This window comes from Streptomyces sp. NBC_01410 (assembly GCF_045040195.1).
GTDB lineage: Bacteria > Actinomycetota > Actinomycetes > Streptomycetales > Streptomycetaceae > Streptomyces.
Genome location: NZ_CP109530.1, coordinates 7,217,735 through 7,273,999, shown reverse-complemented (window position 1 = coordinate 7,273,999; position 56,265 = coordinate 7,217,735). Strand labels below are relative to the sequence as shown.

Annotated in this window: 52 protein-coding genes, 1 tRNA gene, 1 pseudogene and 1 riboswitch (1 of these 55 running past the window's edge); of the genes and pseudogenes, 15 read left to right on the top strand and 39 right to left on the bottom strand. The window is 69.8% G+C overall.

Going from position 1 to position 56,265, the window contains the following annotated elements:
• Window positions 1-640, bottom strand: the 5' portion of a protein-coding gene (locus tag OG741_RS33310) for a (Fe-S)-binding protein (RefSeq protein ID WP_405603851.1). Its footprint begins 71 nt before the window's first position; 640 of the gene's 711 nt are visible here — the first part of the coding sequence; the start codon lies at window positions 638-640; its stop codon lies off the left edge, out of view.
• Between the two features lie 81 nt (window positions 641-721).
• Between OG741_RS33310 and cobF the strand changes: the two genes are divergently transcribed.
• Window positions 722-1,477 carry a precorrin-6A synthase (deacetylating) gene (gene cobF / locus OG741_RS33305; RefSeq protein WP_405603850.1) on the top strand — a complete coding sequence of 252 codons (756 nt, stop codon included), beginning with the start codon at window positions 722-724 and terminating at the stop codon, window positions 1,475-1,477.
• Between the two features lie 62 nt (window positions 1,478-1,539).
• Here the strand turns inward: cobF and OG741_RS33300 are convergent, their stop codons facing one another.
• Together OG741_RS33300 and OG741_RS33295 are read right to left on the bottom strand one after the other, a co-directional pair.
• Window positions 1,540-2,769, bottom strand: a complete 1,230-nt coding sequence (locus tag OG741_RS33300) for a cytochrome P450 (RefSeq protein WP_405603849.1) — start codon at window positions 2,767-2,769, stop codon at window positions 1,540-1,542.
• 131 nt (window positions 2,770-2,900) lie between these two features.
• Complete coding sequence (locus OG741_RS33295; RefSeq protein WP_266483660.1) at window positions 2,901-3,662, bottom strand: DeoR/GlpR family DNA-binding transcription regulator; 762 nt, start codon at window positions 3,660-3,662, stop codon at window positions 2,901-2,903.
• Between the two features lie 353 nt (window positions 3,663-4,015).
• Between OG741_RS33295 and OG741_RS33290 the strand changes: the two genes are divergently transcribed.
• Both OG741_RS33290 and OG741_RS33285 read left to right on the top strand, forming a co-directional pair.
• Entirely contained in the window at window positions 4,016-4,810 is a 795-nt protein-coding gene (locus OG741_RS33290) for a LamG domain-containing protein (protein ID WP_405603848.1), read from the top strand.
• 358 nt (window positions 4,811-5,168) lie between these two features.
• Window positions 5,169-5,717 carry a sigma-70 family RNA polymerase sigma factor gene (locus tag OG741_RS33285; RefSeq protein WP_405603847.1) on the top strand — a complete coding sequence of 183 codons (549 nt, stop codon included), beginning with the start codon at window positions 5,169-5,171 and terminating at the stop codon, window positions 5,715-5,717.
• Window positions 5,718-5,735: 18 nt separating this feature from the next.
• Here OG741_RS33285 and OG741_RS33280 read toward each other — a convergent pair whose 3' ends face one another.
• A complete protein-coding gene (locus OG741_RS33280) occupies window positions 5,736-6,692 on the bottom strand; it encodes a hypothetical protein (RefSeq protein WP_405603846.1) in 957 nt (318 codons plus the stop codon).
• 249 nt (window positions 6,693-6,941) lie between these two features.
• On the opposite strand from OG741_RS33280, the gene OG741_RS33275 reads away from it, so the two are divergent.
• Window positions 6,942-11,420: an FtsK/SpoIIIE domain-containing protein gene (locus OG741_RS33275; protein ID WP_405603845.1), complete on the top strand. Its 4,479-nt coding sequence runs from the start codon at window positions 6,942-6,944 to the stop codon at window positions 11,418-11,420.
• An 80-nt stretch (window positions 11,421-11,500) separates the two neighbouring features.
• Here the strand turns inward: OG741_RS33275 and OG741_RS33270 are convergent, their stop codons facing one another.
• From OG741_RS33270 to OG741_RS33245, 6 genes are all read right to left on the bottom strand, one after another.
• A complete protein-coding gene (locus OG741_RS33270; protein WP_405603844.1) occupies window positions 11,501-13,030 on the bottom strand; it encodes a hypothetical protein in 1,530 nt (509 codons plus the stop codon).
• 33 nt (window positions 13,031-13,063) lie between these two features.
• Window positions 13,064-13,702, bottom strand: a complete 639-nt coding sequence (locus tag OG741_RS33265) for a hypothetical protein (RefSeq protein WP_405603843.1) — start codon at window positions 13,700-13,702, stop codon at window positions 13,064-13,066.
• Between the two features lie 204 nt (window positions 13,703-13,906).
• Window positions 13,907-14,188 carry a hypothetical protein gene (locus OG741_RS33260; protein WP_405603842.1) on the bottom strand — a complete coding sequence of 94 codons (282 nt, stop codon included), beginning with the start codon at window positions 14,186-14,188 and terminating at the stop codon, window positions 13,907-13,909.
• A 99-nt stretch (window positions 14,189-14,287) separates the two neighbouring features.
• Complete coding sequence (locus OG741_RS33255; protein ID WP_266483640.1) at window positions 14,288-14,581, bottom strand: WXG100 family type VII secretion target; 294 nt, start codon at window positions 14,579-14,581, stop codon at window positions 14,288-14,290.
• A 255-nt stretch (window positions 14,582-14,836) separates the two neighbouring features.
• A tRNA-Pro gene (locus OG741_RS33250) sits at window positions 14,837-14,913 on the bottom strand.
• A gap of 212 nt (window positions 14,914-15,125) precedes the next feature.
• A complete protein-coding gene (locus OG741_RS33245) occupies window positions 15,126-15,488 on the bottom strand; it encodes an MmcQ/YjbR family DNA-binding protein (RefSeq protein WP_405603841.1) in 363 nt (120 codons plus the stop codon).
• A 689-nt stretch (window positions 15,489-16,177) separates the two neighbouring features.
• Here OG741_RS33245 and OG741_RS33240 point away from each other — a divergent pair.
• Complete coding sequence (locus OG741_RS33240) at window positions 16,178-17,374, top strand: acyl-CoA dehydrogenase family protein (RefSeq protein WP_405603840.1); 1,197 nt, start codon at window positions 16,178-16,180, stop codon at window positions 17,372-17,374.
• Window positions 17,375-17,448: 74 nt separating this feature from the next.
• Here OG741_RS33240 and OG741_RS33235 read toward each other — a convergent pair whose 3' ends face one another.
• From OG741_RS33235 to OG741_RS33205, 7 genes are all read right to left on the bottom strand, one after another.
• On the bottom strand, window positions 17,449-18,024 hold the full coding sequence (locus OG741_RS33235) for a GAF domain-containing protein (protein ID WP_324989307.1): 576 nt from the start codon (window positions 18,022-18,024) through the stop codon (window positions 17,449-17,451).
• Window positions 18,021-18,638, bottom strand: a complete 618-nt coding sequence (locus OG741_RS33230; protein WP_405603839.1) for a GTP-binding protein — start codon at window positions 18,636-18,638, stop codon at window positions 18,021-18,023. Before OG741_RS33230 ends, OG741_RS33235 begins: the two co-directional genes overlap by 4 nt.
• Window positions 18,616-18,987, bottom strand: coding sequence for a DUF742 domain-containing protein (locus OG741_RS33225; RefSeq protein WP_266483629.1), 372 nt, complete (start codon window positions 18,985-18,987; stop codon window positions 18,616-18,618). The genes OG741_RS33230 and OG741_RS33225 overlap by 23 nt, the downstream gene beginning before the upstream one ends.
• 2 nt (window positions 18,988-18,989) lie before the next feature.
• The gene (locus OG741_RS33220) at window positions 18,990-19,424 is read right to left on the bottom strand and encodes a roadblock/LC7 domain-containing protein (RefSeq protein ID WP_266483627.1); all 435 of its coding nucleotides are present in this window, start codon (window positions 19,422-19,424) and stop codon (window positions 18,990-18,992) included.
• Window positions 19,425-19,430: 6 nt separating this feature from the next.
• Window positions 19,431-21,248, bottom strand: coding sequence for a sensor histidine kinase (locus OG741_RS33215; RefSeq protein ID WP_405603838.1), 1,818 nt, complete (start codon window positions 21,246-21,248; stop codon window positions 19,431-19,433).
• Between the two features lie 265 nt (window positions 21,249-21,513).
• The gene (locus tag OG741_RS33210; RefSeq protein ID WP_405603837.1) at window positions 21,514-22,698 is read right to left on the bottom strand and encodes an MBL fold metallo-hydrolase; all 1,185 of its coding nucleotides are present in this window, start codon (window positions 22,696-22,698) and stop codon (window positions 21,514-21,516) included.
• 56 nt (window positions 22,699-22,754) lie between these two features.
• Window positions 22,755-23,192, bottom strand: a complete 438-nt coding sequence (locus OG741_RS33205) for a PPOX class F420-dependent oxidoreductase (protein WP_405603836.1) — start codon at window positions 23,190-23,192, stop codon at window positions 22,755-22,757.
• A 134-nt stretch (window positions 23,193-23,326) separates the two neighbouring features.
• On the opposite strand from OG741_RS33205, the gene OG741_RS33200 reads away from it, so the two are divergent.
• The 7 genes from OG741_RS33200 to OG741_RS33170 all read left to right on the top strand — a co-directional run bounded on the left by OG741_RS33200 (window position 23,327) and on the right by OG741_RS33170 (window position 28,769).
• Entirely contained in the window at window positions 23,327-23,905 is a 579-nt protein-coding gene (locus OG741_RS33200) for a carboxymuconolactone decarboxylase family protein (RefSeq protein WP_405603835.1), read from the top strand.
• A 70-nt stretch (window positions 23,906-23,975) separates the two neighbouring features.
• On the top strand, window positions 23,976-24,119 hold the full coding sequence (locus OG741_RS33195; RefSeq protein ID WP_405603834.1) for a hypothetical protein: 144 nt from the start codon (window positions 23,976-23,978) through the stop codon (window positions 24,117-24,119).
• A gap of 1 nt (window position 24,120) precedes the next feature.
• Window positions 24,121-25,842 (top strand): thiamine pyrophosphate-dependent enzyme, encoded by a 1,722-nt coding sequence (locus OG741_RS33190; protein WP_405603833.1) that lies wholly within the window; start codon window positions 24,121-24,123, stop codon window positions 25,840-25,842.
• Entirely contained in the window at window positions 25,839-27,020 is a 1,182-nt protein-coding gene (locus tag OG741_RS33185) for a Glu/Leu/Phe/Val dehydrogenase dimerization domain-containing protein (RefSeq protein ID WP_405603832.1), read from the top strand. Before OG741_RS33190 ends, OG741_RS33185 begins: the two co-directional genes overlap by 4 nt.
• Entirely contained in the window at window positions 27,017-27,151 is a 135-nt protein-coding gene (locus OG741_RS33180; RefSeq protein WP_405603831.1) for a hypothetical protein, read from the top strand. Before OG741_RS33185 ends, OG741_RS33180 begins: the two co-directional genes overlap by 4 nt.
• A gap of 9 nt (window positions 27,152-27,160) precedes the next feature.
• Window positions 27,161-27,781, top strand: a complete 621-nt coding sequence (locus OG741_RS33175) for a TetR/AcrR family transcriptional regulator (protein WP_405603830.1) — start codon at window positions 27,161-27,163, stop codon at window positions 27,779-27,781.
• A 109-nt stretch (window positions 27,782-27,890) separates the two neighbouring features.
• Complete coding sequence (locus OG741_RS33170) at window positions 27,891-28,769, top strand: carbohydrate kinase family protein (RefSeq protein WP_405605900.1); 879 nt, start codon at window positions 27,891-27,893, stop codon at window positions 28,767-28,769.
• Window positions 28,770-28,818: 49 nt separating this feature from the next.
• On the opposite strand, the gene OG741_RS33165 is transcribed toward OG741_RS33170, so the two are convergent.
• The 3 genes and pseudogenes from OG741_RS33165 to OG741_RS33155 form a co-directional block, all read right to left on the bottom strand.
• Window positions 28,819-29,610 carry an SGNH/GDSL hydrolase family protein gene (locus OG741_RS33165; protein ID WP_405603829.1) on the bottom strand — a complete coding sequence of 264 codons (792 nt, stop codon included), beginning with the start codon at window positions 29,608-29,610 and terminating at the stop codon, window positions 28,819-28,821.
• Between the two features lie 172 nt (window positions 29,611-29,782).
• Window positions 29,783-30,748, bottom strand: coding sequence for a peptidoglycan DD-metalloendopeptidase family protein (locus OG741_RS33160; RefSeq protein ID WP_405603827.1), 966 nt, complete (start codon window positions 30,746-30,748; stop codon window positions 29,783-29,785).
• 4 nt (window positions 30,749-30,752) lie between these two features.
• A riboswitch (cyclic di-AMP (ydaO/yuaA leader) is annotated at window positions 30,753-30,908 on the bottom strand.
• A gap of 408 nt (window positions 30,909-31,316) precedes the next feature.
• Window positions 31,317-31,526 (bottom strand): annotated as a pseudogene (locus OG741_RS33155) (GH36 C-terminal domain-containing protein); the annotation flags it as partial.
• A gap of 122 nt (window positions 31,527-31,648) precedes the next feature.
• Between OG741_RS33155 and OG741_RS33150 the strand changes: the two are divergent.
• On the top strand, window positions 31,649-32,461 hold the full coding sequence (locus OG741_RS33150) for a tyrosine-protein phosphatase (RefSeq protein ID WP_405603825.1): 813 nt from the start codon (window positions 31,649-31,651) through the stop codon (window positions 32,459-32,461).
• 12 nt (window positions 32,462-32,473) lie between these two features.
• Here the strand turns inward: OG741_RS33150 and OG741_RS33145 are convergent, their stop codons facing one another.
• From OG741_RS33145 to OG741_RS33055, 19 genes are all read right to left on the bottom strand, one after another.
• Window positions 32,474-32,629, bottom strand: coding sequence for a DUF6126 family protein (locus OG741_RS33145; RefSeq protein WP_405603823.1), 156 nt, complete (start codon window positions 32,627-32,629; stop codon window positions 32,474-32,476).
• Entirely contained in the window at window positions 32,622-33,209 is a 588-nt protein-coding gene (locus OG741_RS33140; RefSeq protein ID WP_405603822.1) for a helix-turn-helix domain-containing protein, read from the bottom strand. Before OG741_RS33140 ends, OG741_RS33145 begins: the two co-directional genes overlap by 8 nt.
• Before the next feature lie 60 nt (window positions 33,210-33,269).
• A complete protein-coding gene (locus tag OG741_RS33135) occupies window positions 33,270-34,655 on the bottom strand; it encodes an aspartate aminotransferase family protein (RefSeq protein ID WP_405603820.1) in 1,386 nt (461 codons plus the stop codon).
• Window positions 34,652-36,532 carry a 1-deoxy-D-xylulose-5-phosphate synthase gene (gene dxs, locus OG741_RS33130; RefSeq protein WP_405603818.1) on the bottom strand — a complete coding sequence of 627 codons (1,881 nt, stop codon included), beginning with the start codon at window positions 36,530-36,532 and terminating at the stop codon, window positions 34,652-34,654. The genes OG741_RS33135 and dxs overlap by 4 nt, the downstream gene beginning before the upstream one ends.
• Before the next feature lie 25 nt (window positions 36,533-36,557).
• Window positions 36,558-37,724 (bottom strand): flavodoxin-dependent (E)-4-hydroxy-3-methylbut-2-enyl-diphosphate synthase, encoded by a 1,167-nt coding sequence (gene ispG / locus OG741_RS33125; RefSeq protein ID WP_405603816.1) that lies wholly within the window; start codon window positions 37,722-37,724, stop codon window positions 36,558-36,560.
• 4 nt (window positions 37,725-37,728) lie between these two features.
• Window positions 37,729-38,751, bottom strand: coding sequence for an adenosyl-hopene transferase HpnH (hpnH, locus tag OG741_RS33120; protein ID WP_266483575.1), 1,023 nt, complete (start codon window positions 38,749-38,751; stop codon window positions 37,729-37,731).
• A gap of 5 nt (window positions 38,752-38,756) precedes the next feature.
• Window positions 38,757-39,410 carry a 1-hydroxy-2-methyl-2-butenyl 4-diphosphate reductase gene (locus OG741_RS33115; protein WP_405603814.1) on the bottom strand — a complete coding sequence of 218 codons (654 nt, stop codon included), beginning with the start codon at window positions 39,408-39,410 and terminating at the stop codon, window positions 38,757-38,759.
• The gene (shc, locus tag OG741_RS33110) at window positions 39,410-41,422 is read right to left on the bottom strand and encodes a squalene--hopene cyclase (protein ID WP_405603813.1); all 2,013 of its coding nucleotides are present in this window, start codon (window positions 41,420-41,422) and stop codon (window positions 39,410-39,412) included. The genes OG741_RS33115 and shc overlap by 1 nt, the downstream gene beginning before the upstream one ends.
• Window positions 41,423-41,565: 143 nt before the next feature.
• Entirely contained in the window at window positions 41,566-42,642 is a 1,077-nt protein-coding gene (locus OG741_RS33105; protein WP_405605898.1) for a polyprenyl synthetase family protein, read from the bottom strand.
• A 38-nt stretch (window positions 42,643-42,680) separates the two neighbouring features.
• Complete coding sequence (gene hpnE, locus OG741_RS33100; protein WP_405605896.1) at window positions 42,681-44,051, bottom strand: hydroxysqualene dehydroxylase HpnE; 1,371 nt, start codon at window positions 44,049-44,051, stop codon at window positions 42,681-42,683.
• A gap of 103 nt (window positions 44,052-44,154) precedes the next feature.
• Complete coding sequence (gene hpnD, locus OG741_RS33095; protein ID WP_405603811.1) at window positions 44,155-45,093, bottom strand: presqualene diphosphate synthase HpnD; 939 nt, start codon at window positions 45,091-45,093, stop codon at window positions 44,155-44,157.
• Between the two features lie 8 nt (window positions 45,094-45,101).
• Window positions 45,102-46,022 carry a squalene synthase HpnC gene (gene hpnC / locus OG741_RS33090; protein ID WP_405603809.1) on the bottom strand — a complete coding sequence of 307 codons (921 nt, stop codon included), beginning with the start codon at window positions 46,020-46,022 and terminating at the stop codon, window positions 45,102-45,104.
• Window positions 46,023-46,504: 482 nt separating this feature from the next.
• The gene (locus OG741_RS33085) at window positions 46,505-47,311 is read right to left on the bottom strand and encodes an ABC transporter ATP-binding protein (protein ID WP_405603807.1); all 807 of its coding nucleotides are present in this window, start codon (window positions 47,309-47,311) and stop codon (window positions 46,505-46,507) included.
• Window positions 47,298-48,227: an ABC transporter permease gene (locus OG741_RS33080; protein ID WP_405603806.1), complete on the bottom strand. Its 930-nt coding sequence runs from the start codon at window positions 48,225-48,227 to the stop codon at window positions 47,298-47,300. Before OG741_RS33080 ends, OG741_RS33085 begins: the two co-directional genes overlap by 14 nt.
• Window positions 48,228-48,325: 98 nt before the next feature.
• On the bottom strand, window positions 48,326-49,198 hold the full coding sequence (locus OG741_RS33075; protein ID WP_405605894.1) for a glycosyltransferase family 2 protein: 873 nt from the start codon (window positions 49,196-49,198) through the stop codon (window positions 48,326-48,328).
• Window positions 49,199-49,239: 41 nt separating this feature from the next.
• The gene (locus tag OG741_RS33070) at window positions 49,240-50,019 is read right to left on the bottom strand and encodes a CDP-alcohol phosphatidyltransferase family protein (protein ID WP_405603805.1); all 780 of its coding nucleotides are present in this window, start codon (window positions 50,017-50,019) and stop codon (window positions 49,240-49,242) included.
• Window positions 49,997-51,058 carry an iron-containing alcohol dehydrogenase family protein gene (locus OG741_RS33065; protein ID WP_405603803.1) on the bottom strand — a complete coding sequence of 354 codons (1,062 nt, stop codon included), beginning with the start codon at window positions 51,056-51,058 and terminating at the stop codon, window positions 49,997-49,999. The genes OG741_RS33070 and OG741_RS33065 overlap by 23 nt, the downstream gene beginning before the upstream one ends.
• Window positions 51,046-51,783 (bottom strand): phosphocholine cytidylyltransferase family protein, encoded by a 738-nt coding sequence (locus OG741_RS33060; RefSeq protein WP_266483553.1) that lies wholly within the window; start codon window positions 51,781-51,783, stop codon window positions 51,046-51,048. Before OG741_RS33060 ends, OG741_RS33065 begins: the two co-directional genes overlap by 13 nt.
• On the bottom strand, window positions 51,780-53,642 hold the full coding sequence (locus OG741_RS33055) for a DUF5941 domain-containing protein (RefSeq protein WP_405605892.1): 1,863 nt from the start codon (window positions 53,640-53,642) through the stop codon (window positions 51,780-51,782). The genes OG741_RS33060 and OG741_RS33055 overlap by 4 nt, the downstream gene beginning before the upstream one ends.
• 240 nt (window positions 53,643-53,882) lie before the next feature.
• Between OG741_RS33055 and galE the strand changes: the two genes are divergently transcribed.
• Together galE and OG741_RS33045 are read left to right on the top strand one after the other, a co-directional pair.
• Window positions 53,883-54,866, top strand: coding sequence for a UDP-glucose 4-epimerase GalE (galE, locus tag OG741_RS33050; protein ID WP_405603801.1), 984 nt, complete (start codon window positions 53,883-53,885; stop codon window positions 54,864-54,866).
• Between the two features lie 154 nt (window positions 54,867-55,020).
• Window positions 55,021-55,962, top strand: a complete 942-nt coding sequence (locus OG741_RS33045; protein ID WP_405603800.1) for a cation diffusion facilitator family transporter — start codon at window positions 55,021-55,023, stop codon at window positions 55,960-55,962.
• The last annotated feature ends 303 nt before the right edge of the window (window positions 55,963-56,265 follow it).

The following is a 56,265-nucleotide window of genomic DNA, read 5'->3' as shown; positions in this document are numbered from 1 at the left end:
GGCGGCGCAGAATGCCGCCGATGTGCATCAGACAGGAGCTGTCGGCGCCGCACAGCACCTCGGCGCCGGTGGCGAGGGCGTTGCGGACCTTGTCCTGGCCCATGGCGGCGGAGACGTCGGGGTTCTTGACGGCGAAGGTCCCGCCGAAACCGCAGCACTCCTCGGCACCGGGCAGTTCCCTCAGCTCCAGGCCCTTGACCGCATCGAGGAGCCTGCGTGGCCGCTCCCCCAGGCCCAGGGCCCGCAGCCCGTGGCAGGAGGGGTGGTAGGTGACGGTGTGCGGGAACCAGGCTCCGACATCGGTGACACCGAGGACGTCGACCAGGAACTCGGTGAGTTCGTACGTACGGGCCGGGAGTGCCGTCTCCCCGAACTTCGGATAATGCTCCCGCACCATCGCCGCGCACGACGCCGACGGCGTCACGACATATTCGTAGCCCTCGAAGGCCTGCGCCGTCCGCCGTACCAGGGGCTCGGTCTCCCGCCGGTAGCCGGTGTTGTACTGCGGCTGTCCGCAACAGGTCTGCGCCGCCGGGAAGTCCACCTCCACCCCCAGCCGTTCCAGGAGTCTGACGGTCGCGATGCCCGTGGCCGGATACACCGCGTCGTTGACGCAGGTGACGAAGAGTGCGACACGCATGGTCGGAGGATATGCCGCGACCGGCGGCCCCGGTAGGTCCCGCATACCGCCGGACGAGGGGTGCCGCGCATAATCGGTGGGGTGAGAAAGATCTATGTGATCGGCATCGGGGCGGGCGACCCCGACCAGCTGACCTTGCAGGCCGTCAAGGCGCTGAACAAGGCGGATGCGTTTTTCATCCTCGACAAGGGTGAGGAGAAGTCGGATCTGATCCGGCTGCGGCGGGACCTTCTCGACGCCCATGTCGAGAACCGCGCCTACCGTCTGGTCGAGGCGCGCGATCCGGAGCGGGACCGGGAAACATCGGACTACTCCCCCGCTGTCGACGACTGGCGCCGCCGCCGGGCCGATCTGTACGAGCGGTTCATCGCCGAGGAGCTGGGCGATGACGAGTGCGGTGCGTTCCTGGTGTGGGGCGATCCCGCCCTGTACGACTCCACGCTCGCCATCCTTGAGGAGATCCTTGAGCGGGGCACGGTCGCCTTCGCGCATGAGGTGGTGCCGGGCATCAGCAGCGTCTCGTCGCTGCTGGCCAGGCACCGCACCGCTCTGAACCGGGTGGGCCGCCCGGTGCAGATCACCACGGGCCGCCGGCTCGCCGAGGGCTGGCCCGAGGGTGTGGACGACGTGGTGGTGATGCTCGACGCGCGACAGGCGTTCACCCGCCATCTCGACCAGGATCTCTTCATCTACTGGGGCGCCTATGTGGGCACCGAGGACGAGATCCTGGTCGCGGGCCGGCTCGCGGAGGTGTCCGGGCGGATCGAGGAGCTGCGGGCCGAGGCGCGTGCCCGCAAGGGCTGGATCATGGACACCTATCTGCTGCGGCGCGGCTGACACAACCCGTCTCCGGGCGCTGCTTCACCCAGCGCGGAGGTGAGCTGTCCGCGTGGATCAGTTCACCAGGTGAGATGCAGCGCCTCGGGCGAGCGGTGGATGAGCGTCGGCCGCATCACTGGCGGCGGCCTGTCCTCGTCGAGCCGAAGGCCGGGGAGCCTGCGGGCGAACAACTCAAGGGTCAGGCGCAGTTGTTCGCGGGCGAGCTGTGATCCGGGGCAGCCGTGCGTGCCGTGCCCGAAGGCCACATGCTGCCGCGAGAGGGGCCGGGTGATGTCGAAGACCTCCGGCCGGTCGTAGCGTTCCTCGTCACGGTTGGCCGATCCGTACGCCACGAACACGGTGGCCCCGGCGGGGAGATCGGTACCCGCGATCGTGACGGGCCGGGTGGTGGTACGCCGGAAGCCCTGGACCGCGGTGTCGTAGCGCGCCGCTTCCTCGACCGCGGCGGGTATCAACTCCGGGTCGGCGCACATCAGTTCCCACTGCCGCCGGTCGCGCAGCAGATGCAGCAAAGTCGAACCGATGAGAGCCGTGGTGGTCAGATGCCCGGCGATCAGGAAGTTCTGGAGGCTGGACACCAGCTCGTGGCGCTGGTCGAGAGTGAGCTCGCCGCTTCCGGGCGCGAGCGCGGCGACCATCCCGGACAGCAGATCGTCGCGCGGGCTCCGCCGCCGCTCGCGTATGTACTCGTCCAGCAGCTTCTGGAGCGCGACGACGTCCTCGGCGGCGGCGACCTGCCCGTCCGGGTCCATCGGCCGGAACAGCAGTTCCTCGGCACGGTGGCCGCCGTGCACAGCGAGCGGCACGTCCACCGGGTCGAAGCCGATCAGGCGCCCTATGACCTGGCCGGGTAACGTGCGCGCGTATGCCTCCATCAGCTCGACCCGGCCGTCAGGTCCCGCGGCGAAGCCGTCGACGAGCGCCTCGGCTCGCTCGGCGGCGTACGGGACGAGTGCGGCGATCCGCCCGGCGGACAGTCCGCGGTTGAGCGGGGCGCGATGGCGCTGATGCGCCGGACCGTCCGTGGAAACGACGGTGGGCCGCTTGCCGAATCCCTTGGACAGGACCTCCAGGGCGGCGGGCGAGGGCATCACATCGGGGAGCAGGGCGCGTACGGACGAGAACTCCTCGGGCCGCCGCAGGACTTCACGTACATCCGCGTCCCGGGCGACCAGCCAGGCATCGAGCTCGGGAACGAAGGTCAGGCCCTCGGTCCGGCGCGCCCGCGCGTAGAGCGGATAGGGATCGCGGTGCAGCTCGTCGAGCCTGGCGTGATCTTTGCTCGGCACGCGGCGCCTCCGGTTGCTCCGGGTCGGACGGATCTGGACGGTGGGCACGCTTGTTCGTCCGGCCATCGTGCCCCAGCCCTGCGACGCCCGAAAGGGCCCCCTCGCTCACACCCCTCGGTCACGCCGACCGGTCACACCCGGATGACCTGCGGGCCCAGCAGGCTGTAGCGCTGGGCCTCGGCCACAGGAAGTCCGGTGTCGGTCACGATGGCTTCCACATCACGCACGGCGGCGAAGGTGCAGAAGCTGACGGCGCCGAACTTGCTGTGCACGCCCGCGAATACGCGCCGCCTGGCCGCACGCACAGCCTGAGCCTTGACCTCCCCCACCGCCGGGTCCGGGGTGGTGAGCCCGTGCCGGCGCGAGATCCCGTTGGCGCCGATGTAGGCCAGGTCGATGACGAAGCCCGCGAGCATCCGGGTCGCCCAGTGATCGACGGTTGCCATCGTGCGACTGCGCACCCGGCCGCCCAGTAAGAGAACGGTGGTTCTGTCGGCGTCGCCCAGGGCCTGCGCCACGGCCAGGGACGCCGTGACGACGGTCAGCGGCCGGTCCCGGGGCAGAGCGGCCGCGATCAGCTGCGGGGTGAAACCCTCGTCGACGAAGACGGTCTCCGCATCGCCGATGAGCCGGGCGGCGGCTGCGGCGATCCGGCCCTTCTGCGGTACGGAGCGCGTGGTGCGCACGGCGAGTGTCGTCTCGAAGCCCGCGCTCTCGACGGGATAGGCGCCGCCGTGCGTACGCCGCACCAGTCCGTGCTCCTCCAGCGCGTGAAGGTCCCGGCGGATCGTTTCCTTGGCCACGCTGAAGTCCGTGGCCAGGGTGGTGACTTCCACGGAGCCTGTACGCCGGGCGAGTTTCAGTATGTCCCGTCTGCGCTCTTCGGTGTCCATGGCTCTGCCTCCCACTTCCTGCACGGCTCCGTGCCCGTTCGGGCTTGTGGAATGTTTGTATCCGCACGGACACGGATTCGAACTGACCGTCGGCCGCGGAGTTGCTGCCCGTTCGCGCCCGCTCGGCGAGACACAGGCGCAGGCAGAACGGGAAACGAGGCGTCGCAGGGAAGCCGCCGCTGCCCGTTTGAGTCCAGCACGCGCCCATTCGGCGCCCGTTCGACTCGGCGCGTGTCACAGCGCTGCGTACCGCCACTGCGGGTCGTCGGGCCCTCAACCGCGCGTGAACCACTTTCGGGCGGCGTCCGTCAACCGCAGCGCCTACCCATCCGTACGGATTCCTGGAGGGACTCATGACGCGCAGGTGGTCGCTCATCGCCGCAATCGTCGGACTGGCCGTCGCACTGACCTTCGTGATCATCGATATCGGCAGCGGCACCGATTCCGGCAGGAAGAAGAACGCCGCGGCAGCGGGCGCCGCCCGCCCCACACCGCGGACGGCCCTGTACGGCGTGGGCTGGTGGCCCGCGCACGAGACCTCCGGCAGGGTGGCCGCGGACGCGGCAGGACGTCATGACGCGACGCTGATCGGCGGTGCGAACTTCATCGGCGGCACCCCCGGAGGTGGAGCCATCCTGCTGGACGGCAACACCGGCTCCGTGGACACCGGCGGCCAGATCATCGACACCGCGACCGGCGACTACTCCGTGGCCGCGCGGGTCCGCATGGACAACAAGGGTTTCCGGTCCGCCGTCTCCCTGGACGGCGACAAGGCCAGCGCCTTCTTCCTCCAGTACTCCGGCACCGACAAGCGGTTCGCCTTCAGCTTCGCGAACGCCCGCGCCGTGGCAGACACGGCAGGCGACCCGGAGCTGGGCCGCTGGTACCACCTCACCGGCACCTACACCCAGGCCGACAGCACACTGCGGATCTACGTGAACGGCGTCGCGTCCGGAAGCGTTCAGGCCAAGAACCCGGAGCGGCCCACGGGGCACCTGGTGATCGGCCGCGCCAAGTTCAACAACAGGCCCGTCGACTTCTGGAGCGGAGCCATCTCCGATGTGCACGCCTACGACCGGGCACTGAGTCCCGGCGAGATCGTGTCCCTGGCGGCTCACGAGCCCAAGCGGGGCCAGGCAGTGTCCTGACCGGAACACCCCAGTCCCCGCGGGGCGGCCGGAGAGCTCCCTGCTCCGGCCGCCCCGTTGTCCGTCCCGGAGTGCCCGGATGGGAAACGGGCCCCCGTTCGGGGCGATCGGGCAGCGGACGCGGGCACGGGACGGAGGTCGGGCGGTCCGGCCAGCGGATCCGTGTGTGCAGAAACGGTCACATTCGGTCGCGATGTCTCCCATGACGGGCCAACTCAGCCCGCTCGTATACAGGTACAAAGTGATCAGAAGCCCAAACGGGCATTCGAACCCGCTCGGTTCACAAGGAGGCTCCTCCATGCACTTAGGCGTGCTCGAATCCGTGTCGGCCGGTGCGGCTCCTCTCGTTTCGAATGTCATGCACCTGCCATATGACAGACCGGTAGCCCAGGCTGCGCAGCCGACCGAGGAGTTCCTCAGAGCCCTGTACGAGCAGCACGGATCGGTCCTGCTGCGCTTCGCGACGCGGCTGCTCGGCGGTGACTGGCACCGCGCCGAGGACGTCCTGCAGGAGGTCGCGATCCGGGCCTGGCACCACGCCGCCGACCTGGACCCCACGGCCGAGACCGTGCGCCCGTGGCTGTTCACCGTGGTCCGCAATCTGGTCATCGACGGCTACCGGGCCCGGCAGTCACGGCCTCCCGAGGCGGGTGACCCGGACATGACGCAGCTGCCCGTGCCGGACGGGGTCGACCACGCGCTCACCACACAGGTGGTGGTCGACGCGATGAGGGACCTCGCGCCGTTCCAGCGGGAGGTGCTGCTGCACGTGCACTACATGGGCCGCAGCGTGAACCAGACGGCGAAGGTGCTCGGTGTGCCGCCCGGCACCGTCAAGTCGCGTACGTACTACGCGACGCGGGCGCTGCGCGAGGCCCTGCAGAGCCGCGGACTGCTCGCCGGCTGAGACACGGCACAACGCCGGTCAGGACAGGCGGCCGGCGTGGACGTCGATCCGCAGACCCAGCGGACCGGTGTCGAGCGAGCCGTCGGCGCCGACCTCGAAACGCCAGCCGGAGTCGGCGGCATCGCCCAGCACCAGCAGCGCGTCCGACGCATCCAGGCCCTTCACGGCCGCCTTCTCGTCGGCGAACTGGGCCGCGTCCAGCACGATGAGCCGCGGGGCGCGGCCCTGCACGGTGACCGGGCTGCTGCCTTCGATCAGCCGGAAGACCTGTGTGACCGCCGACGACGAAACGGGCGAGTCCGCATGCGGCATGTCGCCTCCACGGGCCAGCGCCTCCTCCAGCGTGGCGACCGTGTTCAGGCGCGCCGACCGCAGCCCGAGACCGGCGGTCATCTCGGCGCTGGCCGCGGATCCGACCAGGGTCACCTCGGCATGGCGCCCCACCGGTCCCGTGATCAGCTCGGTCACGAACGCCCGCACCAACTGCTGTGCATCGCGGCCGCTGCCGGTCACCGCGATCGCCGATGACGCCCGCGACAGATCGACCATCACCCGGTCGCCCTGGTCCAGTCCGACGGTGACGGCCAGGGAGTAGGGCTGTGCCGCACCGGCGTCCCCGAAGTCCCCACCGCCCAGCCGCGCCGAGTCGACCGTCCACTCCTCGCCCGAGTCGTCCGCGGACCAGGGCTCGGGCGCGTCCGGATCGGCGCCGGCCAGCCGGAGTGTCAGGTGCTCGCCGGAGTAGACGACTGCGTACACATCGGGCAGCGCACGGCCGGCCCGGACGCAACCCGCGGCCAGCTTCCGCAGGCCGAGGTCGATGGCATCCAGGGCCTCACGCCCCTTGACGTGCGCGGACGCGGGACGACGGGGCGGGGCGGCGGCGGGGGTCTTGCGTTCGGTGAGTATCAGCGCGGCGACGGCGCCGAGCAGCGCCAGGCCGAGCACCACGGCCAGGACAACGGACAGGTTCATGCGGTCACCTTCGTCGGGTCACGGGAGTTGCCGGGAGGGGTCGACGGCGTGCTACGGAGCCGGACCCCGAACGGTTCACGTCTGGCGGGCAGTTCACGAACGACGTGGGGTTCACACCCGCCGCGGCGTGGTGCGCCGGGCGCGGTGAACCACCTGGGCATCCCGTCCGTAGGACGTGAGCGGTCCGGGCGACCTGTGCGCCTCGTCCGTTCCCGCCACCTCCGCCCCTCGCCCGTCTGGAGAATCCTCGTGCGGCTGATATTCACCGTCGTCGACGATGTCGGCGACGCCTACGATGTACATCTCGACGCCGATCCCGACACGCCGCTGAGCACCGTCGCGCAGGCGCTCGCCGAGACCAACGGTGTCGCGCTGCCCCTGACCGAGTCCGGTCTGCACATCGACGGCGAATCCCTGCCCGAGGACATGACCCTGCGGGACTCGCCGCTGCGCGACGCCAGTGTGGTCGGTCTCGGCCGTGCCACCGGTTCGGCCGCGGTCGAGCCCGGCGGTCTGGTGGAGATACGCGTGGTCGGCGGCCCGGGATCCGGCGCGGTGCACCGCCTGGACATCGGCGAGTACCGCATCGGCCGCGCCGTGGACGGCACGCCGCAGATCGTGCGCGGCACCCCCGACCGGACGGACGCCACCCTCAAGGTCGGGCCCGGCGGGCGCTGCGTGCTCATCCCGCGGGAGCCCCAAGGGGCGGACAGATCCCTGCGGTTGGACCGCGAAGACGCCGAGGACGAGCAGTCCTGGCCGATCGGCGGCCAGCTTCTGGTGGGCGACTGCCTGCTCGAACTCGTACGTCCCGAGCGGCCCGACGCGGCCCTGCAGCTGTCCGAGGACGGCACCGGCTGGGACTACAACCGTCCGCCGCGGCTGCTCCCGCCGGCGGCCGAGACCAAGTTCAGACTGCCCGCGCCGCCGACGAAACCGGGCAAGCGGCCCCTGCCCTACTTCGCGGCGATCATGCCGCTCGTGATGGCCGGCGCAGGTGTGCTCATCTTCGGCCGGCTCACCTACCTGCTCTTCGGTCTGCTCTCGCCCATCATGATCATCGGCAACTACATGCTCAACCGCCGTGAGGGCAAAGAGACATACGGCGAATCACTGGCCAAGTACGAGGAGAAGAAAGCCCGGATCGAGAAGGACGCGGAGGAGGCGGTGGTCGCCGAACGCACCTCACGCCGTCGCGGCTTCCCCGACCCCGCCGCCGTACTGCTCACGGCAGTCGGACCGCGCCGCAGGCTGTGGGAGCGGCGCCTGAAGGACTCCGACTTCCTCGAACTGCGGGTCGGCACCGCTGACCAGCCGTCCGAGGTCGTACTCGAAGACCCTACCGAGGACGAGCACCGGCGCATGGTCGCTGTCGCCGCCTACGACGTGCCGGTGACCGTCGCCCTGCGTGAGCACAAGGTGCTCGGGATCGCCGGACAGGGCCCCGCCGCCCGTGCCGTGGCGCGCTGGGCCGTCACCCAGGCCGCGGTCCTTCACAGCCCGAAGGACCTGCACATCCAGGTGCTCACCACGGCGAACGAGGGCGAGGATTCCTGGAACTGGGTCCGCTGGCTGCCGCACGTACGGCACGAGTCGGGCGACACCCTTGCGAAAGTCGGTACGGACACGGAGAGTTCGGCCCGTCGGGTCGCCGAGCTGACCGGTCTGATCACGGCGCGGGCGGCGTTGACACGCGAGCAGCGCACCGGCCGCGAGCCCGACGTACTCGTCGTCCTGGACGGTGCGCGCCGTCTCCGCTCCCTGCCCGGAGTTGTTCAGATCCTGCGCGACGGACCGGCCGTCGGCGTGCACGCGGTGTGCCTGGACACCGAGGAACGCCTGCTGCCCGAGGAATGCCAGGCGGTCGTGGTCGAGGAACCGGGCGGCACACTCCGCGTCGGTCTGTCCCGCTCGGGCACGCTCACCGGGGTGCGCGCGGACGCCGTGTCCGTGGACTGGTGCCGGTCCGTCGCCCGCGCGCTCGGTCCGGTGCGGGATTCCGGCGGCGCGGACGACGAAGGCGCGGTACTGCCGTCGGCGGCGCGGCTGCTCGACGTACTGCTGCTCGACCGGCCGACGCCGGACGCGATCGCCGGACGCTGGAAGGCCGGCGGCCGTACGACATCGGCCGTCGTCGGCATCTCCCTCGACGGGCCGTTCGCGCTCGACCTGCGCCGTGACGGTCCGCACGGCCTCGTCGCCGGAACCACTGGTTCCGGAAAGTCCGAGCTCCTCCAGACCATCGTCGCCTCGCTCGCCGTGGCCAACCGGCCCGACTCCATGACCTTCGTGCTCGTCGACTACAAGGGTGGCTCCGCCTTCAAGGACTGTGTCGATCTGCCGCACACCGTGGGCATGGTCACCGACCTGGACGCCCATCTCGTCGAACGTGCGCTGACGTCCCTGTCCGCGGAGCTGAAGCGCCGTGAGCACATCCTGGCCGGGGCAGGAGCCAAGGACATCGAGGACTATGTCGATCTGCTGCGGCGCGAGCCCCACCGCACCCCGATGCCCAGGCTCCTCATCGTCATCGACGAGTTCGCCTCGATGGTCCGCGACCTGCCCGACTTCGTGAAGGGCCTGGTCAACATCGCCCAGCGGGGCCGCTCGCTCGGCATCCACCTGATCCTGGCCACCCAGCGCCCCGGCGGTGTGGTCTCCCCCGAGATCCGCGCCAACACCAACCTGCGCATCGCCCTGCGGGTGACCGACAGCTCCGAGAGCCAGGACGTGCTGACCTCGCCGGAGGCCGCCGGAATCTCCAAGAGCACCCCGGGGCGGGCGTACGTACGCCTGGGCCAGAACTCCCTCATACCCTTCCAGGCCGGGCGGGTCGGCGGCCGCAGGCCAGGCGCTTCACAGGAGTCGCTCCCGCAGCCCTGGGTCGTACCGGTGGGCTGGCACCAGCTCGGCCACCCGCTGCCCACGCGTCCGCGCGCCGCACGGCAGGAGTCCGACGACGCGATCACCGACCTCGCCGACCTCGTCCAGGCGATCAAAGGCGCCAACCAGGACTTGAACATCCCACCGCAGCACAGTCCCTGGCTCCCGGCACTGCCCACCACCCTGACTCCCCAGGACCTGCCGCCTCTCCCCGAAACGGGCACCTACGATCTCCCGCCGGTCGCCTACGGGCTGGTGGACAAGCCCGAGGACCAGGCGCAGCAGCCACTGGTCCTGGATTTCGCGACACTCGGGCACCTGCACATCGTCGGATCACCGCGTGCCGGCCGGTCGCAGGCGCTGCGCACCATCGCCGGCTCCGCGGCCCGCGCGTACTCCTCGGCCGATCTGCATCTGTACGGGATCGACTGCGGCAACGGCGCACTGCTTGCCCTGGAGGCGCTGCCGCACTGCGGAGCCGTCGTCCAGCGTGCCCAGCCCGAGCGGGTCGCACGGCTGCTCTCCCGCCTCATGAAGGAGGTGACCAGGCGTCAGGAACTCCTGGCCGCGCGGGGCGCCGCAGACCTGCCCGAACTGCGCAGGGCGCTGCCACCGCAGGAGCGCCCGCCGCACATCGTGGTGCTTCTGGACCGCTGGGAGGTCTTCGACAAGACGCTGGGTGAGTACGACGGCGGGAGCCTGCTCGACACGGTGATGGCCCTGCTTCGTGACGGGGCGAGCATCGGCGTTCACCTGGTGCTCGCCGGTGACCGGTCGCTCTTCTCGAGCCGGATCGCCTCCACCACCGAGGACAAGCTCGTCCTGCGCCTCAACGAGAAGTCCGAGTACGCCATGATCGGTGTCAACCAGCGCTCGGTCCCCGACGAGATTCCCGCCGGCCGCGCTCTGCGCGGGACGGACAAGTGCGAGGTGCAGATCGCCCTGCTCGGCGAGGACAGCAGCGGTCAGGCGCAGGCCGCGGAGGTGCAGCGGATCGCCGCCGTGTGCCAGGAGCGAGACGCCCACGTCCCGGCCCCGGCACGGCCGTTCCGGGTGGATCTGCTGCCCGACCGGCTCAGCTTCGAGCAGGCCGTGGCGTATCTGCCGCAGCAGCGGCCCGGATCACTGTGGGCCATGGCCGGGGTCGGCGGCGACGAACTCACCGCCGTGGGCCCGGACTTCGCGATGACACCGACCTTCCTTGTGGGAGGGCCGTCCCGCTCCGGGCGCAGCACCGTCCTGCTGACGATGGCGCTGTCGCTGCTGGCGGCCGGTACGCCGGTCGTGGTCGCGGCGCCGCGTCGCTCCCCGCTGCGTACGCTGCGGGGCAGGCCCGGGGTCCTTGCCGTCTTCGACGGGTCCGACATCCACCCCGACGAGTTGGAGGCGGCCATCGGCCGGGCCTCGGACAGCGGCGTCGTGGTGATCCTCGACGACGGGGATCTGCTCCAGCAGACCCAGGCCGAGACCGTGCTCAACCGCATCGCGCGCAGCGGGGCCGAGATGGGGCAAGGCCTGATCGTGTCGGGCCAGCTCGAGCGGCTCTCCTCCGGCTACTCCGGCTGGCAGGCGGACATCCGGCGCAACCGGCAGGGGATCCTGCTGAGTCCGCAGAACGTCAGCGACGGCGACCTGATCGGTGTCAAGATCCCGCGCAGCCGGCTCGGCACGAGCCGGGCCGGACGGGCCCTCATGCACCTGGGCGACGGGGTGATGCGTACCGTGCAGATTCCGGAAGCGGTCCTGGCGGAGCCTGAGCCCGAGCCCCGGCCCGAGACCGAGCCCGCCGCGCCCGCGGCCGACGGCACCCTGCCCGGGACGGCGACGCCGAGTACGGACGGCTGAGGCGGACACAAGAGAGGGCTCCCACGCCGGATTCGGCGCGGGAGCCCTCTTCGCTGTGCCGGCTTTCGCCGACGGCCGGATCAGGTGCCGTCGTCGTTCCGGTTACCCACCAGCGGAGGCCCGTGCACGGTGCCGTCGAACGTACCGGCGGTCGCGCCCGGGGCGTAGATGGTGCCGCCGAACGCCGTGCCCGCGCCGATCGCGCCGGGGATGTCGTTGCGGACCCCGTTGGCCATGTTGTTGAAGTACGTGCCGATCGGCCCTGGGGCGCTGCCCAGTGTCGAATTGCTGGAGCCCGGGGTCGGGTTCATCGGCCTCGGCGGGATGCTGTCGACGTCGTCCGCCAACGACCCGCTGGAACTGGGTGCACCGGTTGAGCTCGGCGGCCGGTTCTGCCAGGGAAAAACGAAGTCGTCGAGCGGGTTGTTGCTGGGGGCCGGGGTCGGGCTCGGCGGCCGGTTCTGCCAAGGGAAAACGAAGTCGTCCAGCGGGTTGTTGCTGGGGGCCGGGGTCGGGCCGTTCGACCTCGGCGGCAGGTTCGTCAGCGGAATGTCGTCCGCTGCCGTGCCGACGTTCGGGTTGCTGCCGCTGCTGCTCGGCGGCGCGACGCTGTCGACGTCATCCGACACGCTCCCCGTACCGCCCGCTCCTCGCCCCCTCCCGATGTTCCCCACAATGCCCTTGATGGCAGGCCCGAGCGCTGCCCCGAGGCCCTTGATCACGGAGAACCCACCGAAGGCGGTGCCCACCACGCCGAGGACGATGCCGGCGATGTCCCAGTCCCCGGTCACTGCGCCTCTGGCGATATTGATGCCGAGCGGGACGAGTCCGAAGACCAGGCTGGCGGCACCGAGGGCGAGCGCCAGTGGTTGAAGGCCCGGGATGAACGCGACGACGAAGGAGATGACACCGAGTATGGCGCTGATGATCCCGAACGCCGAGCCGATCTTGTCCCACAGCTTGTCCCAGAAGTTCTTCTCCTTGACCGCCTGGTCCTCGGCGTGCCCCAAGGCGGTGGCGGCGGTCTTGGCGTCCGTCTCCCGCAGACCCTTGGCGTCCAGGGCAAGGCGCTTCGCGGCGTCGAGATCGGCCTGGGCCGCGTCGACGGCGCCATCGGCCGACGTGACGGCGTTGTCGGCATCGCGACGGGCGTTGCGGGCGTTCTCCTGGCCCGTCGTGTCGTCGTCGGCCGGCTTCGGCGCATTGTCCAAGGCAGAAAGGCTCGCCTCGGCGGCGCTCTGCGAGGCGAGCGCCGTGTCCAGCGCCTTCTTCGCCTCCCTGCCGTTGGTCAGGGCCATTTCGGCCTTACGTTGATGATCTTCAAGGTGGGGGACGTAGTCGGAGACGGCCTTCGCGGCCGCTTCGTACGAGTCGCGCAGTGCCCCCACCTGTTTGGGCAGTTCCTTGAGTACTTTCTTGAGCGCTTCCATCGCCTTGCCCTGACCGAGTTCCTGGGACTCGATACGGGTGATGACGGAGAAGGCGGACTCCGCCTCCTCGAAGACCTTCTTGTACTCGCCTGCCAGGTTGTTCAGTACCTGCGTTTCGCCGGGGGTCGGATCCTCAGTGAGATCCAGGACCGCCCAGTCACTCACCGGGGGCCGAGCCATTGCACCGACCTCGCTCTCTGCCGCTCGTCATGGTCAAGGCTGGAATCGCACCGTGCCGCTGATCGCGTCGAACACGTCGAAGAACGCGTCGACCAGGCTCAGGTTGGGTGTGGAACTGGAGACGACCAGGAAGTCCCGGCTGTTCGGCACGGGCACGACCGTGTGCATCAGCGCGGTGCGCACGGTGCCACGGCCCAAGTAGTCGACGTCCTCGATGTGGGTGACGCGTCCCACACTGCCGATCCCGGGGAGTTCGATGACCTCCGCCGTGTTCGCGGACGTGCCCTTTCCCAGGGGGTTCTTGGCGTTCTTCAACGCGACCGGAAGCATCAGCTCCGACAGGTCGGACGAGTGATCCTCGGGTGTCACCACGCGCATCACGATCGTCGTCGCGGTGAGCGCTTCGGCGTTGTCGGTGAACTGGATCATGCCGGCGGCCTGCACAGCGCCCCGGGCGTGGGCCTCGCGTGCGGTCTTGCGGGCCGAACGAATCATCGTGTCCAGCATGGTGCGCTCGACCTGGAATCCCTCGGCCTGCGCCTGGACGGCGCGGCGGATGGCGGCGTCCCGGGTGCCGGGATCGAGATCGAGCTTCCACCACGAGTCCGGATAGCGGATGGTGAAGTGCCGCGGTGCCGCGGCGGGCGGCGCCGTACCGGCCGTTTGTGTCATAGGAGTTGTGCCCCTCACGCGCAGGCCTCGGGCCTGCTTCTGCTAGGTCCTGTCCGGCCGATCAGGCCGGATCAGTGAGCGGGGTTTGGCGTGGTGCATCGCAAGGCGGAGGATGGAGCCGACGCGGAGCGTCGGCGACTGACGACAACGCGGCGAGGTGCCGTGCCAGGGCACGCGAGCCCGGCAAGATCGGCCGGACAGGGCCTAGATGTTGTGGGTCACGTCGGCGTCGGTCTGCTCGAAGTTGTCGATGATGCCCTGGGTGGATTTACTGAACGAGTCCACGTTCTCCTGGACCCGGTCATGGCCCTTGGCCCAGGCGCTGTCGAAGCTGTTGATCGCATCGATGAGCCGGCGATCGCCCACATCCGCCTCGGTGCCGACCCGCTCCAGGCCCGTCTTGTCCTCGATGCGGGAACGGATGTCCGCGAGCTTCGTGAGGGTGTCTCTCAGATCCTCCACCGGGATGTTGATGGAGTCGCTCATACCTGACCTGCCTCTTGGAGTCGTGCAGCGGCGTCGTAGCGCGAGCGGCCGGGTTCCGAGCGCTTCGAAGCGGTCCGGAACCCGGCCATTGCTTTGGGATCAGCCGATTCCGGACGCTGTCTGGTCGTCGGTGTCGCGGAAGGCGTCGGCTGTCTTCCTCAGGTACTCGCCGATCTCCTGCATCGTCTGGATGCCCGTCTCGAGGTCCTTTTGGTACTTGTCCCACATGGGGGCGAACTTTTCCTTGGACTTCGGAGTGTCATAGGAGTTGTCGACGACGTTGTCGATCTTGTTCTTCGCCTCCCTGACGGCGTCCAGCATCCTGTCCTTCTGGTTGTCCATCCAGGTCGCGGCTTCCCGCATCTCCTCCGGGCTGACCTTGATGTTGCTCATGCCGCTTTCCCTCCGCTCGATCGGAAACACGGCGGGGCTTCCGCCGCCACACGGGGCCCTACGGAGGTGCCGACGAAACGGTTCACGGGCAGACGTGGCGCGCCGTCCCGGCTTCGCCACGGGTGCCGCCGGCGCGACGAGCGCGGGCCAGTGCCCAGCTGATGATGTCCACGCCAGGAGCCGATGCCATGCCCCCGGAAAACCGGCGAGGTCGTATCGGAAGACTCCGATACGACCTCTGACCTGCATAAACGCTGGTCGGGACGACAGGATTTGAACCTGCGACCCCTTGACCCCCAGTCAAGTGCGCTACCAAGCTGCGCCACGTCCCGGTGCCCGTCTGACCTGGGGTTTCCCTTGGCCGAACGCGCATGAGAACAATACCGCACTTCAACCGATGGTCACGAACCGCTTTCCCTGGGCGCGCATGACCTCAATCAAAGCTGAGGTTGCACGGTGAGTGCCATGACAAACACGGCGGTCGCTCCCGGCCATCCAGGGCGGAGCTGGGGGCCGAGGATCGCGCCGCAGGCAGCCCGCACCCTCACCCCCGCCCCGCCAACCCCGGGTGCGCGTCCTGCAATTTCCGCGGAGCCGCCTGCCGCCACGAGTCCACCAGAATCGCGTACAGCTCCTCCTCGTCCTCCAGCGCGGCCAACCGCACCCGCAGCCACGCGAAGTTGTCGTCGTGCCCCGCCCGTAGGAAGAACTTCTCCGGCTCGGCGGCGATCAGCTCCTCCCGGTCCTCCTTCGGGCACTTCACCCCCATCACCTTGTCGTCGCCGTCCAGCGAGGCGAAGATCCTGCCCCCGCTCTCCAGGCGGAACGTCGGCATGCCCCAGGCGAGCTTCTCCATCGCCCCGGGCAGCGAGAGCGCAAGTCTGCGTACGTCGTCGGCAGTGGCCATACGAAGACCGTACGACGCGGCACTGACACTCAGCGGGCACTCGCCGGGCACACCGGGCGCCCAACCGGCCGCTACCACAGAGGGCGCTCCAGCCCCAGTGACCCCCCGAGAGGCGCCGCCTACGTTGTGCGACGCAGCAAGAAAGCGCTTTCCGCCCGCCCGCGAATGTCTTCAAAGTCCCGTATGCGTGGCAGCACCCCGGGCCGCAAAGACGCAGGGGCGTGCGCCCCATGCGCCCCCTTGCAACACTTCGCGCGCCGGGTAGCACCTCCGTGCGCCGGGACTGCGGGCCTCCGCGCCCGCCTTTCGTGCTCGCATGCGTTCTTTTCGGTGTGGGTGTGTGCCGTATCGGTTCTTCCGGAGTTCCCGGATGTCGCAAATATGCCCGTCTGTGACTCGTACTTGTCCCTCAGTGCCACATGCCCACCAAACCTTTGCCGTTGGCATGTGGCAGAAAGGGGCACAGGGGGAATGCCGTACGGCAGGACCGGACAGGCCCGTACCACGCGAACCACATCCTCAATCAAACGTCAACGGCCTGTGTTCAGGCCAAAGTTGGAATCGATCTTGTGCCGCCGAAAAGCGATCAACACCATGAGGTGGTCGGCCTGTTCGGGACGAGATCACTGCCGATGCACCACCTGCTCGAACAACTGCCCGGGCAGGCGTTTCGCAGAGGAGGACTCGCGATGGACGGCTACTTCGCCAGTCGACTGCATCACCAATTACGCGACCATGTCCGCGAGTTCGCCGAGACCGAGGTACGTCCACGGATCCCGGCGATGGAGACCGCCCGCTCGGTCCACCGCGAACTGTCCCGGCTGATAGCCCGCCAGGGCTGGCTCGGCGCGACGATCAGCAAGGAACACGGAGGCATGGGGGTCGGGCATCTCGCCAAGACCATCATCATCGAGGAACTGTCCAGGGTCAGCGGGGCGATGGGCGCGATGGTGCAGGCCTCGCAGCTCGGCGTCGCCAAGATCATCCACTTCGGCAGCGACGAGCAGAAGAAGACCTGGCTCCCCGCCATCGCGGCCGGCGACTGTCTGCCGACGATCGCCGTCACCGAACCCGAGTCCGGCGGCCATGTGCTGGGCATGAGCGCCACCGCCGTACGGGACGGCGACGACTACGTTCTCAACGGCCGAAAAGTCTATGTGGGCAACAGCCATGTCGGCGATCTGCACGGCGTCGTGGTGCGGACCGCTCCGGGTTCCAAGGGGCTGACGGCCTTCCTGGTGGAATCGGACCGCCCCGGGTGCGCCGTCGGCGAGCAGCGGCCCGCCATGGGGCTGCACGGCTTCAGCTTCGGCGAACTGCACTTCCACAACTGCCGCGTCCCCGCGCCGAACCGGCTCGGCGAGGAGGGCGACGGACTTGCCGTGGCCTACTCCTCCAGCGTGCTCTACGGACGGGCCAACCTCACCGCCGTGTCGCTCGGCATCCATCAGGCGATCCTTGAGGAAACCTCGCGCTTCTGCGCCGAGCGCCAGCGCTACGGCAATCCCCTGCACCATCTGCAGTCGGTCAAGCTGAAGTTGGGGAAGATGCAGTCGCGGCTGATGACCGCACGGCTCGCCGCGTATCACGCGGTGCATCTGCTCGACCGGGGGCTGCCCTGCGACGCGGAGCTCATGAACGCGAAGCTGGTCAATGTCGAGTCGGCGATCGACACCGCGCGCAACGCCATGGAGGTGCATGCCGCGGCCGGGCTCTTCACCGACCGCCCCATCGAACGGTATCTGCGGGACGCTCTCCACATGTTCGCCCCCGCGGGCACCTCCGACATCCAGCTGCTCCGCCTGGCGGAGGTGGCGCTGGGCACGTCGAAGGGCGAGTGGTCGGACCGGCTGTCCGACGCGGTGAGGCTGGAACCGGCGGTCTGACCGGCCCTGAGCTCCGCCCCGGGCCCGGGGTTACGCCCCCGAGAGGCGTACCCCGGGGTCTCGGGGCAACCCCGCTAAATCCGGCCATCCTCGCGGCGGTGGATCTGCTCGATCAGCTCCGCCGCCAGCGACTTGATCGTCTCCAGGCCCGCCCGCCCCCACGGCCGCGGCTCCGTGTCCACGACACAGATCGTGCCCAGCGCGATCCCCGTACGGTCGATGAGCGGCGCCCCGAGATAGGAGCGGATGCCGATCTCGTCGACGACCGGGTTGCCCGCGAACCTCGGATAGTCGCAGACGTCCTCCAGGACGAGCGCCTTGCGCCGTACGACCACATGCGGGCAGTAGCCGTGGTCGCGCGCCATGAAACGGCTGACCCCGCCGTCCCCCGCCGCGGCCGCCGCCCCCAGATCGCTGCCGGTGTGCATACCGGAGGGGGTGTGCAGCCCCGCGAAGAACTGCCGGTGCTCGTCAATGAAGTTGACCATGGAGAACGGCGCCCCGGTCACCTCCGCGAGCTTGTGCGCGAATTCGTCGAAGGCGGGGTCCGGCCGGTCCCCGAAGCCGAGCTGGCGCAGCCGCCGCACGCGGACGGGCGCCTCGCGGTCGACGGGGGTCAGCAGCAGATGGCCGGTCGGGTCGTACGTCATATCTGTGCTCCGTAGCTCGGGGCCGGCGCGGCCGGCGCCGGGGTCGTGGTGAGCAGATGCTGGACGAGGGTGACCAGTGTTCCTATCCCCGAGCTGGCGATACGTGCGTCGCACAGGACGACCGGCACCTCCGGCTTGAGGTCGATCGCGGCCCGTACCTCATCCGGTTCATAGCGGTAGGCGCCGTCGAACTCGTTGACGGCGACGACGAATCCGATGCCGCGCCGCTCGAAGAAGTCCACGGCCGAGAAGGAGTCCTCGAGTCGGCGCGTGTCGGCGAGCACCACCGCTCCGAGGGCGCCCTCGGAGAGCTCGTCCCACATGAACCAGAAGCGCTCCTGGCCGGGTGTGCCGAACAGATAGAGCACATGGCTCCGGTCCAGCGTTATCCGGCCGAAGTCCATGGCGACCGTCGTGGTGGTCTTGGACTCGATGCCGTCGAGTCTGTCGGTCGCCACGCTGACCTGGGTCAGCAGTTCTTCCGTACTGAGGGGTTCGATCTCGCTGACCGCCCCCACAAAGGTCGTCTTGCCCACCCCGAATCCGCCCGCGACCAGGATCTTCAGAGCGGTTGGGAAGAGGTCGTCGACTTCAGAGCCGTCGTCGTAGGCCATCGAGCACCGCCTCCAGCAATGAACGGTCCGTGAGTGAGTCGTTGCAGCGCGGCGCCCGCGCAGTGACCGCGCCACAGTCCACCAGATCGGAGAGCAGCACCTTGGTGACGACCGCCGGAAGCCTGAGATGTGCGGAGATCTCGGCCACCGACGTCGGCCCGTCGCACAGGCCGAGCGCCGTGGCGTGCTCGGGTCCTAAGTGCGTCTGCGGCACGGTCCCGGTCGCCATCACGAGGGAGAGCAGGTCCAGTGCGGCCGTCGGACGGGTGCGGCCGCCGCTCACCGTGTACGGGCGGATGAGCCGGCCGGCCGCGTCGTCGAGCAGTGGCCCGTCCTTGGGGGACGGCACTTTCACTGCCCCGCGGCACTCGGCGCCCCGGCCGAATGTCTGGCGGGCGTGGTCAGATACGGCCGTACGCTCTTGACCAGCATCGCCATCTCGTATCCGAGGACCGCGGCGTCCGCCTCCCGCCCGGCGAGCACGGCGAGACAGGTGCCGGAACCCGCCGTGGAGACGAACAGCAGAGTCGAGTCCAGTTCCACCACCACCTGGCGCACCTCTCCCCCGTCACCGAAGCGCGCTCCGGCGCTGCGGCCCAGGGAGTAGAGGCCGGAGGCGAGCGCCGCCATGTGGTCGGCGCTGTCGGGGTCCAGGCCGTGCACGGATTTCACCAGCCCGTCGGAGGAGAGCAGTACCGCGTTCCGGGTGTACGGCACGCGCTGGACCAGGCCGCTGAGCAGCCAGTCGAGGTCCGAGGCATGGCCGTTCGGCACATCGCTCACCATGGTGATCTACTCCTTGGAGGTGTTGTCGTGGCGCTGCGGGTCAGGCAGCGGCGCGCTGTCAGCGAGGGGCTGGGACTCTGCCAGTCCGATGCCTCGCTGGAAGGCCGCCATCAGGCCAGGGTCGTGGAGGGCGTGATCGTCGTCCTTGCGGGGCGCGGGGGCGTCCCGCAGCTGGGGGACGAGGTGCTCCTGGCTGCGGCGCTTGGGCAGTTGGGGGCGGCCCATGGTGCCGCGCACCACATCGGGGGCCTCGGCGGGTGAGCTCGGCGCGGGTGCGGCGTGGTTGACGCTGCCGTGGTTGACGCCCGCATGGCTGATGTCCAAGTGACTGGCACCGGGGGTGGCTGACGCCGGGTTGGGGCGGTCCGCGTGTTCTCCCCGTACGGGGAGGGGGCCCGAGCCGAAGGTGGTGGCGTGCGCCGGCTCCCGCTGCGGTTGCCTCTGTTGCTGCTGTGGCAGCTGCGGGGGGGAGTGGGGCTGCTGCGGAATCGGCGGGCGTACCGCGGTCGCCTGGGTGATGCTCGTCTCTCCCCTGGGGCGCGCCGCGGCTTCGGACGCGGCGGCCGCGGCGTTGTGCTGGAGCGCGTCGGGCTCGGCGCCGAGGAGCCCCTGCGGGAGTACGAGGACGGCCTGGACGCCGCCGTAGATGTTGGACTGCAGGCGTACCGCGATGCCGTGCCTGCGGGCCAGCGCCGAGACGACGAAGAGGCCGATCCGCCCGTCCTGCAGCAGATGGGCGACGTTCACCTGGTCGGGGTCGGCGAGAAGGGCGTTCATTCTGTTCTGCTCGTCCACCGGCATACCGAGGCCGCGGTCCTCGACCTCGACGGCGAGTCCGGCCGTGACGTGCTGGGCTCGCATCAGCACCTGGGTGTGCGGGGCGGAGAACAGGGTGGCGTTCTCGACCAGTTCGGCCAGCAGATGGATCACATCGGCGACGGCGTGGCCGCGCAGTGTGCCGTCGATCGGCGGCACCAGCTTGACCCGGGGATACTGCTCCACCTCCGCGATCGCGGAGCGCAGCACCTCCGTCATGGTGACCGGGTTGGACCACTGCCGCCGGGAGATCGCGCCGCCGAGGACGGCGAGGTTCTCCGCGTGCCTGCGGATGCGGGTGGCGAGGTGGTCGACATGGAAGAGGCCCTTGAGCAGCTCCGGGTCCTCGACCTCGTTCTCCAGCTCGTCGAGGAGCTGGATCTCCCGGTGGACCAGCGACTGGAGCCGCCGGGCCAGATTGACGAAGACCTCGACCTTCTGTTCGTTGCCGACGCTGCTGGAGAGCCGGGAGGCCTGCACCACGGCCGCCACGGCGGCGTCGTGCGAGCGGCTCAGCTCCTGCGTCAGCAGGTCGAACTCGTCGCCGTCGAGGGGCGCGGGCAGGGGGGAACGGCGCGCGGGCGGCCCCTCTCCCCGTCTGAGCTGCTCGACGACCGTCTGCAGATCGGCCTGCCCGCGTGCGGACGAGCGGCGCAGGGCCGCACAGCGGTCCAGTACGGATTTGGCCGTGCGGTCCGCGCCGATGGCCGCCGCGGCGACCGCGGCGATGGCGAGCGCGGCGGCACCGGCCAGTACGGCCCAGAGTTCGACGGTGGGCCGCAGACCGGCGGCGTGGATCGTGAAGAGCACGGCAGTCGCTCCGCTGAGGGCGACGACGGCCGCCGGCAGCACTGCGGTGCGTTGGAGTTGAGGGCGTATACGGGCTTCCGGCGACGGCGGCACGGGTTGCGACCTTCCGGCTGGCGACAGGGAGCGTGCGCCTGGCCGGCCATGGCGCCCGCCCTCCCGGCGGTCCGGCCGCGCGGCGGGTGCGCGTAATTGAGACATCAGCATCCTTGGTACGTGGGGCCCCAGGAATCGGCGTACTGCAATGCAAGTGGTCAGCTTCGGCTCGACGATAGGCTCGGCGTACGCAGAAAAAGCCCATCGTGGATCACCGGGCACACACGGTAGTCGCCAAGAGGGCACGTGCGGGGGGCAGTTGACAAACTTGCCTGCTATTCATTCCCGCTCTGGTATGACCCTTCGCACGGCAGGCCGAAAACGCGCCCCCGCCAGGCGTGTCGGCGGGAGCCCCAGGACGCGTCGGCGATCAGGCGGTCGGCGCCACCTCGGGGCCCCTGCCCTTGTCGCCGGAGGCGGCCCAGCCCTGGGCGGGCGCGGTCGCCGCAGCGCGCCACCACAGCTCGGACGGAACACTCTCGCCCGTCGGCTCGAAGGGCTCGCCGGGCCGCGGCAGCGCGACACGGGCGCCTTCCGCAGCGGCCGCGGCGACCGTGCCCTCCCCGGGCTCGGCCCACGGGTGCGGCGCGAGATTGAACGTGCCCCAGTGGATCGGCAGCATCGCACCGGACGGCTCGCCGCCCTGGAGATCGAGGTGGGCGCGCATGCCCTCGGCCGGTGTCATATGGATGTCCGGCCAGTATTCGCTGTACGCACCGATCTGGATCATGGTGGCGTCGAAGGGGCCGTGCTCGGCGCCGATGTCCTTGAAGCCGGGGAAGTATCCGGTGTCACCGCTGTGGTAGACGCGGTGCTCGGGGCCCGCGACGGCCCAGGACGCCCAGAGCGTGTGCTGCTGATTGCGGATTCCGCGGCCGCAGAAGTGCCGGGCCGGGGTCGCGGTCAGCCGCAGGCCCGCCACCTCCGCCGACTCGTTCCAGTCCAGCTCGCGCAGCCGGTCGGCGGGCACGCCCCAGTGCTCCAGGTGAGCGCCGACGCCGAGAGGCACCGCGAAGATCGTGTCGGTGGAGGCCAGCGCCCGGATGCTGGGCAGATCAAGGTGGTCGTAGTGGTCGTGGGAGATCACGACGACATCGACCGGGCCGAGGGCCGCGAGCGACACGGGCACGGGGTGCAGCCGCTTGGGACCGGCGAAGGGGAAGGGGGAGCAGCGCTCGCCCCAGACCGGGTCGAAGAGCACCCGCCGCCCGTCGATCTCCGTGAGGACGCTGGAGTGTCCCATCCAGGTGAGCCGCAGCCCGGAGGCGGGCGGTTTGGCCAGGTCGGCAAGGGTGGTGGCATGCAGGGGCACATGCCCGACCGGGGAGCGGCGGGCCCGCGCCTCCTTGCGGAAGTAGATCTTGGCGAACTCGATCATGGAACCGCCGGACGGCCTGGTCCTGGCTCCCACGGGGTTCTGGAAGACGCCGTCGGAGAAGTTCGGTGAGCGCTTTATCCGCTCCCACCGCTCGCCGGACGGGTCGGCGCCGAAACCAGCCGGCCGGAGCGCGCGCAGCCGGGATCTCAGCGGGTTGTGGGGGCCAGTGCCAGTCACGGCACCTCCTGAGGTCGGTGTGGTGTCTTCATTATGAGCGTGGGGTCCGACAGTGGTCAGCCTCGGGGCTGGCCGTAGGCCCGTTCCACCCGGAGCCTGAGCACAAGGCGTTTGTCGCGGACCATGGCACGGCGGTAGTCGTCCCAGTCCGGGTGCTCGCCGCTGACGTCGCGGTAGAGCGTGATCAGTTCCTCGACCGTTTCGTCGTACGGATCGGCCGCGACCTCGGAGAGCTCGGCGGTGCCCTCGGCGACGGTCCAGGCCCAGCGGTCCCGGCTCGTGACGTGGTACGAGGCGCGGGGGTCGCGGCGCAGGTTCGCGGTCTTGGCGCGGCCGTCCGTGAGCGACACCCGGATGGTCCGCTCCTTCGGATAGTAGAAGTGGTTCACATTGGAGAGCTGGGGCCTGCCGTCCCGCTTGAGGGTGACCAGCACCCCGCCTTTGTGTTCGGCGACCAGCCTGAGCAAGGCGTCCTGCTGCGCACTTTCCGTCATGACCAGGCAACGCCCGTCCCGGTGCCGGTGTTCCTGAAGATCTTTTCCCGGCCGCGGTCCGTGATGTCACATCCGGCCGCACCCCGTCCGTCGTAGGCGTGAAAGGACATCGTCCACAGCTCAGGAGGCCCGTCATGGCCCGTATCTCCCTCACCCCGCGCCGTTCGCCGCTCTTCCGACTCACCGAGTGGTACTCCAGGCGCGTGTACGGAAAGGTGCTCGACCCCGCCCGGGCGCTGGCGCACAACCCACGGGTGCTCTGGAGCGATCTGCGTTTCGAGCAGTCGGTGGCGAAGTGGAAGCACCTCGACGCCGATCTGAAGGCGCTGGCCGAGATGGCGTCGGCCGCGTCGATCGGGTGCAGCTGGTGCATGGACTTCGGCCACTGGGTGAGCCGGGAGCGCGGCATGGACGTACGCAAGCTGCACGATGTGCCGGTGTGGCGCGAGAGCGACGCGTACACCGCGCTGGAGCGCGATGTCATGGAGTACGCGGAGGCGATGACCGCGAATCCGCCCGAGGTCGAGGACGAGCAGGCCGCGCGGCTGCTCGCGACGCTGGGCGAGGCCGCGTTCGTCGAGCTCACGGCGATTGTGGCGGTGGAGAACCTGCGCTCGCGGATGAATTCGGCGCTCGGTCTGACGAGCCAGGGGTTCAAGGACCACTGCGAGATTCCGGCCCGCGGGGCGGTGCCCGGGTCCGCCTCCGTCTGACCGCCCGCTCGCTGCCTGGGCATCCGCCCGGTCCGCCGGGCGGATGACCGGGCGGGGCAAGTTGACGATCATGTTGACACAGGAGCCCGCGCCTCCAGATACTGACCGACGGTTCAGTTACTCCGTCCTCGTCGTGCCTGGAGGCACCATGTCCGAGCTCCCCACCGAGCTGGTCCCGATGACCGCCCTGGCGACCACCGAGCCGGGCATGTGACATGGCGTCGACGGCTGTGACGGGCGGCGAGGCCGTCGTCCGGGCACTGACAGCACACGGCGTCACCCAGGCCTTCGGGATTCCGGGCACGCACAATCTGGAGATCTACCGGCATCTCGCCGCTTACGGAATCGCCCATGTGACGCCGCGTCATGAGCAGGGCGCGGGATACGCGGCCGACGCGTACGCCCGGGTCAGCGGGCGGCCCGGGGTCGCGATCACCACCACGGGACCCGCACTGCTGAACATCGCGGCGGCGGTCGGCCAGGCGTACTCCGACAGCGTGCCGCTGCTCGTGGTCTCGCCCGGGATGCCACTGCGCCACCCGCGCCAGTCGACCGGCCTGCTGCACGAGATGCGCAGCCAGACGGAGGCGCTGCGGGGCGTCGCCGCGTTCAGCCACCGGGTGTCGACGGCCGACGAGATCGGCGCCGCGGTCGCGCGGGCGTTCACGCTCTTCGCCACCGGGCGGCCGCGGCCGGTGCACATCGAGATTCCGCTCGATCTGCTGGAGACCGCGGAAAAGGCGGGTGAGGTACGTGGCGCCCCGGCGGCCGGGACCTTGATCCCCCCGGCGACCGGGTTGCGGGAGGCCGCCGACGCCCTGCGGACGGCGAGCAGGCCGGCGCTCGTGCTGGGCGGCGGGGCGCGCGGCGCGGCGGGTGAACTGCTCGCCCTGGCAGAGGAGTTGAGCGCTCCCGTCGTCACCACCGCCAACGGCAAGGGGATCGTGGACGAGTCCCATCCACTGTCGCTGGGTGTCTCGCTGCACAGCCCGGCCGTACAGAAGTGGCTGACCGAGCGCGATGTGGTACTGGCGGTGGGGACCGAACTGGCCGAGTCCGACCTGTGGTCGGAGCCGCCGCCCCTACGCGGCACGCTGGTGCGTGTCGACGTGGACCCGGCGCAGATGTACGCGGCACTCGCGGCGGACGTCGCGCTGGTGGGCGACGCGCAACAGGTGCTCGGCGCGCTGCTGGCCGCGTGCGGGGACGCCGGAGCGGGCCGAGGGGCCGGGGGAAACGTCACCGCGCTGCGTACGGGGCGGGATGCCGTGCCGCGTGCCGTGGATCTGCGTCTCGTACGGGATTCGGGGAGCGGAGCCGACGACATCGGGGACGGCTCTCCCGGTGCCGCCGAGGAGGTCGCCACTCTGCGTCTCGCACGGGACGACGAGACCCGGGAGCGGGACGCCCGCTGGCTGCCCTACCTCCAGGCGATACGCGGCGTCCTCGACGCCGACGCCGTCATCACCTCCGACAGCGCACAGTGCTGCTACTACGGGGCCCTGCCACATCTGCCCATCGGCCCCGGCGCCCGCTATCTGCACCCCACCGGATTCGGCACCCTCGGCTACGCCCTGCCCGCGGCGATCGGCGCCAAGACCGCGCACCCGGACCGCCAGGTGATCGCGCTCAGCGGGGACGGCGGGCTCCAGGTCTCCGTGCAGGAGCTCGCCACCGCCACTCAGCTTCAACTTCCCCTGCCCGTCGTGGTGTTCGACAACGGTGGGTACGGGGAGATCCGCGACGAGATGGCCGCCCGCGGCGACGAACCGGCCGCCGTCGACTTCGCGCCCGTCGATCTGCCCGCCCTCGCCCGCGCCTACGGCGGGCACGGTGTGCACGCCCCCACCCCCGGCGCGCTCGCCACCGCACTCACCCGGGCCCTGGCCACCCCGGGCCCCACCGTGATCACCGTTCCCGAGGAGACCGTCCGATGACCACCACTCCCCTGCTGTCGCTCACCTGGACCGACCATGTCACCGGGCGCCAGGGCCATCTGGTGATCGACCGGCTCGTACGCGGGGTGTCCAGCGGAGGACTGCGTATGCGCGAGGGCTGCACGCTGGAGGAGGTGACCGGGCTGGCCCGCGGGATGACGATGAAGGAGGCCCTGCACTACAACCCGGACGGTCGGTACATCCCGCTCGGCGGTGCGAAGGGCGGCATCGACTGCGACCCGCAGGACCCGCGGGCGTACGGGATCCTCGTGCGCTATCTGCGCGCCGTGCGCCCGTACATCGAGACGATGTGGACCACCGGCGAGGACCTCGGGCTCACCCAGGACATCGTCGACCGCGCCGCCGAGGAGGCCGGTCTCGTCTCCTCCATCCAGGCCGTCTACCACCTCCTCGACGACGAGGCCTCCGCGCGCAAGCGGCTCGCGGACGCCTTCGCCGTCGAGGTCGACGGCATCGGCCTCGACGAGCTCGTCGGTGGCTGCGGCGTCGCCGAGTCGGTCCTCGTCGCGCTCGACCGGGCAGGGGTGCCGCACGAGGGAACGCGCGTCTCCGTCCAGGGACTCGGCACCATGGGCGGCGCGACCGCCCGCTTCCTCGCCCGCGCCGGGCTGAAGATCGTCGCCGTCGCCGACATCAAGGGCACCATGGCCAACCCGGACGGCCTGGACGTCGACGCGCTGCTGGCCGCGCGGGACTCGTACGGCACCGTCGACCGTACGGCCCTGCGGCCCGGTGATCTGGAACTGCCGGGCGACGCCTGGCTGTCCGCCGACGCGGAGGTGCTGGTACCCGCGGCCGTCTCGTACGCCGTCGACACGGCCAACCAGGCGCAGATCACGGCTCGCCTGGTTGTCGAGGCGGCGAACATGCCGGTGCTGCCGGACGCCGAGGAGATGCTCGCGCGGCGCGGGATCACCGTTCTGCCCGATGTCGTCGTCAACTCCGGTACCAACGCGTGGTGGTGGTGGACGCTGTTCGGGGACATCGACGCCGACGCGGACGAGGCGTTCGCCTACACCCGCCGCTCGATGAGGGCGCTGATCGGCCAGATGCTGGCGCGCGCCGAGGCGGACGGGACGACCCCACGCGCCGCCGCGCACGCGATCGTCGCCGACCGGCTGCCGGTCATCGCCGAGCGCTTCGGCCGGTACAGATGACGACCTCGCTCGACGCCCACTTCGACCCGCGGTCGGCCGCCGTCACCGTGAATCCCCTGCTCGCGCACCCCGGCGGGGCGCTCGCGCTCGACCACACGGTGTACGGGCCGCGTCCAAGATCGGCTGTGTAGGGTGAGCACGTGGCCAGAGTCCGGTTGAACGTGGCGGAGAGGCGTGAGGAAATGCTCGGCGCCGCCGTCGAGCAGATCGAGGAACACGGTGTCGCGGCCGTACGGATCGCCGATGTCGCCTCCGCGCTGGGCGTGAGCAACGCCCTGGTCCTCTACCACTTCTCGACCAAGGAGAAGCTCGTCGCCGCGGCCTTCGCGTATGCCGCCGACGGCGATCTCGCCCATCTGCGCAAACTGCTGGGCCGCCGCACCACGGCGCTGCGCCGGCTGCGCGCCGCGGTCCGCTGGTACGCGCCGACGGGGACGGCCAAGGGCTGGCGCCTGTGGATCGAGGGCTGGGCAGCCGCACTGCGTGAACCCGCACTGCGCGAGGTGGCCCGCGATCTCGACCAGCAGTGGAAGGCCGCGCTGACCGAGGTCATCGCGGAGGGCGCGGCGGCCGGCGAGTTCCCGTGCGAGGACCCGGCGGCAACGGCCTGGCGGCTGACGGCGTTTCTGGACGGGCTCGCCGTGCAGATGACCTCGTACGCGGGATCGCTCTCGCGCGCCGCGATGCTGGAGTGGACCGACGAGGCGCTGGCCCGTGAGCTCGGTGTGGAACGCGAGGCGCTGACAGCCGTCGCTCGCTGACCCCGCCCGCCGCTACGCCGACCCGGCTGGGCAGTCATACTGGGCGACTGTGTCTCACCCCTCGCAGCATCAGCAGACCGATCAACTCCCCTACAACACACAGGATGTGCTGGTCGTCGGCGGCAGCGGCGTCGACACGGTCGTCCGCGTCGACTCCCTGCCGGTTCCGCTCGTCGACTCCGTCGGCGTCGGCCCGATCCGCGAATGGCCCGGCCACACCGGCGGCAATGTGGCACTCGGGTGCCGGGCACTGGGACTGAAGGTCACGCTCCTCGACTACATCGGCGACGACTGGCCCGGACGCCAGGTCCAGGACCGGCTCGCCGCGGGCGGGGTGGACTTCGAGCCGCTCATCTCCCCCGCCGGTACCCGGCGCGCGGTCAATCTCGTCGATCCCTCGGGCCGCCGGATGTCGTTCTACGACGCCCGCGATCCTGAGGAGTTGCGCATGCCGCGCGAGGTCTACCTTCCCCATCTGCGCCGGGCCCGCCATGTCCATCTCTCGATCGTGAACTTCGCGCGGTTCCTGTACGACGACATCGAGAAGCTGGGCGTCCCGGTCTCCACCGATCTGCACGACTGGGACGGACTGGCCGACCACCACCGGGAGTTCGCGCTCCGCTCGGACCTGGTCTTCCTCAGTGCGGCGGGCGCGGGCGAGCGGATCGCGTCGGTGATGCGGGAGATCCTGCGCGACGGACGGGCCGAGGCCGTGATCGCGACGGCCGGTGCGGGAGGCTCGTATCTGCTGACCCGCGACGGCAGCAGCACCCCGCGGCCGGTCCCCGCGGTGGCGCCGCCCGCCCGGGTGGTGGACTCCAACGGCGCGGGCGACGCGTATGTCTGCGGCTTTCTCTACGGGCGGCTGGCGGGCCGTGATCTGGAGCAGAGCGCCCGGCTCGGCGCGCTGGCGGGCGCGCACGCCTGTACGGGCGAGGGCAGTACGGCGCTGATCGGCGCGGCGGAACTCCTGGCGGCACAGATCTGACAGTCAGCTGCGGGGCCGCCGGACCGACCCCGTGTTCACCCCGCCGCTGTCACAGGGGCAGCAGATTCGGCCGCTTGGCCTCCACGTGGTCGCCGGAGCTCTCGCCGCGCAGCCGGCGGCCGATCCACGGCACCAGATGCTCCCGCGCCCACTGGATGTCGTCGCGGCGCACTTCGAGCGTGCCACGGGGCGGCAGCGGCGGCCACGGCTGGTCGGGGTCGGCGGGCACCTCGATGCCGAGGACCTGGGCGGCTCGCAGCGCGACCCGGGTGTGCCCCTCGGGCGACAGATGGAGCCGGTCGGCGTCCCAGGCGCGCCGGTCCTGGACGGACCTGAGCGACCACAGATCGAGTACGGGACAGTCGTAACGGTCGGCGATGGCCCGTACATGCGCGGTGTACATGGCGATCTTGCCGCGGAGATGGCGCAGCACCGGCACGCCGCGGGTGTCGAAGCCCGTGGTCACCATGACCGTCCCCACGGCGCCGGTGAGGTCGGCGACCGCGCGCTCGAAGCGCTCGGCCACGTCGTCCGGGTCGGTGCCGGGCCGGATGATGTCATTGCCGCCGGCGCAGAACGTCACGAGGTCCGGGGCCAGTTCCCTCGCCCTTGGCACCTGTTCCGAGACGATCTGGTCGAGGAGGCGCCCACGTACGGCGAGGTTGGCGTACCTGAAGGTGTGCTCCGGCATCCGGTCGTCGAGCAGGACCGCGAACCGGTCCGCCCAGCCGACGTACATCCCGTCGGGACCCGGGTCGCCGACGCCTTCGGTGAAGCTGTCACCGATCGCCGCGTACGACCCGAATCCGCCGCTGATCTCTGTTCTCGAATCGTCTGCCACAAGTACTGATCCTCCCCTTACGTATGTGACCTACGCGACCGTAAGGAGGGGTTGACGAGGGGTGATCTTTGCCACCGCCCAAGATTCGTCCAGGGCGGAATACGCCGCGTCCCCCCGCGCCGCGGGCTGCGGCACGAGGGGACGAGAGCGTGATCGCCGCGTCGGACGGGCGTCAGACGGTGACGCCGTGCTGGCGCAGGTAGGCCAGCGGGTCGACGTCCGAGCCGTAGCTCGGGCCGGTGCGGATCTCGAAGTGCAGGTGCGGTCCTGTGGAGTTGCCGGTGGAGCCGGAGAGGCCGATCTGCTGGCCGCCGCTCACGCTCTGGCCGGCGGAGACGGCCAGGGAGGAGAGGTGGGCGTACTGCGAGTAGCTGCCGTCGCCGTGCTGGATGACGACCTCGTTGCCGTACGCGCCGCCCCACCCGGCGGAGACGACGGTGCCCGGGCCGACGGCCTTGACCGTGGTGCCGGTGGAGGCCGCGAAGTCCACACCGGTGTGGTAACCGCTGGACCACATCGAGCCGGAGAGGTGGTACGGCGTGATGACGGTCGCGCCGTCGAGGGGGGTCGTGAACCCGGAGCTGCTGGTCTGCGGGGCGCTCTTCGCCGAGCCGGAGTCCGTGGAGGCCTTGGAGGCGGCCTTGGACACGGTCTTGGCGGCGGCCTTGGTGACAGCCTTGGACGCGGTCTTGGCGGCGGTCCGGTCCTGGCTCTTCTCGCGGTGCTGCGACTTCTCGGGAGCCTTCGCCTTCGCTGTGGTGCCGAGGGTGAGCTTGAGGCCCGGGTGGATCAGCGAGGGGTTGTCACCGACCCGCTCGCGGTTGTCCTGGTACAGCTTCTTCCAGCCACCGCGGACATTGTGCTCGTCCGCGATCTTGGAGAGATAGTCACCGGCGACGACCGAGTACGTCGTGGGTGCGGCGGCCGGCTTGTGCGGAGCCTTGTACGCGGCGGGTGCCGCGGCGGCGGTCACTGCCGTGTGCGACGAGGTCGCGACGGGGGCGGTCTTGCCCGCGGCGTGGGCCCCGGTGGCACCCATGAGCGGGATCGCGATGGCGGCGCCACTTGTGCCCGCTGCGACGAAACCGCGGGTGATCGGGCTGGTCTTGGGACGGCGGTGCTTACCCTTTGCGGGCATGGCGCTTTCCTCTCCGGCGCCGGCGAGGTGAGCTGTCGGGTTCGGGCTGGAGATGCCCGGCCGCGCGGTTGCGCTGCTTAACCCCGAGCCGTTCCGGAAGTGCGGAATCGGCGTACTACCTGGGTCCCCCGCTCCTGCCACACGTGGGTGGGTTCGAATTCCGGGCGGCGGCAGGATTTGGCGGTCCGTCCGGATTGCCGTGAACGTAAACGAGCCGAGCCGAAAGGAACAAGCTGCCGCAATTACGGATCACGAGTCGGCGTGATATCGCCGGAGAATTCCCGTTACGCTCCGTCTATCAATGATCTTCCCCGCCCCGCCAGGCAACGGATTTCGTATCCGTCACGCCACCACACACCGTGACAAATATGATCCTGCTCACGACGCATGCCCCATCTCCATTGCAGACGGGGCAGGTTATGTCGAACCGTCCAATTCGGACAGAAGCACCATTTGATGACTATCGACCGATCAGGCTCACTTTTCCCTCGGATCTGCCATTACCGAGAAATTCCCCGGCGGCCGATTGTCCCTTTTCGGGCGTATTCTCCGTACCTGTCGGTCACGGTTACCTCTGCCCGAGCCGCCGCAGCCGGATCACCGTGGCGTCCAGATCACCCCTGAGTCCCGTGTGCAGCCCGTGGTGCAGCAGTACCGACCCACGGTGCAGGGCACCCGTGTCCGGGCACGCGTAGACCGCCGCAGGATCGAGACCGCGCAGCCTGAGCCGCGGCGGCTGTTCGCCGTAGTGCTGCGCCTGGAGCCAGGCGAGGACGACGTGTGGAGTGCGTAACTGCTCGCCGACAGATCGAAATGATTGCCCGCTAAAGCGATGTCGTATCGTCGGGAAAGCGCCATCGTCGGCGAGGAGCGCCGACGGCAGTCACCTCAGGAGCCCACGTGACGCAGCAACTGCCGCAGGCCCCCTCGACAGAGCCCGAGCTGACCGGAGTGCGCAATTTCCGTGATGTGGGCGGCCTGCCGACCGTGGACGGCAGGCGGGTGCGGCACGGCCGGCTCTTCCGCAGCGGTCATCTGGCCCATGCCACCGAGTCGGACGCCTCGTTCCTCGCCACGCTCGGTCTGCACACGATCTTCGACTTCCGCAACGCGGCCGACATGCGCCTTGAGGGCCCGGACGTCGAGCTGCCCGGCGTGCGCAATGTGAATCTGCCGCTCACCGACCCGGCCGACGGCGCGGAGTTCTGGAAGATGGTCCGGGACGGCGATCTCGACCAGCTGCGCTCGATCCTCGCGGACGGGAAGGCGGCCGGCCGGATGTCGGCGTCGTACCGGAGGATCATCAAGGAGCGCACCGCCGAGCACAGCAGGGTCCTGCACGCGCTGGCCGAGGACAGCGTCCCGGCGCTGATGCACTGTGCGGCGGGCAAGGACCGCGCCGGTCTGTCCATAGCGGTCTCGCTGCTCGCGGTCGGTGTCGAGCGGGACGCCATCGAGGCCGACTACCTCAAGTCCAATGACCCGCACCGCCGTTATCTGGTCCGCCGGGGCGACAATTCTCCGGCCGCGATGTCCCCCGAAGTGATGCAACTGCTCGCCCCGCTCTTCGACGCGCGCGCCGAGTATCTGAACGCGGCCTTCGAAACGATCCAGCAGACCTGGGGCGACACCGAGCGCTACCTCAGCGAGGGCCTGAACGTGAGCGCCGAAACCCGCGAGCGGCTGCGCGAGCGCCTCCTCGACGAGGCGTGAGCCACCGGCCGCCTAACTCTTGTCGCCGAGCGTGAACAGCAAATACAGGAACGCGGCGAACAGATGGCCCGCCACCAGATAGGCGAAGAGCCGGATCACGAGTCCTCGGGGGAACTTCCTCTCTTCATTGTGCTGGGACATGGCGGGCCTTTCGCGTGTGTCAGGCATGCGGATGGATGTCGGGGCTCTGCAGCAGCGTGTGTACGAACAGGAGCTCCGCCCCTTCGCGTGTGGCCGCGGCGATGCGGTGCGGGGTCTGGGAGTCGAAGTGCGCGCTGTCCCCGGGGCTCAGCTCGTGCACGGCGTCCCCGAGCGCCAGCCGGAGCCGCCCGTCGAGCACGTACAGCCACTCCTCGCCCGGGTGCACCCGCACCAGGTCGCCCTGGGATCCGTACGGCACGACCAGCCGCAGGGCCTGCATGGCCCGGCCGGGGCCCCCGGCCCGGTGGTAGGTCCAGCCGTCGGCCGACGAGGGCTCGTTGCGCCCGGCGCGGATGATCGGCTCGCGCTCGGGCGCCGACTCGCCGAGGAGTTCGGCGACGGTCGTACCGTAGATGCGGGCGAGACCCAGCAGCATCGGCAGCGAGGGCTGGCGGCGGCCCGTCTCGAGCCGGGACAGATGGGCGGGGGAAAGCCCCGCGCGCTCGGCGGCGGCCTCCAGGGTGAGACCACGGCGGCGGCGCAGTTCGCGCAGCCGCGGTGCGACATCGGGCAGCCCGTCAGCCGCCGCTGCGGCAGGATTGGTCATACGTCCATTGCGCCAGGATGCTGCCTCTGAGACAAATTTCTTGCCCCAGAGGCAAAAGGATCAGCGATTCGCGACAGCCTGCTTGACCAGGGTCTTGCCGAAGTCCCACATCAGCCCGCCACCGCCGTGGGCATCGTCCATCACGGCCGTGAACGCCTCCACGAACCGTTCCACCTCCCGCTCGCCGATGGTCAGCGGCGGAATCAGCTTGATCACTTCCATATGGTCGCCGGAGACCTGGGTCAGGATCCGGTGCTTCTGCAGCAGCGGCACCACGACCATCTGCGCGAACAGGCCCTTGCGGGCCGCCTGAAGCATGGTCCAGCGGCTGCGCAGCTTGATCGAGTCAGGCCGGCCGAACTCGATGCCGATCATCAGGCCGCGACCGCGCACCTCGTGCAGCAGCTCATAGCGGTCGACGAGCGCGGCAAGGCGGGAGCGCAGCAGATCTCCGGTCACCCTGGCGTTGGCAACGATCTGCTCGTCCTCGATCACCGAGAGCACCGCGAGCCCGGCGGCCATCGCCTGGGCGTTGGATCCGAAGCTCGCCGAGTGCACAAGGACCCGGTCCATCGAGGAGTAGACCTTCTTGAAGATCCAGTCCTTGCCAAGAGTGGCCCCGACAGGTACGTATCCGCCCGAGAGCGCCTTCGCGACACAGACCAGGTCCGGCTCGACCCCTTCCTCGTGCTGGTAGGCGTAGAAGTCGCCGGTCCTGCCGAGGCCGGTCTGCACCTCGTCGGCGATCAGCAGGGCCTTGTGCTTGTGAAGCAACTCCTGGGCCGCGTAAAGGAATCCGGGCGGGGTCGCGTGCACCCCCTTGCCCTGGACGGGCTCCACGACGAAGCCCGCCACATCGCCGCGCTTCAACTCCCGCTCCAGCGCGGCCAGATCGCCCATCGCGATCGCGGTGTCGGGCAGCAGCGGCGCGAATCCGTCCCGGAAGCCCGCCTCGCCGTTGACCGACAGGGACCCGGTGGTGAGCCCGTGGAAGGCGTGGGAGCAGTAGACGACCCTCGGCTTCCCGGTCGCGTACCGGGCGAACTTGAGGGCGGTCTCCACCGCTTCCGTACCGCTGTTCCCGAAGAACACCCGGTCCAGGTGCGGGCTGTGCGCCAGCAGCTTCTCGGCGAGCAGTCCCGGCAGCGGCTGGCAGTCGAAGCGGGTGAGGTCGGCGAGTGAGGCGTCCAGGACGTCGTGCAGCGCTTTGCGTACGACGGGGTGGTGCCTGCCGAGCCCCATCACCCCGAAGCCCGCGAGCATGTCGAGATAGTCGTTGCCCTCGGAGTCCCAGAAGTACGCGCCCTCGGCCCGCTCGTAGACCTTGTCGAAGCCGATGGTGTGCAGCATGCGCGGCAGCTGGTGGTTGAGATGTCTGGCGTGCAGCTCGTAGCGCTCGCCTCCGCGCTCGGCGAGCAGCTGGGCCAGGTCGAACTCCTTGCTCATTGACCGTTCTCCTTGACTGCCATGGCAGCGCTGATCCGTCCCGCGATCTCCACCGGCGTGAGCCCGATGTCGGCGAGCACCTCGCCGCGCTTGGCGTGGGCGAGGAACTGCTCGGGGATACCGAAGGTACGCAGCGGCACATCGACGTCCGCGTCCCGCAGTGCCTGCCCGACGGCCGAACCGACGCCGCCGTTGCGGCTGTTGTCCTCGACCACGGCCACCAGCCGGTGCTGGGCGGCGAGCGGCGCGAGCTGTTCGTCGACGGGCTTGACCCAGCGCGGGTCCACGACGGTGCATGCGATGCCGCGCCCCCGGAGCAGTTCCACGGCCTGCAGACATACCGACGCCAGGGCTCCTACGGACACCACAAGCACCTCGGGCTCGATGTCCCGGTGCAGTACGTCCATCCCGCCGATCCGGCCGATCGCCTCGACCGGTGCGCCCACGGACTCCTTCGGGAAGCGCAGCACGGTGGGCGCGTCACTGACGTCGACGGCCTCGCGCAACTCCTGGCGCAGCCGTTCGGCGTCGCGCGGCGCGGCGATCCGCAGTCCGGGTACGACCTGGAGGATCGACATGTCCCACATGCCGTTGTGGGAGGGCCCGTCGACGCCGGTGACGCCCGCGCGGTCGAGCACGAAGGTCACTCCGCACTTGTGCAGGGCCACATCCATCAGCAGCTGGTCGAACGCCCGGTTGAGGAAGGTGGCGTACACGGCGACGACCGGGTGCAGGCCTCCGGTGGCGAGCCCGGCCGCGGAGACTGTGGCGTGCTGCTCGGCGATCCCGACGTCCCACACCCGCTCGGGGAAGCGCTCGGCGAACTTCGTCAGACCGACGGGGTGCAGCATCGCGGCCGTTATCGCCACGACGTCCGGCCGCTGTGCCCCGATCTCGGCGATCTCGTCCCCGAACACCGATGTCCAGGAAGGGCCGTTGGACGGTGCGAGCGGCTCGCAGGTCAGCGGGTCCATGATGCCGACGGTGTGGAAGCGGTCGGCCTCGTCCTCCAGCGCGGGCTGGTAGCCGCGGCCCTTCTCCGTCAGGCAGTGCACCAGGACGGGCCCGTGGAATCGTTTCGCCCGGCGCAGAGCCGACTCGACGGCCGCGATGTCGTGCCCGTCGATCGGGCCGACGTACTTCAGGCCCAGATCCTCGAACATCCCCTGCGGCGCGAAGGCGTCCTTGAAGCCCTTTTTCGCGCCGTGCAGCGATTCGTACAGCGGTTTGCCGACGACGGGCGTGTGCTGGAGGACGTCCTTGCCCCAGGCCAGGACCCGCTCGTAGCCGTCGGTGGTACGCAGTGTGGCGAGGTGGTTGGCGAGGCCGCCGATGGTCGGCGCGTAGGAGCGTTCGTTGTCGTTGACGACGATGATCAGCGGCCGGTCCTTGGCCGCTGCGATGTTGTTGAGAGCCTCCCAGGCCATGCCGCCAGTGAGAGCGCCGTCCCCGATGACCGCGACGACATGGCCGCTGCTGCCGAGCACCTGATGGGCCTTGGCAAGGCCGTCGGCCCAGCCGAGCACGGTGGAGGCGTGGGAGTTCTCGATGACGTCGTGCTCGGACTCCTCGCGCGAGGGATAGCCGGAGAGCCCGCCCTTGCCGCGCAGCTTGGAGAAGTCCTGCCGGCCGGTGAGCAGTTTGTGTACGTAGCTCTGGTGCCCCGTGTCCCACAGGATGCGGTCGACGGGCGAGTCGAAGACCCGGTGGAGGGCGACGGTCAGCTCCACCACGCCCAGGTTCGGTCCCAGGTGGCCGCCCGTTCTCGCCACCGCCTGCACCAGGAACTCTCTGATCTCCTCGGAGAGTTCTTCGAGTTCCGCATCGGTCAGCGCCTTCAGATCGCGCGGCCCCCGGATGTTCTCAAGAATCGTCACGGTCGGACCCCCTTCACTTGCTGATTCAGCTCACGGTGACGGCGGGCGGACCCGAGGCCGTCCCCGCGTCCTCCATGGATTCGGCGATCTTCATCGCCTCTTCGATGAGGGTCTCGACGATCTTCGACTCGGGCACGGTCTTGATGACCTCACCCTTCACGAAGATCTGACCCTTCCCATTGCCCGACGCCACGCCGAGGTCCGCTTCCCTCGCCTCGCCGGGACCGTTGACGACACACCCCATGACGGCGACGCGCAGCGGCACCTCCATGCCCTCAAGGCCTGCCGTGACCTGGTCGGCGAGCTTGTACACATCGACCTGGGCCCGTCCGCAGGACGGGCAGGAGACGATCTCCAGGCGGCGCTGGCGCAGATTGAGCGACTCCAGGATCTGGATGCCGACCTTGACCTCTTCGGCGGGCGGGGCGGAGAGCGAGACCCGGATGGTGTCGCCGATGCCCTCGGAGAGCAGCGCCCCGAAGGCGACGGCCGACTTGATCGTCCCCTGGAACGCGGGCCCCGCCTCCGTCACCCCCAGGTGCAGCGGATAGTCGCAGGCCGCGGCCAGCTGCCGGTAGGCGTTGACCATGACGACCGGGTCGCTGTGCTTGACCGAGATCTTGATGTCGCGGAAACCGTGCTCCTCGAAGAGGGACGCCTCCCACAGCGCGGACTCGACCAGCGCCTCCGGCGTCGCCTTTCCGTATTTGGCGAGCAGCCGCCGGTCCAGCGATCCGGCGTTCACGCCGATCCGGATCGGAATCCCCGCGTCCGACGCGGCTCGGGCGATCTCCTTGACCTTGTCGTCGAACTGCTTGATGTTGCCGGGGTTCACGCGGACCGCCGCACACCCGGCGTCGATCGCCGCGAAGACGTACTTCGGCTGGAAGTGGATGTCCGCGATCACCGGGATCTGCGATTTGCGGGCGATGGTGGCGAGCGCGTCCGCGTCGTCCTGGGTGGGGCAGGCGACCCGTACGATCTGGCAGCCCGACGCGGTCAGCTCGGCGATCTGCTGCAGCGTCGCCCCGATGTCCGAGGTGCGCGTGGTCGTCATCGACTGCACCGATACGGGCGCGTCCCCGCCGACGGCGACCGGCCCGACGTGGATGCGCCGCGAGGTGCGGCGCATCGCGATCGGCCGGGCCGGCAGCTCCGGGAGCCCCAGCGCTACTGGCTCTCCTTGGGACATGACGTCACCCGCGGTTTCCCGAGACGGTGTCGCGTGCCGCCCGCAGGGACTCCTTGAGCGAGCCCATGGTGGCGAGGACGGCGGTGGGCTCGTAGCCGCAGTGCGCCATGCAGTTGGCGCAGCGCGGGTCCTTGCCGCGGCCGTACTTGCTCCAGTCGGTCTCCTCGATGAGCTCCCGGTACGTGGGGACGTAACCGTCGGCCATCAGATAGCAGGGGCGCTGCCAGCCGAAGAGCGAGTAGTTGGGGATCGCCCACGCCGTGCAGGGGAAGTCCGCCTTGCCCTCCAGGAAGTCGAGGAAGAGCGGCGAGTGGTTGAGCCGCCAGCGGCGCCGGTTGCCGCCGGCGAAGGACTTCTTGAACAGCTCGCGGGTCTGCTCGACGCCGAGGAAGTGCTCCTGGTCGGGCGCCTTCTCATACGCGTACGCGGGCGAGATCATCATCTCGTCCACCTTCAGGTCGTCATTGAGGTAATTGAGCACCTCGATGACGGTCTGCGGGGTGTCGGTGTTGAAGAAGGTCGAATTGGTGGTGACCCGGAAGCCGCGCTTCTTGGCTTCCTTGATCGCCTCCACCGCCTCGTCGAAGACACCTTCCTTGGCGACCGATTCGTCGTGCCGCTCACGCAGCCCGTCGATGTGCACGGCAAAGGCGAAGTACCGGGAAGGGGTGAAGTTCTCGATCTTCTTCCGCAGCAGCATCGCATTGGTGCAGAGGAAGACGTACTTCTTCCTCGCCACCAACTGGCGCACGATCTCATCGATCTGAGGGTGCATCAGTGGCTCGCCGCCCGCGATGGAGACCATCGGCGCCCCGGACTCCAGGACCGCCCCGACCGCCTGCGCGACCGGCATGCGCTGCTTCAGAACCCCTGCCGGGTGCTGGATCTTCCCGCACCCCTCGCACTTCAGATTGCAGGCGAAAAGCGGTTCCAGCTCGACGATGAGCGGGAACTTCTCACGCTTGCGGAGCTTCTGTTCAAAGAGGTATGTCCCGACCCTGATGGTCTGACGGAGCGGCATGGCCATCTAGCTCACCTCCTGGGGAGCAGCAAAGAACGGTGCCATTCGAAAAAAGCAGGAAGGACGGCACGAAGAACACGGAAGGCTGATATTCCACCGCGCACCGTGCCAATACGGACCAGCTCATGCTCAGGAGCGTCCACGACCACCCGGACGGCCGCAACCGGGCGGGGCCCGGCGCTCAGAGCGGTGCGGAGTGTGGCCGCGGACTCCATGTCCACGGCGATCGCCCCGCCGGCGCGCAGCTCGGCCCGTTCGTGTCCGCGGACGACATGGTCGGAGCCGGTCACCGGGCCGGTGTGCACCCTGCGTCCGGGAACCGCCCGGGCCACCGCCTTGACCAGCAGTTCCGTATCCGTACAGACCGTGGTGCCGTCGGCGTGACGGGTCTCGTCGGCGACCACCAGATCCCCGGGGTGCATCCCCGGGGCGAGCCCGGCGCAGAAGCCCGAGGCGACGACCGCCGCGTCCCGCAGTGGCTCTTCACCCAGCGCCTCGCGCACGGCACGCTCCGCGCTCTGCGGGCCCATGCCGCTGCGGAGCACGGTCACCGGACCGATTGCACCACTGCGGTCGCCGGTGCGCAGGGCGAGTTTCTCGATGCCGAGCGCACAGGCGATCAGCAGCGGCGCTGCGGAGCCGGACGGCTCCGGGGACCGGTCCATCAGCCCCCCTCTCGGTTGTCCGGGGCGCTGCCCGCACGGTCGGTGAAGGGCTCGCCGTGCACATAGCGGCCGAGCGCCGTGAGCGGGAAGACCTGCCGGTAGAGGTGGTAGTTGATCGAGAAGTCCCAGGGGAAGCCGGTGCCGGTGAAGTACGGCTCGTCCCAGGATCCGTCCGCCTGCTGGGTCTCGGCGAGCCAGGCCACGCCCCGCTCGACCGTCTTGCTCTCCCGCTCCCCCGCGGCGAGCAGCGCGAGCAGTGCCCAGGCGGTCTGGGATGCGGTGGACTCGCCGTGGCCGATCCACTTCTGCTCGCGGTAGGAGCGCAGGTCCTCGCCCCAGCCTCCGTCGTCGTTCTGGACGGATTCGAGCCAGCGCACGGCACGCCGGATCGCGGGATGCGAGAGGGGCATCCCGGCCGCGGTGAGCGCGGGGACCACCGAGCCTGTTCCGTAGACGTAGTTGACGCCCCAGCGGCCGAACCAGGCGCCGCTGGGCTCCTGTTCGGCGAGCAGCCACTCGATGCCGCGCCGGGTACGGGGGTGGTGGGCCAGGCCCTCGTGGGCCAGCATCTCGACGACATGCGCGGTGACGTCCGCCGACGGCGGGTCGATCACTTCGCCGAAGTCGCAGAACGGCAGCCGGTTGGGAAACGCGCTGGTGTTGTCGGCGTCGAAGGCGGCCCAGGCACCGTTCCTGGACTGCATGCCCATAGTCCAGCGCGCGCCCCGGCCGATCGCCGCTTCCGCCCGCTTCGGATCGGGGTGCCTGACCCGCCGCAGCGCGAGGATGACCTCGGCCGTGTCGTCGATGTCCGGGTAGTTGTCGTTGTGGAACTCGAACGCCCAGCCGCCCGGGGCGAGCCGGGGCTTGCGTACGGCCCAGTCACCGGGCCGCACGATTTCCTCGGCCAGCATCCAGTCGGCGGCCTTGACGAGTGCCGGGTGGTCGGGTGCCAGTCCCGCGTCGGCCAGCGCGATGGTGGCCAGGCAGGTGTCCCATACGGGCGACTGACACGCCTCGATCATGCGTGCGCCGTCCTCGCGCCAGACGGCGAAACGGTCCAGCGACTCCAGGCCCGCCCTCATGACGGGGTGCTGAAGGTCGTAGCCGAGCAGATGCAGGGCGATGACGGAGTACACGGCGGGCGGCTGGATACCGCCCCAGCAGCCGTCGTTCTCCTGGCGCTCGATGATCCAGCGCGCGGCCGCATTCATCGCGACCCGGCGCAGCCGGCGCGGTGCGACCTTGTGATAGGCGTGCAGCACCTTGTCGGCACGCTGGAAGAGTCCGTCCCAACTCGTGGCGGGAGCAAGGGGCCTGACGGGGTTCGGCGTCCGCGCGTCGGTGTGCAGCTCGTCGAGCGCGAACGGCGCGGGCCGCACCGGACGCATCGCCGAGACGACCGTGAGCGGCACTATCGTCTGCCGGGCCCAGCAGCCGAAGTCGTAGATGTTGAGCGGAAGCCACTTCGGAAAGAAGATCAGCTCGGGCGGCAGCTCGGGAAGGTCGTCCCACTTCCACCAGCCGAACAGGGCCAGCCAGATCCGGGTGAAGACCCGGCTCGCGGCGATGCCGCCCCGGTCCCTGATCCAGGCGGATGCGCGCGCCATGTGCGGATCGTCGGGCCGGTCACCGGCCAGCCGCAGCGCGACGTACGCCTCGACGGTGGCGGAGAGCTCGCCGGGCCCGCCGTAGAAGGTGGCCCAGGCGCCGTCGTCGCGCTGCTCGCCCCGGATGAAGCGGCCCGCCGCCTCAGTGATGCGCGCGTCCTGGATTCCGAGGAACTGACGCAGCAGCAGATCCTCGGCGTCCATCGTCACATTGGTCTCGAGGTCGCCCTTCCACCAGCCCTCGGCGTCCTGCCGGCCCAGCAGATGCTCGATCGATCGTTCCGCTGCCCGCGCCGCGGCCCGGGTGACATCGACGGCTTCGCGCGTGATGTCGGTCTGTTCACTGGCCGCGGCTGCCACGGGCCCCGCGGGCCCGCTGCTTCCGTCGGTCGTCGCTGTCATGGCTTCCCCTTCGTTGCAGTGGCTCTCTGCTGTGCTGGGGTCTCCGTCGGCCGGTGCCCGGTCTCCCGGTCGCCGGCCGGCGACTGCATGGGGGTCTGGGGGCTAGCCCCCAGAGGACACGCATATGCTGGAGGCGATAGCGATCATCTCTTCCGTACGACGACGAAGTCCGCGAGCGCGACGAGCTGCGCCCGGACCTGCTCCGGCATGTCGACACCGCTGAGGGCCTCGATCGCGATCGCGTGCTGCCTGCGGGCCTCGTCCGAGGTCCACTCGCGGCCGCCCGCCTCCTCGATCAGGGCCGCCCTGGTGGCGAATTCCTCCTCGGAGAAGCTGTCGAAGTCATTGCTCTTGGCATCGGCCGCGAGCAGCTCCCCGAGGCGCTGCGATGCCGGGCCGCCGGCCGCGAGAGCGGCGACGACCGGCAGGGACTTCTTGCGCTGACGCAGATCGCTCCAGGTCTGCTTGCCGGTGGCCTCCGGGTCGCCCCAGATGCCCAGCAGATCGTCGACGGCCTGGAAGGCGAGACCGAGGTGGTAGCCGTACGCCTCCAGCGTGTCGGCCATCTTGTCGTCGGCCCCGCCGAGCACCGCGCCGATGGAGCAGGCGCAGGCCAGCAGCGCGCCGGTCTTGTTGCCCTCCATCTCCAGGCACTCCTCGACGGTGACCCGCTCGCGGTGCTCGTAGGAGATGTCCTGGGCCTGGCCGTCGATCAGCTTGCGGGTGGCGGTGGTCAGCCGGCGGGTGGCGCGGCCCGCCTCGACGGTGCCGAGCTCCAGCAGCACCTCGCCCGCGAGCGCGAACAGCGCGTCGCCGACGAGGATCGCCTGGGCCGGTCCGTGCACCTTCCACACCGTGTCGCGGTGGCGGCGCTGCTCGTCGCCGTCCATCAGGTCGTCGTGCAGCAGCGAGAAGTTGTGCACCAGCTCCACGGCGACAGCTCCGGGGATGCCGACCTCGGGTGCGGCGCCGGCGGCCTCGGCGGACAGCAGCGCGAGCGCCGGGCGTACGGCCTTGCCGCCGTCGCCGTCGGCGGGCCGCCCCTGCGCGTCGATCCAGCCGAAGTGGTAGGAGGCGACGGTGTCCATCGGCGGCGCGAGCCGGTTGACGGCCGCACGCAGCACCGGGGTGGACATGGTCCGCCCGCGCTCCAGCAGCGCAATGATGTCCAGGCTCTCTCCTCCGGCTGCGGTGTCATCAGCCGGGTTCGCCGAGGGCACAGTCGGCACGGTCTCTCCTCTTGTTCCAGTACTGATGCTCACGCCGCCTCCTTGAGCGGATGTTCATGGTGACGGCCGAGAGCGGAGAGTGCGGCGCCGGCGGCGCTGAAGCCGCTGCGTACGGCACCCTCCATGGTCGCGGGCCAGCCGGTGGCGGTCCACGCGCCCGCAAGGTACAGGCCCGGCGCTCTGGTACGCGCACCGGGGCGCAGCCTGCCGACGCCCGGGCTCGGGGCGAAGGTCGCCGTACGCTCCCGGGTGACGAAGAAGTCGCGGACTTCGGCTCCGCGCGTGGCGGGCAACAGCCGCTCCAGCTCGGGCAGATACCGCTCGCGCAGTGCGGCGACGGGCGTGTCGATCTCGTCCTCGGCGGCCGACTGGGACAGGGCCAGATACTGGCCCTCGGCAAGCCCCGAGGCCTCCGTGCGGTCGAAGACCCACTGAACCGGCGTGCCGAGCGCGGCGAAGAACGGGCGGCGCAGGACCTTGCGGTCGTACAGCACATGGATGTTGAGGATCGGCGCGGTGCCGATGTCGAGCAGCCTGTCGGGGTCTTCCAGGGCTCCCTCGGGCAGCAGCGCATGGGCCTCGCGCTGCGGTACGGCGAGCACGACGGTGTCAGCCTCCAGCAGCTCGCCTTCCACCTCGACCTGCCAACGCCCCAGATCCGCACGGGAGATGCCGCGGACGCGGGTCGACAGCTCGGTGCGTACCCCCGCCGAGTCGAGGGCCTTGCGGGCCAGCGTGTCGTGCAGTTCCCCGAGCGGCACCCGGGCCCAGCCGATGTCGGCGGCGCCCGGCTCGGACAGGAGTCCGGTCTTGAAGACCATCGCGGCGAGCCCCATGGAGGCGTGGGGCGCGGTGGCGTTCAGGGTCGCCACGCCGACGAGGTCCCACAGGGCCTCGATGGCGCGCCCCGACTGGCCGTGGCGGCCCAGCCAGGTCGCGAAGTCGACGCCGTCCAGCGCCGGGTCGGCGGGGTCGAGCTTCTGCAGCGCGAGCGCGGCGCGCCCGACGGCGGCGCGCTCGGCGATCGAGAGGTGCGGATAGGTGGCCAGGCCGGCGGCGAGGTGCAGCGGCACGGGCAGCGCGGTGCGGCGCAGCCGGCCCAGGCGCGGTCCGCGCTTGTGCGCCACATCCAGCACCGGTACGTCCAAACGGTCCTGGAGCGGCGCGAGATGAGCGCCGTCGACCCGGTCGAGGAACCAGCTGTACGCGGTGCAGCAGCGCAGATACACATGCTGGCCGTTGTCGACGGTCAGCTCGCCGCGCCGGAAGGAGAAGGCGAGGCCGCCCAGCCGGGTGCGGCTTTCGGTCAGTGTGACGCTCATTCCCGCCTCGGCGAGTTGAAGCGCCGCGGTGATGCCGGCGAGCCCTCCGCCGACCACCACTGCGTGCCGGGACCGCATGTCGTCGTCCGTCACGCGACCTCCCCCCGGTCCCGGTCCTGGTCCGATGCAGTCAGGGACGCCGCGTCGCAGCGGACGGTTGCCCCCCGGTTGTGCGCCCGCATCAGACACGCCCCCTCAGGGTCTGCCGCGTGATGTGTCGGGCGTCGAGTCCGGACAGTCCGCGCACGGCGACGTACGCCTTCTCACGCCCCGGCAGCGAGACGCGGCCGCGCAGTACCGCCTCGGGGTCGCGTTCGATGCGGTCGAGCAGGCGGCGGTAGATCCCGGCCATCGCGGCGACACAGGCGCCGCTGCGCCGGTCGAGCATGGGCAGCAGGCGGTAGCCCTCGGCGAACAGGGTGCGGGCGCGCCGCACTTCGAAGTGCACCAGGCCCGCGAAGTCGGAGCCGGGCGGCGGGGTCGCGGTGTGGAAGCCCGCGGAGCAGCCGAACTTGGCGAGGTCGTCGGCGGGAAGATAGGTGCGCCCGTTGGCCGCGTCCTCGCGAACGTCCCTGAGGATGTTGGTGAGTTGAAGCGCGAGCCCCAGCGTGTCGGCGTACTCGGCGGCGCGCTCGACGCCGCGCGCGCCGGGCTGAGTGCCGAACACGCCGAGCGAGAGCCGCCCGATCGCGCCCGCGACACACCGGCAGTAGACCTTGAGGTCGTCCCAGGTCTCGTAGGTCTCGCCGCGTACGTCCATCAGCACGCCGTCGATGAGCTCGTCGAGGCCAGCGAGCGGGACCGGGAAGCGGCGTGCCGCGTCCGCGAGAGCGACCGCGACCGGGTCGGTGTCGTCCTCCTGGACCGTGCCCCGGCGGATCCGCTCCAGCACGTCCCGCGTGCTCTCCAGCCGGTTCCGCTTGGCCTCGGGGGCGAGCTCGCCGTCGCCGATGTCGTCGACGCGCCGCGAGAACGCGTACAGCGCCGACATGGCCTGCCGCTTGTCGGTGGGCAGCAGCCTGATGCCGTAGGCGAAGTTCCGCGCCTGCCGGCCGGTGACGGCCTCGCAGTAGCTGTACGCGGCCTGCACCGGCGCCGACGCCTCCGTCGATCCCTCCATCGTCCGGCTCACCCCTCTCTACGCGCTCTTCGCAAGACTGCTCCCACCTCACGCAGCAGATTGGCCTTGGTCGCCTTGGGCGGTCCGGCCAGGACGTCGTGTCCGGCGCCGGCGATCGCGGTGAGGGCGGCGCGCCCTCCGGCCACGAACCCGGCCAGCAGCAGCCGCAGCCTGCCGTGGACGCTGCCCACCAGAGGTGTGCCTTCATCCAGGAGTCGCCGGGCGCGGTCCGCTTCGTATGCGATCAGGGCGCGCACCGGCACGCCCGCGTTCGGTGCGGCGAGATCGTTCTCCGTGACATGGAACCGCTGCATGTCCTCGGCGGGCAGATAGATCCGGTCGCGTCCGAGGTCCTCGCCCACGTCCTGGAGGTGCTCGACGATCTGGAGCCCGGTGCAGATCGAGTCGGAGAGCCGGAGGCGCTCGGGGCTGGCGGTGCCGGTGATCTGAAGGACGAGCCGGCCGACGGGGTTGGCGGACAGCTCGCAGTACGCGACGAGCTCGTCGTACGTGTTGTAGCGCCCCACCAGCTGGTCCTGGCGGTTGGCCTCGATCAGCCCGAGGAAGGGCTCCGGGGTGAGCGAGCGGCGGCGTACGACCGGCCGCAGGGCGCTCAGCAGCGGGTGGTGCGGGTCGGCGTCGGCCCCGGCGAAAACGCGGCGCAGATCCGTCTCGAAGGCGTCCAGCATCACCAGCCGGTCATCCGCCTTCGCCGGGTCGACGCCGAGGTGGCGGGCGTCCGCGCCGCCGGGTGCGAGGTCGCCGTCGCCGATGTCGTCGACAAGGCGGGCGTAGCCGTACACCGCCATCAGGTCATCGCGCCAGGCGCGCGGCAGGAAGAAGGGGGCCACGGGAAAGTTCTCGTCCGCGGCCTTGTCGAGTGTGGCGCGCGCGGAAGCCTCAGCGCGCGCCTGCCGGGTGCCCGTCATTCGGAACTGCCCGGTGCGGGGACGGCGAAAGCCTCGCGGAGCTGGAGATTTTCCGTCATAGCCGTCACATCTCCCGTTCTACACTGCCGATCCAACCCATCCTATTTCGGACACGCCGCCGGTCCTCCCGACTCAGCGGAGACCGCCCGGCGGACAGGCGCGCCACAGGTCTGGTCCGGCCGTATCGCCCCGATTGCCGCGATTCAGCACCGGTACAGCTTACGTTGTACAACGCGCGGTGATACGTCCGGGTGTTGCGCGCATTACAAGAACACTCCAATCCTTGCCAACTTTCCCCGGCGGCTCGGGAATTGACCTTGGCCTGACGATCCTTGCCCACCTGTCGGCGCGCGCCACGGCCCGTGTCTCCTAAGGTTCTGTCCGGTCGATCAGGCCGGATCGACCGGACAGAACCAGGGACGCACAAAACCCCCGCCGGGATGCGCCGACGGGGGTCTTTTCGCGCGATCTTCGTGGTCCGGCTACTTGCCGGTCTCCTTCTCGTACGCCCGCAGGACCTCGTCGGTCGGGCCGTCCATCAGGAGCTCGCCGCGCTCCAGCCACAGGACACGGTCACAGGTGTCCCTGATCGTCTTGGCGCCATGGCTGACCAGGAAGACCGTGCCCGCCTCCTTGCGGAGCTCGCGAATGCGCGCCTCGGAGCGGATCTGGAACTTGCGGTCACCCGTCGCCAGGGCCTCGTCGATCATGAGGACGTCGTGGTTCTTGGCGGCGGCGATAGAGAAGCGGAGCCTGGCACCCATGCCGGAGGAGTAGGTGCGCATCGGCAGGGTGATGAAGTCGCCCTTCTCGTTGATGCCCGAGAACTCGACGATGCCCTCATAACGGTCGCGGATCTCCTCGCGCGACATGCCCATCGCCAGGCCGCCGAGAATGACGTTCCGCTCGCCGGTGAGATCGCCCATGAGCGCGGCGTTGACGCCGAGCAGGGAGGGCTGGCCGTCGGTGTAGACCCTGCCGCTCTCGGTAGGCAGCAGGCCGGCGATGGCACGCAGGAGAGTCGACTTGCCGGAGCCGTTGGTTCCGATCACGCCGATCGCCTCGCCGCGGTACGCGGTGAAGGAGACACCGCGTACGGCGTGGACTTTGCGGATACCGCGGGACTCGCCCTTGTCACGGCGGAGTATCCGGCTCAGGGCCGCGGTGGCGCTGCCCTTGCCGCCGCTGCCGCCGTGGACCCGGTACACGATGTGCACGTCGTCGGCGATGACAGTGGGGATGCGCTCCTGCGCGATGTCCTGCGCTGTGATGTCCTCAGCCACGGCCATACCGTTCCTCAGCCTTCCAGAAGTACACAAACCCGGCGACGCCGAAGAGAACGGCCCACAGGAGGCCTGCGAGCCAGACGTGCGAGGGCAGATTGGACGATCCGTATCCGTCGATCAGGGCGAAGCGGACCAAGTCCATGTAGATCGCCGCAGGGTTGTAGCCGAGCACATCGGCAATCCAGGCCGGCTTGTCCTTCAGCATGACCGGGATGGAGTACATGACGCCCGAGGCGTACATCCAGGTGCGCATGATGAACGGCATCAGCTGAGCCAGGTCGGGCGTCTTGCTGCCCAGCCGGGCCATCATCAGGGCGATACCGATGTTGAAGACGAACTGCATGGCAAGCGCTGGCAAGATCAGCAGCCAGCTGAGCGACGGGTAGCTGCCGAAGCCCATCGCGATGACGAAGAGCACAACCATCGAGAACATCAGCTGCTGCAGCTGCTGGAGCGCGAAGGAGATCGGCAGCGCCGCCCGGGGGAAGTGCAGTGCCCGTACCAGCCCGAGATTGCCCGAGATGGCGCGCACACCGGACATCACGGACGTCTGCGTGAAGGTGAAGACGAAGACGCCCGTCACCAGGAAGGGGATGAAGACATCGTTGGCGATCCCCTCCTTGGTTCCGAGGATGATCCCGAAGATCAAGTAGTACACGGCCGCGTTCAGCAGCGGCGTCACCACCTGCCAGAGCTGGCCGAGCTTGGCCTGGCTGTACTGGGCGGTCAGTTTCGCCGAGGCGAAGGCCACGATGAAGTGGCGCCGGCCCCAGAGCTGCCGGATGTATTCGACGAGCCCCGGTCGGGCACCGCTCACCGACAGGCCGTACTTGTCGGCGAGCTGCGCCGGTGTCAGGCCTTCGTCGGCGGATGGCGGGGCGCTCGTCACGATCGCACCGTCATGGGTTGTGTCACTCACAAGTTGAAACTTTCGTGTTCAAGATGCGCAGCCGGTCGGGCGCAGGCTCAGACGTCCAGGTCCCGGGAGTACGCCCGATGCTCTCAGGACCGAGCATGTCAGATGACAGGAGGGCGGCCCAGACGGGTCAGGCGCCACACCGTACGCCACCTGATGGGCCGACGGGGACCACAAGGAGTTTGCCAGCCTTCCTTGAATCCGCCGAACCAGGCCTTCAAAGCGGGCAGTGAGGGCCGCCGCAGCAGGGTGAGCAGCACCCACACACCGAGGTAGACGGGGACCAGGGGCGCGGGAAGGTTGCGGCGGGCCAGCCAGACCCGGTTGCGGGCCACCATGCGGTGGTAGACCGCGTGCCTGGACGGCGGCATCGTCGGATGGAAGAGCACCATGTCCGAGCGGTAGTCGATCGCCCAGCCCGCGTCCAGCGCCCGCCAGGCCAGGTCCGTCTCCTCATGGGCGTAGAAGAACTCGTCCGGCAGCGAGCCGACCTCGGCGAGGACCTCCGTACGCACGGCGTTGGCGCCGCCGAGAAACGTTGTCACCCGCGAGGAGCGCATCGGGTCGGAGGCGCGCAGTCGCGGGACGTGGCGGCGCTGGGTGAGCCCGGTCTCCGGGTCGGCGATACGGAAGCTGACGATGCCCAGCTCCGGATCGGCCTCGAAGGCCTGTCGCACCAGCTCGCCGGTGTCGCTGTTGGGCAGCAGACCGTCGTCGTCCAGGAAGAGCAGCGCGTCGACGTCGGAACCGGAGGGGCCGAAGGCCTCGATGCCGACATTACGGCCGCCCGGAATGCCCAGGTTGTCGGGCAGGTCCACGGTCCGTACGCCCTCGGGGACATCGATCACCGGGGCGCCGTTGCCGACCACGACCACCTCGATCGGGTCGCCGTCCTGCTTGGCGACCGAATCGAGCAGGGCGCGCAGATCGTCGGGGCGGTTGCCCATCGTGATGATGACCGCGCCGAGCTTCATCGGCCTCGGGGGTTCGGGGTTCGTCCCCCGGGAGAACACAGTCATTTGAGCCTGCTCGAAGCCAGGATGGACACCAGGTGCAGCAGCGTCTGGAGCAGCGCGATGCCGGCAAGCACGGCGACGCCGAGGCGCGTGAAGAACAGGCCGCCCTGGATCGCGTCGAGGACGGCGAGCACCAGGATCAGCAGGGACGCCTCGATGCCGAGGACGAGCCGGTGGAACTTCAGCGCGGCGGCGGCCCGGCGGGCCAGTGCCATGCCGGACGAGCGCGGCTCGGCCGCCGCCTCCTTGACCGGCGGCAGCCCGCCCTGATGGCGGGCGACCCCGACGAGGTCGGTCTCGGCCTTGATCAGGATCGCGCCGAGCGCGGCGAGGGTGCCGAGGAAGGCCCACAGCCAGTCGATCGGCCCGGGGCCCCACAGGTCGGCGGCGCGCAGGCCGAAGCCGACCAGGACCGCCGCGTCGCACAGGTAGGCACCGACGCGGTCCAGGTACACGCCGGAGAGCGAGAACTGCTTCTTCCAGCGGGCGACCTCGCCGTCCACGCAGTCGAGCAGCAGATAGAGCTGGACCGCCACGACGCCGAGGACGGCGCCCCAGATGCCCGGCACGAGCAGAGCCGGTGCCGCAAGGACGCCACAGATGGTCATCAGGTACGTCAGCTGGTTCGGCGTGACGTCGGTGGTGACCAGACGACGGGTGATGCGCAAGGAGATCTCGCGCATGTACAGGCGGCCGCCCCAGTGCTCGCCGCTTCGCCGGTCCTTCACTCCCGCCGGGTGAACGACCGGACGGAGTTCAGCTACTGATGGTCTTGGCATAGTCGGCGTACGCGTCCCTGATCTGATCGGTGGTGAGGTCAAGGTGCTCGAGGATGGTGAAGCGGCCCGGACGGGTCTGCGGCGCGTACTCCACGGCCTTGACGAACTCGTCCGTGGAGAACCCGATTTCCTCGGGCAGCACCGGCAGGCCGTGTCTGCGCAGCACCTCGGCGAAGAGTCCGGACTGCTCGCGCGCACCACGCAGGTGCATCGCGAAGGCGGCTCCGATGCCGACCTGCTCGCCGTGGCTGGCGGCCCGCTTGGGGTAGAGCAGATCGAAGGCGTGGCTGATCTCGTGGCAGGCGCCGGACGAGGGGCGGGTGTCCCCGCTGATCGACATCGCGATGCCGGAGAGTACGAGCGCCTCGGCGAGGACCGTGAGGAACTCGTCGTCGCCGACGCCTCCGGGGTGGCGCAGTACGGATTCGCCGGCGGTGCGGCCCATCGCGGCGGCGAGACCGTCGACCGCTTCGCCGGTCTCGCGGTGGGACAGCTCCCAGTCCGCGATCGCCGAGATGTTGGAGATCGCGTCCCCGATGCCGGAGCGCACGAACCGGACCGGCGCCTCGCGGATGACATCGAGGTCGATGACCATCGCGATCGGTGTCGGGACACCGTAGGAGCCGCGGCCGTTGTCGTTGTCCAGGGTGGACACCGGCGAGCAGAGGCCGTCGTGGGAGAGGTTCGTCGCGACGGAGACCATGGGCAGGCCGACTCGCGCGGCGGCGTACTTCGCCACGTCGATGACCTTGCCGCCGCCGAGGCCGACCACGGCGTCGTACCGCTTGCCCCTGATGTCGTCGGCAAGCTTGACGGCGGAGTCGATGGTACCGCCGGCGACCGCGAACCAATCGGCGCCGGGCAACACCGGCGAGAGCTTCTCGCGCAGGGACTGGCCGGAGCCTCCGCTGATCGCGATCGCAAGCTTGCCGGATGCGGAGATCCGCTGGTCGGCCAGGAGGCCGGCCAGATCGTCCAGGGCGCCGCGCGCGATGTCGACGACGACAGGCGACGGAATCAGTCGGGTCAGTACAGGCACGCGATCTCACGGCCCTTCGCGAGGTCGTCGTGGTTGTCGATCTCGACCCACTTGACGTCACCGATGGGGGCCACGTCCACGGTGAAGCCGCGGTTCACCAGCTCCTGGTAGCCGTCCTCGTAGTAGAGGTCGGGGTCGCGCTCGAAGGTGGTCTTCAGCGCGTCGGCGAGTTCGTCGGCGGCCTCGGGCTCGATGAGCGTGACGCCGATGTACTCGCCGGTGGCGGTGGCCGGGTCCATCAGCTTGGTGATGCGCCGCACACCCTTGTCGCCCTCGGTGATGACCTTCATCTCCTCGTCGGCGAGGTGCTTCACCGTGTCGAGGGCGAGGATGATCTTCTGTCCGTTGCCGCGGGCATCGAGCAGGGTGCGCTCGACGGAGACGGGGTGGACGGTGTCGCCGTTGGCGAGGATCACGCCCTGCTTGAGGACGTCACGCGCGCACCACAGGGAGTAGGCGTTGTTCCACTCCTCGGCCTTGTCGTTGTCGACGAGGATGAGCTTCAGGCCGTACTTCGCCTCCAGCGCCGCCTTGCGCTCGTAGACGGCTTCCTTGCGGTAGCCGACCACGATGGCCGCCTCGGTGAGGCCGATCTCGGCGAAGTTCCCCAGGGTGAGGTCGAGGACGGTGGTGTCGCCGTCGACGGGCACGAGGGCCTTCGGAAGCGTGTCGGTGTAGGGGCGAAGACGCCTTCCGGCACCGGCTGCCAGTACGAGGCCGATCATGCGGGTTCTCCTTCGTCATGTACGGCGGGTGCTCCGGAGGACACCCAGAAGCGGATGCTCTCCGCGAGCACCACGAGTGCGACAGCCACAGCGAGGACCGTCAGCGCGATCGTGAAGTGTGCGTTGGTGACCAGGGCGGCCAGCACCGCGACTGCCAGGGTCCGCCCCTCGTGCCCGCCGATGACCCGCACCAGCCAGTTCGGGGGCGCGCCCGTACCGCCGCGGATGCGGTACACCGTGTCGTAGTGATGGTAGGCGACAGCCGCCACCAGGCCGAAGGCCGCGGGCAAGGCTCCGTTCACCTCGGCGCGGGCGGCGAGCGCCAGGACGGTGCAGTACTCGGCGGCCCGGAACACCGGCGGGACGAGCCAGTCGAGGGCGCCCTTGAGGGGGCGGGCGACGGCGATGCCCGAGGTGATGACATACGCCACAGCGGCGACGGCAGGCCAGGGGGAGCCGTAGTCGGTGAGCGCGGCGGTCGCCACCACGGGGGCACCGCCCGCCAGGGCGATCACGAACGGAGCGAACGCGGGGAGGCTCGGCGCGCGCTTGGCGAAGCCGCCCGCGACCGCTTCGGCGAGCGGGCCGGAGTCGGTCAGGTCGGCGAGCGCCTGAGCTGCGCGGTCGGTCCTCCCCCAGAGCTTCGCCTGGGAGGTACCCCCAGCCTTACGGGTCAGCGAGCGCAGGACGCGGCCGGCGGTGGTGTAGGAGGCGGCGAAGGCGCAGCCGATGAGCAGTGCGTAGAAGACGATCCGGGGCGTGGTCACGGCGGTCAGCACGGCGATCATCGCCCAGCGCTCGCCGATGGGCAGGACGATCATCCTGCGCACCCAGACGGTCCAGCCGACGCTGTCGAGCTTGTCGGAGAGCGCGGCGGTGGGGCTCGTGTTCGACACGGCGTCGTGGTTCGCCTCGTTGAAGGAGAAGTCCACGACATGGCGGCAGGTCTGCAGCACCATCGCGCCGAGCGCCAGCGCCCATACGTCGTCACCACCCCGAGCCGCGCCGAGGGCGAGGCCCGCGTAGTACGCGTACTCCTTGGCGCGGTCGAAGGTCGCGTCCAGCCAGGCACCCAGCGTGGAGTACTGAAGCGAGTACCGGGCGAGCTGCCCGTCGGTGCAGTCCAGGACGAAGGAGAAGAGCAGCAGCACTCCGGCCGCGATGTAGCCGCCGCGGGTTCCGGTGGCCGCCGCACCGGCCGCGATCAGCGCGGTCAGCAGCGAGGCGGTGGTGACCTGGTTGGGGGTCAGTCCCCGGCGTGCGCACCAGCGGGCGATATAGCGGGAGTACGGGCTGATGCAGAAGGTGGTGAAGAAGCCGTCGCGGGCCTTCACGGCCGAGCGCAGCCGTACGTCCTCGTCATCGACGGCGGTGACGGCCTGCCGTGCCTCGTTACGGCCCTGGGGGTCATCGGGCACGGTCGCGACGAGCGATCCCAGCTCGGGCCGGTGCACGGCCGTGCCTTCGGCATCCAGCGCGTCGGCGAGCACGTCGGGCAGCACCACGGCCCGCACCGCCGACAGGGTGTCGCTGTCGTCGGCCGCGCCGGAGGGTGTGCCGGTGCCCGCGGCCGACAGGGCCCTGGTCAGCGCGGTGCGCGCCTCGGGCTGCGCGGTCAGCGCGCCGGGCACCGCGGCCGCCGGGAAGCGGGGGTCCGTCAGCGCCAGCCGCAGCGAGTGGACGTGCCCGACGAAGCGGGGGTCGACGACGGCGACGCGGTCGGCGCCCGGGACGGCGGCGATCAGCGCCGCGGTGTCCTCGGCGCCGGAGGCGATCCGTACGTCAAAACCCAGCGACCGCAGATCGCCCTCGAGCGACGATCCGGGTACCGGCGTACCGGTGACGATGGCGGTCGACAGACGAACTCACTCCTTGGAGCTGGGGGTGCGGGTGCGCGGCGGCTCGGCCCGTATACGGGCGGCGGCTCGTCGGCAGAGGCTATCGGATGCGCGGAAGCGGGAGTTCACTGGCCGTTAACGGCCCGCTCGCCATGGACATGGCTTGCTGGGTCCCGCCGAGATCATCATCGTCGATCGGAGGCCCGCTCAACAAACCGCGGGCCCGGCACGATCCGCAGGACACCCCCTAAGGTTGCGGTCATGACTTGGCTGATCACAGGTGGAGCGGGGTACATAGGAGCGCACGTCGCGCGGGCCATGACGGCGGCGGGTGAGCGGGTCGTCGTCCTCGACGACGTCTCGTCCGGCGTCGCCGAGCGGCTGCCGCAGGAGATTCCGCTGGTGCGGGGGGCGGTCCTGGACCGCGAACTGCTCGACCGCACGCTCGCCGAGCACGCCGTCACCGGCGTCGTGCATCTCGCGGCGAAGAAGCAGGTCGGACAGTCCGTCGAGCAGCCGCTGCTCTACTACCGGGAGAATGTGCATGGCCTGACCGTGCTGCTCGACGCGGTCGTCGAGGCCGGTGTGAAGCGGTTCCTGTTCTCGTCGTCGGCCGCCGTGTACGGGGTGCCCGAGGTGGAGCTGATCCCCGAGTCCTCTCCCTGCGAGCCCATCAATCCGTACGGCGAGACGAAGCTCGCGGGCGAGTGGCTGGTCCGGGCGACCGGCAAGGCGCACTCGATCTCCACGGCCTGTCTGCGCTACTTCAATGTGGCCGGATCGGCACGGCCCGAGCTGGCGGACACCGGGGTGTTCAACATCATCCCGATGTTCTTCGACCGGATCACGCGCGGCGAGGCACCGCGGATCTTCGGCGCCGACTATCCGACGCCGGACGGCACCTGCATCCGGGACTACATCCATGTCGCGGATCTGGCCGACGCCCACCTCGCAGTGGCCCGCAGGCTCGCGGAGCAGAACGGCGCGGGGGATCTCACGGTCAACATCGGCCGCGGCACCGGGGTCTCGGTGCGTGAGCTCTTCGATCTGGTGTCCGAGGTCACGGGTGACGAAGCGGAGCCGGTGATCGAGCCGCGCCGCCCCGGCGACGCCGCCAGGGCCGTCGCCTCGGTCGATCTGATCACCAAGGAGCTCGGCTGGACGGCCTCGCGCGGGGTTCGCGAGATGGTCGAGTCGGCCTGGGACGGCTGGTGCGCCCGGCACCCCGAGGCACGGGCCAACTGATCTTGAGAGTGCCTGACCTGCGGGTCGTCCAGTAAGTCGTTTCCGCAGGTCAGGCGATATGACAACGGTGTTCAGTGCCGTGTTGCCCGATACCCCCCACCCGTAGTTCACTGAGGTCTCGGCAGTCACGTCCGAGGACCAGGAGGCGTCTTTCATGGGGGCTGGGCACGACCACGGGCATTCGCACGGCGGACCGCCGCCGACCGGCACCGCGGCATCGGCCTACAAGGGACGTCTGCGCATCGCCCTGTCGATCACGCTGGGCGTGATGGTCCTGGAGATCGTCGGCGGCATCCTGTCCGACTCGCTCGCGCTGATCGCCGATGCCGCGCACATGGCCACGGACGGAGTCGGGCTCGCCATGGCTCTGCTGGCGATCCACTTCGCCAACCGGCCCGCGGAAGGGAACCGCACCTTCGGCTTCGCGCGGGCCGAGATCCTGGCCGCGCTCGCCAACTGCCTGCTGCTGCTCGGCGTGGGCGGCTATCTGGTCGTCGAGGCGGTGCAGCGCTTCATCACCCCGGCCGACACCAGGGGCGGACTGACGATCGCGTTCGCCGTGGTCGGTCTGGTCGCCAACATGGTCTCGCTCGCCCTGCTCGTACGGGGCCGGCAGGAGAGCCTGAACGTCCGCGGGGCGTACCTGGAAGTCCTCGCGGACGCGCTCGGGTCCTTCACCGTCCTGGTCTCGGCGGGCATCATCCTCGCCACCGGCTGGCAGCAGGCCGACCCCATCGCGTCCCTGGTCATCGGCCTGATGATCGTGCCGCGCACCTTGAAGCTGCTGCGCGAGACGCTCAACGTACTGCTGGAGGCGGCCCCCAAGGGCGTGGACATGGGTGAGGTGCGCGCGCACATACTCGCCCTGCCCGGGGTCGAGGACGTACACGATCTTCATGCCTGGACGATCACTTCGGGGATGCCGGTGCTCTCGGCGCACGTGGTGGCGCACCAGGACGTCCTGGACGCGGTCGGGCACGAGAAGATGCTGCACGATCTGCAGGGGTGCATCGGGGACCACTTCGATGTGGAGCACTGCACCTTCCAGCTGGAGCCGGTCGGCCATGCCGAGCACGAGGCCCGGCTCTGTCACTGAGGGGTTAGCGCGGCCGGTTCTGATCCATCCGGTCTACTGCCCGGGGTTCGGCTTCGAGCGGGCTCCGCACCGTGGGACAAGGCCGGTTTCCGAGGTGCCCGACGAGGCCATGATGGCCCTTGTGTTCAACGACTCCGGGGGCCGTGCCGCGGGGCACGGCCGAGTGCCCCGGAGCCTTCGGCATGTGACGAACGACGTCGCCGCGCGCCACGTCCCGGCGCGGTGGAGACGGACATGCCCGGACTGCCGAAGTGCGGACAAGCCGCTTTTGTACGGCAGACTGGGCAGGCCACCCAGGGCCGC

What these genes read in the sequence shown, in the direction of transcription:
- OG741_RS33160 (WP_405603827.1), bottom strand. Translation starts at nt 30,748, where the DNA reads ATGCCCGCAAAGGGTAAGCACCGCCGTCCCAAGACCAGCCCGATCACC.
- OG741_RS33135 (WP_405603820.1), bottom strand. Translation starts at nt 34,655, where the DNA reads ATGAGCAAGGAGTTCGACCTGGCCCAGCTGCTCGCCGAGCGCGGAGGC.
- OG741_RS33220 (WP_266483627.1), bottom strand. Translation starts at nt 19,424, where the DNA reads ATGGTGAGCGATGTGCCGAACGGCCATGCCTCGGACCTCGACTGGCTG.
- OG741_RS33215 (WP_405603838.1), bottom strand. Translation starts at nt 21,248, where the DNA reads ATGTCTCAATTACGCGCACCCGCCGCGCGGCCGGACCGCCGGGAGGGC.
- OG741_RS33285 (WP_405603847.1), top strand. Translation starts at nt 5,169, where the DNA reads ATGCACCTGCCATATGACAGACCGGTAGCCCAGGCTGCGCAGCCGACC.
- OG741_RS33180 (WP_405603831.1), top strand. Translation starts at nt 27,017, where the DNA reads ATGACGACCTCGCTCGACGCCCACTTCGACCCGCGGTCGGCCGCCGTC.
- OG741_RS33240 (WP_405603840.1), top strand. Translation starts at nt 16,178, where the DNA reads ATGGACGGCTACTTCGCCAGTCGACTGCATCACCAATTACGCGACCAT.
- OG741_RS33085 (WP_405603807.1), bottom strand. Translation starts at nt 47,311, where the DNA reads ATGGCCGTGGCTGAGGACATCACAGCGCAGGACATCGCGCAGGAGCGC.
- OG741_RS33295 (WP_266483660.1), bottom strand. Translation starts at nt 3,662, where the DNA reads ATGGACACCGAAGAGCGCAGACGGGACATACTGAAACTCGCCCGGCGT.
- hpnC (WP_405603809.1), bottom strand. Translation starts at nt 46,022, where the DNA reads ATGACGGGCACCCGGCAGGCGCGCGCTGAGGCTTCCGCGCGCGCCACA.
- OG741_RS33070 (WP_405603805.1), bottom strand. Translation starts at nt 50,019, where the DNA reads ATGCCAAGACCATCAGTAGCTGAACTCCGTCCGGTCGTTCACCCGGCG.
- galE (WP_405603801.1), top strand. Translation starts at nt 53,883, where the DNA reads ATGACTTGGCTGATCACAGGTGGAGCGGGGTACATAGGAGCGCACGTC.
- OG741_RS33200 (WP_405603835.1), top strand. Translation starts at nt 23,327, where the DNA reads ATGGCCCGTATCTCCCTCACCCCGCGCCGTTCGCCGCTCTTCCGACTC.
- OG741_RS33255 (WP_266483640.1), bottom strand. Translation starts at nt 14,581, where the DNA reads ATGAGCAACATCAAGGTCAGCCCGGAGGAGATGCGGGAAGCCGCGACC.
- OG741_RS33290 (WP_405603848.1), top strand. Translation starts at nt 4,016, where the DNA reads ATGACGCGCAGGTGGTCGCTCATCGCCGCAATCGTCGGACTGGCCGTC.
- OG741_RS33265 (WP_405603843.1), bottom strand. Translation starts at nt 13,702, where the DNA reads ATGACACAAACGGCCGGTACGGCGCCGCCCGCCGCGGCACCGCGGCAC.
- OG741_RS33260 (WP_405603842.1), bottom strand. Translation starts at nt 14,188, where the DNA reads ATGAGCGACTCCATCAACATCCCGGTGGAGGATCTGAGAGACACCCTC.
- OG741_RS33060 (WP_266483553.1), bottom strand. Translation starts at nt 51,783, where the DNA reads ATGATCGGCCTCGTACTGGCAGCCGGTGCCGGAAGGCGTCTTCGCCCC.
- OG741_RS33205 (WP_405603836.1), bottom strand. Translation starts at nt 23,192, where the DNA reads ATGACGGAAAGTGCGCAGCAGGACGCCTTGCTCAGGCTGGTCGCCGAA.
- OG741_RS33280 (WP_405603846.1), bottom strand. Translation starts at nt 6,692, where the DNA reads ATGAACCTGTCCGTTGTCCTGGCCGTGGTGCTCGGCCTGGCGCTGCTC.
- OG741_RS33230 (WP_405603839.1), bottom strand. Translation starts at nt 18,638, where the DNA reads ATGGCCTACGACGACGGCTCTGAAGTCGACGACCTCTTCCCAACCGCT.
- OG741_RS33075 (WP_405605894.1), bottom strand. Translation starts at nt 49,198, where the DNA reads ATGAAGCTCGGCGCGGTCATCATCACGATGGGCAACCGCCCCGACGAT.
- OG741_RS33195 (WP_405603834.1), top strand. Translation starts at nt 23,976, where the DNA reads ATGTTGACACAGGAGCCCGCGCCTCCAGATACTGACCGACGGTTCAGT.
- hpnH (WP_266483575.1), bottom strand. Translation starts at nt 38,751, where the DNA reads ATGGCCATGCCGCTCCGTCAGACCATCAGGGTCGGGACATACCTCTTT.
- ispG (WP_405603816.1), bottom strand. Translation starts at nt 37,724, where the DNA reads ATGTCCCAAGGAGAGCCAGTAGCGCTGGGGCTCCCGGAGCTGCCGGCC.
- shc (WP_405603813.1), bottom strand. Translation starts at nt 41,422, where the DNA reads ATGACAGCGACGACCGACGGAAGCAGCGGGCCCGCGGGGCCCGTGGCA.
- hpnD (WP_405603811.1), bottom strand. Translation starts at nt 45,093, where the DNA reads ATGGAGGGATCGACGGAGGCGTCGGCGCCGGTGCAGGCCGCGTACAGC.
- OG741_RS33145 (WP_405603823.1), bottom strand. Translation starts at nt 32,629, where the DNA reads ATGCCTGACACACGCGAAAGGCCCGCCATGTCCCAGCACAATGAAGAG.
- OG741_RS33235 (WP_324989307.1), bottom strand. Translation starts at nt 18,024, where the DNA reads ATGACGTACGACCCGACCGGCCATCTGCTGCTGACCCCCGTCGACCGC.
- OG741_RS33190 (WP_405603833.1), top strand. Translation starts at nt 24,121, where the DNA reads ATGGCGTCGACGGCTGTGACGGGCGGCGAGGCCGTCGTCCGGGCACTG.
- OG741_RS33185 (WP_405603832.1), top strand. Translation starts at nt 25,839, where the DNA reads ATGACCACCACTCCCCTGCTGTCGCTCACCTGGACCGACCATGTCACC.
- OG741_RS33270 (WP_405603844.1), bottom strand. Translation starts at nt 13,030, where the DNA reads ATGGCTCGGCCCCCGGTGAGTGACTGGGCGGTCCTGGATCTCACTGAG.
- OG741_RS33045 (WP_405603800.1), top strand. Translation starts at nt 55,021, where the DNA reads ATGGGGGCTGGGCACGACCACGGGCATTCGCACGGCGGACCGCCGCCG.
- OG741_RS33245 (WP_405603841.1), bottom strand. Translation starts at nt 15,488, where the DNA reads ATGGCCACTGCCGACGACGTACGCAGACTTGCGCTCTCGCTGCCCGGG.
- hpnE (WP_405605896.1), bottom strand. Translation starts at nt 44,051, where the DNA reads ATGCGGTCCCGGCACGCAGTGGTGGTCGGCGGAGGGCTCGCCGGCATC.
- OG741_RS33140 (WP_405603822.1), bottom strand. Translation starts at nt 33,209, where the DNA reads ATGACCAATCCTGCCGCAGCGGCGGCTGACGGGCTGCCCGATGTCGCA.
- OG741_RS33115 (WP_405603814.1), bottom strand. Translation starts at nt 39,410, where the DNA reads ATGGACCGGTCCCCGGAGCCGTCCGGCTCCGCAGCGCCGCTGCTGATC.